The 55,090-nt window shown below is 72.2% G+C and carries 52 protein-coding genes (1 of these 52 cut by a window edge); 27 read left to right on the forward strand and 25 right to left on the reverse strand.

What is annotated here, in order from left to right; all coding sequences use genetic code 11:
* Positions 1 to 206: 206 nt before the first annotated feature.
* Positions 207 to 1,421, reverse strand: coding sequence for an FAD-dependent monooxygenase (locus tag ACZ63E_RS30230; protein ID WP_465339532.1), 1,215 nt, complete (start codon positions 1,419 to 1,421; stop codon positions 207 to 209).
* A gap of 76 nt (positions 1,422 to 1,497) precedes the next feature.
* Between ACZ63E_RS30230 and ACZ63E_RS30235 the strand changes: the two genes are divergently transcribed.
* On the forward strand, positions 1,498 to 2,031 hold the full coding sequence (locus ACZ63E_RS30235; RefSeq protein WP_465304965.1) for a TetR/AcrR family transcriptional regulator: 534 nt from the start codon (positions 1,498 to 1,500) through the stop codon (positions 2,029 to 2,031).
* Here the strand turns inward: ACZ63E_RS30235 and ACZ63E_RS30240 are convergent.
* From ACZ63E_RS30240 to ACZ63E_RS30250, 3 genes are read right to left on the reverse strand one after another with little or no spacing between them, the layout of a single operon-like run.
* A complete protein-coding gene (locus tag ACZ63E_RS30240; protein WP_465339534.1) occupies positions 2,028 to 3,650 on the reverse strand; it encodes an acyl-CoA dehydrogenase family protein in 1,623 nt (540 codons plus the stop codon). The genes ACZ63E_RS30235 and ACZ63E_RS30240 overlap by 4 nt on opposite strands.
* On the reverse strand, positions 3,634 to 4,239 hold the full coding sequence (locus tag ACZ63E_RS30245; protein ID WP_465339535.1) for a TetR/AcrR family transcriptional regulator: 606 nt from the start codon (positions 4,237 to 4,239) through the stop codon (positions 3,634 to 3,636). The genes ACZ63E_RS30240 and ACZ63E_RS30245 overlap by 17 nt, the downstream gene beginning before the upstream one ends.
* Positions 4,240 to 4,268: 29 nt before the next feature.
* Positions 4,269 to 4,730, reverse strand: coding sequence for an SRPBCC family protein (locus tag ACZ63E_RS30250; protein ID WP_465339536.1), 462 nt, complete (start codon positions 4,728 to 4,730; stop codon positions 4,269 to 4,271).
* Between the two features lie 22 nt (positions 4,731 to 4,752).
* On the opposite strand from ACZ63E_RS30250, the gene ACZ63E_RS30255 reads away from it, so the two are divergent.
* Positions 4,753 to 5,364, forward strand: coding sequence for a TetR/AcrR family transcriptional regulator (locus ACZ63E_RS30255; protein ID WP_465339537.1), 612 nt, complete (start codon positions 4,753 to 4,755; stop codon positions 5,362 to 5,364).
* A 104-nt stretch (positions 5,365 to 5,468) separates the two neighbouring features.
* Positions 5,469 to 6,446 (forward strand): SDR family NAD(P)-dependent oxidoreductase, encoded by a 978-nt coding sequence (locus ACZ63E_RS30260; protein WP_465339538.1) that lies wholly within the window; start codon positions 5,469 to 5,471, stop codon positions 6,444 to 6,446.
* Here the strand turns inward: ACZ63E_RS30260 and ACZ63E_RS30265 are convergent.
* The gene (locus tag ACZ63E_RS30265) at positions 6,433 to 7,074 is read right to left on the reverse strand and encodes a DUF1345 domain-containing protein (protein WP_465339539.1); all 642 of its coding nucleotides are present in this window, start codon (positions 7,072 to 7,074) and stop codon (positions 6,433 to 6,435) included. The two genes, ACZ63E_RS30260 and ACZ63E_RS30265, sit on opposite strands and share 14 nt — an antisense overlap.
* A 149-nt stretch (positions 7,075 to 7,223) precedes the next feature.
* Here ACZ63E_RS30265 and ACZ63E_RS30270 point away from each other — a divergent pair, with 149 nt between their 5' ends.
* The 4 genes from ACZ63E_RS30270 (at position 7,224) to ACZ63E_RS30285 (ending at position 9,940) form a co-directional block, all read left to right on the forward strand.
* Positions 7,224 to 7,658, forward strand: coding sequence for an SRPBCC domain-containing protein (locus ACZ63E_RS30270; protein ID WP_465339540.1), 435 nt, complete (start codon positions 7,224 to 7,226; stop codon positions 7,656 to 7,658).
* Positions 7,655 to 7,987 carry an ArsR/SmtB family transcription factor gene (locus ACZ63E_RS30275; RefSeq protein WP_465339542.1) on the forward strand — a complete coding sequence of 111 codons (333 nt, stop codon included), beginning with the start codon at positions 7,655 to 7,657 and terminating at the stop codon, positions 7,985 to 7,987. The genes ACZ63E_RS30270 and ACZ63E_RS30275 overlap by 4 nt, the downstream gene beginning before the upstream one ends.
* A 2-nt stretch (positions 7,988 to 7,989) precedes the next feature.
* On the forward strand, positions 7,990 to 8,430 hold the full coding sequence (locus ACZ63E_RS30280) for an SRPBCC family protein (protein WP_465339543.1): 441 nt from the start codon (positions 7,990 to 7,992) through the stop codon (positions 8,428 to 8,430).
* A gap of 535 nt (positions 8,431 to 8,965) precedes the next feature.
* Entirely contained in the window at positions 8,966 to 9,940 is a 975-nt protein-coding gene (locus ACZ63E_RS30285) for a tyrosine-type recombinase/integrase (RefSeq protein ID WP_465339819.1), read from the forward strand.
* 148 nt (positions 9,941 to 10,088) lie between these two features.
* Here the strand turns inward: ACZ63E_RS30285 and ACZ63E_RS30290 are convergent, their stop codons facing one another.
* On the reverse strand, positions 10,089 to 10,475 hold the full coding sequence (locus ACZ63E_RS30290) for a hypothetical protein (RefSeq protein ID WP_465339544.1): 387 nt from the start codon (positions 10,473 to 10,475) through the stop codon (positions 10,089 to 10,091).
* Positions 10,476 to 10,542: 67 nt separating this feature from the next.
* On the opposite strand from ACZ63E_RS30290, the gene ACZ63E_RS30295 reads away from it, so the two are divergent.
* A complete protein-coding gene (locus ACZ63E_RS30295; RefSeq protein ID WP_465339545.1) occupies positions 10,543 to 11,325 on the forward strand; it encodes a glycerophosphodiester phosphodiesterase in 783 nt (260 codons plus the stop codon).
* Positions 11,326 to 11,331: 6 nt separating this feature from the next.
* Here ACZ63E_RS30295 and ACZ63E_RS30300 read toward each other — a convergent pair whose 3' ends face one another.
* Complete coding sequence (locus tag ACZ63E_RS30300) at positions 11,332 to 12,000, reverse strand: transglycosylase family protein (protein WP_465339546.1); 669 nt, start codon at positions 11,998 to 12,000, stop codon at positions 11,332 to 11,334.
* Between the two features lie 244 nt (positions 12,001 to 12,244).
* On the opposite strand from ACZ63E_RS30300, the gene ACZ63E_RS30305 reads away from it, so the two are divergent.
* The 3 genes from ACZ63E_RS30305 (at position 12,245) to ACZ63E_RS30315 (ending at position 14,999) form a co-directional block, all read left to right on the forward strand.
* Positions 12,245 to 13,645 carry an MFS transporter gene (locus ACZ63E_RS30305; protein ID WP_465339547.1) on the forward strand — a complete coding sequence of 467 codons (1,401 nt, stop codon included), beginning with the start codon at positions 12,245 to 12,247 and terminating at the stop codon, positions 13,643 to 13,645.
* A 22-nt stretch (positions 13,646 to 13,667) separates the two neighbouring features.
* Positions 13,668 to 14,426, forward strand: coding sequence for a thymidine kinase (locus ACZ63E_RS30310; protein WP_465339548.1), 759 nt, complete (start codon positions 13,668 to 13,670; stop codon positions 14,424 to 14,426).
* A gap of 225 nt (positions 14,427 to 14,651) precedes the next feature.
* A complete protein-coding gene (locus tag ACZ63E_RS30315) occupies positions 14,652 to 14,999 on the forward strand; it encodes an RNA polymerase-binding protein RbpA (protein ID WP_003081521.1) in 348 nt (115 codons plus the stop codon).
* A gap of 94 nt (positions 15,000 to 15,093) precedes the next feature.
* Here ACZ63E_RS30315 and ACZ63E_RS30320 read toward each other — a convergent pair whose 3' ends face one another.
* Positions 15,094 to 15,705, reverse strand: a complete 612-nt coding sequence (locus tag ACZ63E_RS30320) for an NUDIX domain-containing protein (protein ID WP_465339549.1) — start codon at positions 15,703 to 15,705, stop codon at positions 15,094 to 15,096.
* 48 nt (positions 15,706 to 15,753) lie between these two features.
* On the opposite strand from ACZ63E_RS30320, the gene ACZ63E_RS30325 reads away from it, so the two are divergent.
* Positions 15,754 to 16,503 carry a DeoR/GlpR family DNA-binding transcription regulator gene (locus tag ACZ63E_RS30325; protein WP_465339550.1) on the forward strand — a complete coding sequence of 250 codons (750 nt, stop codon included), beginning with the start codon at positions 15,754 to 15,756 and terminating at the stop codon, positions 16,501 to 16,503.
* Here the strand turns inward: ACZ63E_RS30325 and ACZ63E_RS30330 are convergent.
* A complete protein-coding gene (locus ACZ63E_RS30330) occupies positions 16,436 to 17,230 on the reverse strand; it encodes a PIG-L deacetylase family protein (protein ID WP_465339551.1) in 795 nt (264 codons plus the stop codon). The genes ACZ63E_RS30325 and ACZ63E_RS30330 overlap by 68 nt on opposite strands.
* 35 nt (positions 17,231 to 17,265) lie before the next feature.
* On the opposite strand from ACZ63E_RS30330, the gene ACZ63E_RS30335 reads away from it, so the two are divergent.
* The gene (locus ACZ63E_RS30335) at positions 17,266 to 18,012 is read left to right on the forward strand and encodes a class I SAM-dependent methyltransferase (RefSeq protein ID WP_465339552.1); all 747 of its coding nucleotides are present in this window, start codon (positions 17,266 to 17,268) and stop codon (positions 18,010 to 18,012) included.
* Here the strand turns inward: ACZ63E_RS30335 and ACZ63E_RS30340 are convergent.
* Genes ACZ63E_RS30340 through ACZ63E_RS30350 form a run of 3 tightly spaced genes read right to left on the reverse strand, consistent with a single transcriptional unit; the run spans position 17,999 to position 22,034 of the window.
* Entirely contained in the window at positions 17,999 to 18,766 is a 768-nt protein-coding gene (locus tag ACZ63E_RS30340; protein ID WP_465339553.1) for a polyprenol monophosphomannose synthase, read from the reverse strand. The two genes, ACZ63E_RS30335 and ACZ63E_RS30340, sit on opposite strands and share 14 nt — an antisense overlap.
* 26 nt (positions 18,767 to 18,792) lie before the next feature.
* Positions 18,793 to 20,427, reverse strand: coding sequence for an apolipoprotein N-acyltransferase (lnt, locus tag ACZ63E_RS30345; protein WP_465339554.1), 1,635 nt, complete (start codon positions 20,425 to 20,427; stop codon positions 18,793 to 18,795).
* A gap of 11 nt (positions 20,428 to 20,438) precedes the next feature.
* Positions 20,439 to 22,034: an amidohydrolase gene (locus tag ACZ63E_RS30350; RefSeq protein ID WP_465339555.1), complete on the reverse strand. Its 1,596-nt coding sequence runs from the start codon at positions 22,032 to 22,034 to the stop codon at positions 20,439 to 20,441.
* A gap of 131 nt (positions 22,035 to 22,165) precedes the next feature.
* Between ACZ63E_RS30350 and ACZ63E_RS30355 the strand changes: the two genes are divergently transcribed.
* Entirely contained in the window at positions 22,166 to 23,554 is a 1,389-nt protein-coding gene (locus ACZ63E_RS30355) for a KamA family radical SAM protein (protein WP_465339556.1), read from the forward strand.
* A gap of 146 nt (positions 23,555 to 23,700) precedes the next feature.
* The gene (locus tag ACZ63E_RS30360) at positions 23,701 to 24,189 is read left to right on the forward strand and encodes an EF-hand domain-containing protein (RefSeq protein ID WP_465339557.1); all 489 of its coding nucleotides are present in this window, start codon (positions 23,701 to 23,703) and stop codon (positions 24,187 to 24,189) included.
* A 65-nt stretch (positions 24,190 to 24,254) separates the two neighbouring features.
* Here ACZ63E_RS30360 and ACZ63E_RS30365 read toward each other — a convergent pair whose 3' ends face one another.
* From ACZ63E_RS30365 to ACZ63E_RS30375, 3 genes are all read right to left on the reverse strand, one after another.
* On the reverse strand, positions 24,255 to 27,077 hold the full coding sequence (locus ACZ63E_RS30365) for a type 2 lanthipeptide synthetase LanM family protein (protein WP_465339558.1): 2,823 nt from the start codon (positions 27,075 to 27,077) through the stop codon (positions 24,255 to 24,257).
* A gap of 84 nt (positions 27,078 to 27,161) precedes the next feature.
* The gene (locus tag ACZ63E_RS30370; protein ID WP_465305013.1) at positions 27,162 to 27,356 is read right to left on the reverse strand and encodes a DUF6229 family protein; all 195 of its coding nucleotides are present in this window, start codon (positions 27,354 to 27,356) and stop codon (positions 27,162 to 27,164) included.
* Positions 27,357 to 27,540: 184 nt separating this feature from the next.
* A complete protein-coding gene (locus ACZ63E_RS30375; RefSeq protein ID WP_465339559.1) occupies positions 27,541 to 30,297 on the reverse strand; it encodes a tetratricopeptide repeat protein in 2,757 nt (918 codons plus the stop codon).
* A 64-nt stretch (positions 30,298 to 30,361) separates the two neighbouring features.
* On the opposite strand from ACZ63E_RS30375, the gene ACZ63E_RS30380 reads away from it, so the two are divergent.
* Positions 30,362 to 32,467 (forward strand): ATP-binding protein, encoded by a 2,106-nt coding sequence (locus tag ACZ63E_RS30380; RefSeq protein WP_465339561.1) that lies wholly within the window; start codon positions 30,362 to 30,364, stop codon positions 32,465 to 32,467.
* Positions 32,468 to 32,475: 8 nt separating this feature from the next.
* Here the strand turns inward: ACZ63E_RS30380 and ACZ63E_RS30385 are convergent, their stop codons facing one another.
* The 6 genes from ACZ63E_RS30385 to ACZ63E_RS30410 form a co-directional block, all read right to left on the reverse strand.
* Complete coding sequence (locus ACZ63E_RS30385) at positions 32,476 to 33,675, reverse strand: hypothetical protein (protein WP_465339562.1); 1,200 nt, start codon at positions 33,673 to 33,675, stop codon at positions 32,476 to 32,478.
* 187 nt (positions 33,676 to 33,862) lie between these two features.
* Positions 33,863 to 35,155 (reverse strand): RNA polymerase sigma factor, encoded by a 1,293-nt coding sequence (locus ACZ63E_RS30390; RefSeq protein WP_465339563.1) that lies wholly within the window; start codon positions 35,153 to 35,155, stop codon positions 33,863 to 33,865.
* 214 nt (positions 35,156 to 35,369) lie between these two features.
* Positions 35,370 to 36,491 carry an epoxide hydrolase family protein gene (locus ACZ63E_RS30395; protein ID WP_465339564.1) on the reverse strand — a complete coding sequence of 374 codons (1,122 nt, stop codon included), beginning with the start codon at positions 36,489 to 36,491 and terminating at the stop codon, positions 35,370 to 35,372.
* A 47-nt stretch (positions 36,492 to 36,538) separates the two neighbouring features.
* On the reverse strand, positions 36,539 to 37,036 hold the full coding sequence (locus tag ACZ63E_RS30400; RefSeq protein WP_465339565.1) for a hypothetical protein: 498 nt from the start codon (positions 37,034 to 37,036) through the stop codon (positions 36,539 to 36,541).
* A 17-nt stretch (positions 37,037 to 37,053) separates the two neighbouring features.
* Complete coding sequence (locus tag ACZ63E_RS30405) at positions 37,054 to 38,163, reverse strand: hypothetical protein (RefSeq protein WP_465339566.1); 1,110 nt, start codon at positions 38,161 to 38,163, stop codon at positions 37,054 to 37,056.
* A gap of 123 nt (positions 38,164 to 38,286) precedes the next feature.
* The gene (locus ACZ63E_RS30410) at positions 38,287 to 39,702 is read right to left on the reverse strand and encodes an amidohydrolase family protein (RefSeq protein ID WP_465339567.1); all 1,416 of its coding nucleotides are present in this window, start codon (positions 39,700 to 39,702) and stop codon (positions 38,287 to 38,289) included.
* Between the two features lie 133 nt (positions 39,703 to 39,835).
* On the opposite strand from ACZ63E_RS30410, the gene ACZ63E_RS30415 reads away from it, so the two are divergent.
* The 5 genes from ACZ63E_RS30415 (at position 39,836) to ACZ63E_RS30435 (ending at position 44,493) form a co-directional block, all read left to right on the forward strand.
* On the forward strand, positions 39,836 to 40,645 hold the full coding sequence (locus ACZ63E_RS30415) for an IclR family transcriptional regulator domain-containing protein (protein ID WP_465339568.1): 810 nt from the start codon (positions 39,836 to 39,838) through the stop codon (positions 40,643 to 40,645).
* Positions 40,646 to 40,713: 68 nt separating this feature from the next.
* A complete protein-coding gene (locus tag ACZ63E_RS30420; protein ID WP_465339569.1) occupies positions 40,714 to 41,874 on the forward strand; it encodes a CaiB/BaiF CoA transferase family protein in 1,161 nt (386 codons plus the stop codon).
* Positions 41,867 to 42,661: a citryl-CoA lyase gene (locus ACZ63E_RS30425; RefSeq protein WP_465339570.1), complete on the forward strand. Its 795-nt coding sequence runs from the start codon at positions 41,867 to 41,869 to the stop codon at positions 42,659 to 42,661. The genes ACZ63E_RS30420 and ACZ63E_RS30425 overlap by 8 nt, the downstream gene beginning before the upstream one ends.
* 11 nt (positions 42,662 to 42,672) lie before the next feature.
* Complete coding sequence (locus ACZ63E_RS30430) at positions 42,673 to 43,533, forward strand: dioxygenase family protein (RefSeq protein ID WP_465339571.1); 861 nt, start codon at positions 42,673 to 42,675, stop codon at positions 43,531 to 43,533.
* 48 nt (positions 43,534 to 43,581) lie between these two features.
* Positions 43,582 to 44,493 (forward strand): quinone oxidoreductase family protein, encoded by a 912-nt coding sequence (locus tag ACZ63E_RS30435; protein ID WP_465339572.1) that lies wholly within the window; start codon positions 43,582 to 43,584, stop codon positions 44,491 to 44,493.
* On the opposite strand, the gene ACZ63E_RS30440 is transcribed toward ACZ63E_RS30435, so the two are convergent.
* On the reverse strand, positions 44,490 to 45,023 hold the full coding sequence (locus ACZ63E_RS30440) for a carboxymuconolactone decarboxylase family protein (RefSeq protein WP_465339573.1): 534 nt from the start codon (positions 45,021 to 45,023) through the stop codon (positions 44,490 to 44,492). The genes ACZ63E_RS30435 and ACZ63E_RS30440 overlap by 4 nt on opposite strands.
* Before the next feature lie 104 nt (positions 45,024 to 45,127).
* The gene (locus ACZ63E_RS30445) at positions 45,128 to 46,843 is read right to left on the reverse strand and encodes a glycosyl hydrolase family 18 protein (RefSeq protein ID WP_465339575.1); all 1,716 of its coding nucleotides are present in this window, start codon (positions 46,841 to 46,843) and stop codon (positions 45,128 to 45,130) included.
* Positions 46,844 to 47,142: 299 nt separating this feature from the next.
* Here ACZ63E_RS30445 and ACZ63E_RS30450 point away from each other — a divergent pair, with 299 nt between their 5' ends.
* The 4 genes from ACZ63E_RS30450 (at position 47,143) to ACZ63E_RS30465 (ending at position 51,528) form a co-directional block, all read left to right on the forward strand.
* Complete coding sequence (locus ACZ63E_RS30450; protein ID WP_465339576.1) at positions 47,143 to 49,725, forward strand: FtsX-like permease family protein; 2,583 nt, start codon at positions 47,143 to 47,145, stop codon at positions 49,723 to 49,725.
* Positions 49,718 to 50,410, forward strand: a complete 693-nt coding sequence (locus ACZ63E_RS30455) for an ABC transporter ATP-binding protein (protein WP_465339578.1) — start codon at positions 49,718 to 49,720, stop codon at positions 50,408 to 50,410. The genes ACZ63E_RS30450 and ACZ63E_RS30455 overlap by 8 nt, the downstream gene beginning before the upstream one ends.
* Positions 50,407 to 51,093 (forward strand): ABC transporter ATP-binding protein, encoded by a 687-nt coding sequence (locus tag ACZ63E_RS30460; protein ID WP_465339580.1) that lies wholly within the window; start codon positions 50,407 to 50,409, stop codon positions 51,091 to 51,093. The genes ACZ63E_RS30455 and ACZ63E_RS30460 overlap by 4 nt, the downstream gene beginning before the upstream one ends.
* Positions 51,094 to 51,177: 84 nt before the next feature.
* Positions 51,178 to 51,528 carry a VOC family protein gene (locus tag ACZ63E_RS30465; RefSeq protein WP_465339581.1) on the forward strand — a complete coding sequence of 117 codons (351 nt, stop codon included), beginning with the start codon at positions 51,178 to 51,180 and terminating at the stop codon, positions 51,526 to 51,528.
* A gap of 4 nt (positions 51,529 to 51,532) precedes the next feature.
* On the opposite strand, the gene ACZ63E_RS30470 is transcribed toward ACZ63E_RS30465, so the two are convergent.
* Positions 51,533 to 52,591: an aldo/keto reductase gene (locus ACZ63E_RS30470; protein ID WP_465339583.1), complete on the reverse strand. Its 1,059-nt coding sequence runs from the start codon at positions 52,589 to 52,591 to the stop codon at positions 51,533 to 51,535.
* Between the two features lie 116 nt (positions 52,592 to 52,707).
* On the opposite strand from ACZ63E_RS30470, the gene ACZ63E_RS30475 reads away from it, so the two are divergent.
* Positions 52,708 to 53,547 carry a helix-turn-helix transcriptional regulator gene (locus tag ACZ63E_RS30475; protein WP_465339585.1) on the forward strand — a complete coding sequence of 280 codons (840 nt, stop codon included), beginning with the start codon at positions 52,708 to 52,710 and terminating at the stop codon, positions 53,545 to 53,547.
* On the opposite strand, the gene ACZ63E_RS30480 is transcribed toward ACZ63E_RS30475, so the two are convergent.
* Complete coding sequence (locus ACZ63E_RS30480) at positions 53,516 to 54,361, reverse strand: oxidoreductase (RefSeq protein WP_465339587.1); 846 nt, start codon at positions 54,359 to 54,361, stop codon at positions 53,516 to 53,518. The two genes, ACZ63E_RS30475 and ACZ63E_RS30480, sit on opposite strands and share 32 nt — an antisense overlap.
* A 96-nt stretch (positions 54,362 to 54,457) precedes the next feature.
* Between ACZ63E_RS30480 and ACZ63E_RS30485 the strand changes: the two genes are divergently transcribed.
* Positions 54,458 to 55,090 carry the 5' portion of a LysR family transcriptional regulator gene (locus tag ACZ63E_RS30485; RefSeq protein ID WP_465339589.1) on the forward strand. 270 nt of this gene lie beyond the right edge of the window, so only the first 633 of its 903 coding nucleotides appear in the window; its start codon is at positions 54,458 to 54,460; its stop codon lies off the right edge, out of view.

Below are 55,090 nucleotides of genomic sequence, written 5' to 3' on the forward strand. Positions count from 1 at the left end.
TTTTTTCCCCCTCCCCCCCCCCCCCTCCCCCGCCCCCCCCCCCCCCCCCCCCCCCTCCCCTCTCCCCCCCCCCCCCCCCCCCCCCCCCCCCCCCCCCCCCCCCCCCCCCCCCCCCCCCCCCCCCCCCCCCCCCGCCCGGCTCGATGGTGTCCACGTCGGCGCCCCGCTGTCCCGGGGTTTTGCGGGTGCCCGGCGCGAAAGCCTGCTCAGCCCACGGGCGTGACGGTGTAGTCCTTCACCCGCATCGAGTCGTGCATCCGGGCGCCGCCGCTGTTGAGCTTCGCCAGCGTCCGGCTCACCCCGGCCGGCAGGGCCGAGATCAGCTGCCCGCCGCGGGCCAGGGCCCACGCGCCGGTGCGCGTCGCCGGGATCAAGGTGCGCGCGGCGCCTTCGGCGAACGCGCGGCTCTTGCGCACCAGGTCGCCCATTTCCCTTTCATACGCGGCGAAGGCGCGCTCGTGGTCGCCGCCCGCCGCGGCCAGTTCGCCGGCCAGGACGTACGCGCCGAGCACCGCGAGGCTGGTGCTGCCGCCGACGGCCGGGCCGGGGCAGTACCCGGCGTCGCCGACGAGGGTGACGCGTCCGCGGGACCAGGAGTCGATCCGCAGCTGGGTGATCGAGTCGAAGTAGAACGGGCCCGGGCCGTCCAGCTCGGCCAGCCAGGCGTCGACGTGCGGGTGCATCCCGGCGTAGGCCTGGCGCAGCAGCTCCTTCTGTCGCGGGACGTCGCGGTGGCCGTAGTTGAGCTGCTCGTCGCGGCGGAACAGGAAGACCGCGCGGGCGTCGGTGATGTGGCGGGCGCTGTAGAACCCCGCGGTGCGGCCGGCGCCGAGGTGGATGACGGTTGCACCGTCGTCGAGACCGAGGGTGTCGGGCAGGGACAGCACGGCCAGGTAGGCCCCGATGAACTTGGTCAGCCCGGCTTCCTCGCCGAAGACCAGCCGGCGCACGTTCGAGTGCAGCCCGTCGGCGCCGACGACGACGTCGAAGGTACGCGGTGCGGCGTGCTCGAAGGTGACGTCGCCGTCGGGGGAGAGAGCGGTGATCGAGTCGCCGAAGAGGTACTCGACGTCTTCGCGGCCGGCGTCGTAGTAGATCTCGCTGAGGTCGTCGCGCATGATCTCGACGTGCCGGTCGGAGGCGGCCTGGAAGATCTTCGCCAGGTCGATCCGCGCCGGCCGGCGCACGCCTTCGCGGTGCATCGTCAGCCGGGTGGAGCCGGTGGCCACCGCCGCGACACTCGGCAGCACGCCCATCCGTTCGGTGATGTCCATGGCGGGCCGGAACAGGTCGACGGCGTGGCCGCCGGTCTTGCGCAGGGTGGGGGCGCGTTCGACCACCGTGACGTCGAAGCCGTGCCTGGACAGCCAGTACGCCAGCACCGGACCCGCGATGCTGGCGCCCGAGATCAGAATCCGCATGAGTGCCTCCCTGACTTAACGGTAGGTAAGTTGTACCACGAGTCTTACCTACCGTTAAGTCAGTTATGCTGGGCGCGTGGCCAAGCCGTCAGACACCAGGCAGCGCATCCAGGACGTCGCACGCTCGCTGTTCGCGACCCAGGGGGTGCAGCGCACCAGCCTGCAGGACATCGCCGACCGGCTGGGCATCACCAAACCCGCGCTGTACTACCACTTCTCCTCGCGCGAGGACCTGGTCCGCAGCATCGTCCAGCCGCTGATCGACGACGGCGAGAAGTTCCTGCTCGACTACGAAGCCCGCGGCGACACACCCGCGCGTGAGCTCGTCGAGGGCTTCTTCGACGTCAACTACCGCAACCGGGCGAACTTCATCATGCTGCTCACCGAGATGCCGACGCTGGCCGACCTCGGGCTCGTCGACAAGGCCCTGGCCTGGCGGACCCGGCTCACCGCGCTGATCTGCGGGCCCGACCCCACCCTCGAACAGCAGGCCCGCGCGATCCTCGCCCTCGGCGGCCTGCAGGACGTCTGCATGCAGTTCCCCGACGCGCCCATGGAGGAGCTGAAGGCCGCGGCCGTCGCCGGGGCCCTCGACGCCATCGGCCGCTAACGCACGGCCGCGCGGTTGATGATCGCGGCCGTGTCCACCCCGGCCGGCAGCGTGCCGAACGCGATGCCCCAGTCCCCGCCGAAGCGCGACGCGCAGAACGCGTCCGCCACCGCCGGGTGACCGTGGCGCACCAGCAGCGAGCCCTGCAGCACCAGCGCCATCGCCTCGACCAGCCGCCGCGCCCGGTACTCGATGCCACCGAGGTCGGTCAGCTCCTTGCGGACGCGGTCCACGGCGTCGTCCAGACGCGCGTCACCACCGGCCGCCTGCTCGACCTCGGTGAAGAACGCCGCGACCGACTCCGGCTGCTTGCCCATGGCGCGCAACGCGTCCAGCGCCGCGACGTTGCCCGAGCCTTCCCAGATCGACGACAGCGGCGCCTCGCGGTAGAGGCGCGGCATGCCCGACTCCTCGACGTACCCGTTGCCGCCGAAGCACTCGAGAGCCTCCGCCGCGTGCATCGGCGCCCGCTTGCACACCCAGTACTTCGACACCGCCAGCCCGAGCCGCCGGAACGCCTGCTCCTGCTCGTCGCCGGGCCGGTCGCCCGCCGCGGCCAGCCGCATCGCGACCGTCGTCGCCGCTTCGGACTCCAGCACCAGGTCGGCCAGCACGTTGGCCATCAACGGCTGGTCGACCAGCGCCTTGCCGAACGCGTGCCGGTGCGTGGCGTGGTGGATCGCGCGCACCGCGCCCAGCCGCATCCCGGACGCGCTGCCGAGGGTGCAGTCGAGACGGGTGTTGTTGACCATCTCGATGATCGTGCGGACCCCGCGGCCCTCCTCGCCGACCAGCCAGCCCACGGCGTTGTCGTACTCGATCTCCGAAGACGCGTTCGACCGGTTGCCCAGCTTGTCCTTCAGCCGCTGCAGCCGGATCGGGTTGCGGGAGCCGTCGGGCAGCACGCGGGGGAGCAGGAAGCAGGAGAGCCCGCCGGGGGCCTGGGCCAGCGTCAGGAACATGTCCGACATCGGCGCGGAGGTGAACCACTTGTGCCCGACGAGGGTGTGGCTGCCGTCGGCGTTCGGCGTCGCGGTCGTGGTGTTGGCGCGGACGTCGGAGCCGCCCTGCTTCTCGGTCATCGACATGCCCGCGATCAGCCCGCGCTTGGTGGCCGGCTCCCGCAGCCCGAAGTCGTACTCGGTCGCGGCCAGCAGCGGCTCGTACCGCGCCGCCAGCTCCGGGTTGGCCCGCAGGGCCGGGATCGCCGCGTAGGTCATCGAAATCGGGCAGCTGTGCCCGGCCTCGACCTGGCCCCAGACGTAGAACTTGGCCGCACGGGCGGCGTGCGCGCCCTCGCGGGAGTCCTGCCAGGGCGTGCCGTGCAGGCCGTGGGACACCGCGACGTCCATCAGGTCGTGCCAGTGCGGGTGGAACTCGACCTCGTCGATCCGGTGGCCGTAGCGGTCGTGGGTGCGCAGCACCGGCTCGTTCTCGTTGACCAGCCGGCCCCACTCCTGGGCCTGCTCGCCGCCGGCCAGCCGGCCCAGCTCGTGCACCTCGTCCGACGCCCAGCCGGCCCCGGCCCGCTCCAGGCCGTCCAGCAGCGCCGGGTCGGCCCCGACGTCGTGGCCGGCCAGCGGCGGGACCTGGTTGACGACCTCATGCGTGACGGGCATCGGAACCTCCTAGAGCGCGGACGACAAACGTGCGGAGCTCGGCGACGTCACCGGCGTTCCCGCTGGTCAACGGGCCGATCAGAACTTCGGCGGCGGCCCCCACCAGCGCGGCGGCGGTGAGCCGGCCGTCCTGCGGCGGCAGCGCGCCCGCCCGGACCCCGGCCGCGACGTGCTCGGCGACGACCTCGGTGAACGCCCGCCGGAACTCCAGGCGCTCGGCGTCGATGAGGGCGTCGACCGGCTCGGCGAGCAGCGCGTACGCCTGCCGCGGCGCCTTGAGCGCGCGCTGGGCGAAGGTCTCGAACACCGCCAGGACCCGTTCGGCGGGCTCGCCCGGCTGCGCGGACGCCGCCCGGACGGCCTCGACCTCCCGCGTCACGACCTGCCGGAACACGTGCACGACCAGGTCGGCCTTGGTGGGGAAGTGTTTGTAGACGCTCCCGACGGCCACCCCGGCCCGCTCGGCGACGGCGGCGACGGAGCAGCCGCTGTAGCCGTGTTCGGCCAGCTGGCGCGTCGCCGCGACGACGATCGTCTCGCGCTGAGCGTCCAGGCGTTCCTGCACCTTCAGGGTGCGGCGGTAGGGCACGTCAAGAAGTGAAGCACTGATTCATTGCTTCAGTCAACGCTCTCCAGAAGCCGCTTCGCGCCCTGCACCTCCGCCTCGACGTCGGCCCGCAGCTTCCGCCGCAGAACCGGCTCGACCAGCCGGCGCAGGGGAGCGGCGAACCCGAACACGATCCGCCGCGTCACCCGGATCCCGCCGGGCACCGGCACGCACCCGAAGCTCGCCTCGAACGTCGAAAACCGCCGCGCCAGCCGGTTCTCCCGCCGGTCGGGGAGCCGGACGTCGACCCGCTCGCCGGGCGTCAGCGTCATCCGGGACACCACCTTCGGCCCCGGTCCCAGCCCGGGCAGCGCCGACCGGAACCGGAACTCCGTGACGTTCCCGTCGCGGCGCACCCAGTCGATCCGGCCGAGCTTGCGGTCGACCTCCGCGTACCGCCGCGGGTCCATGACCAGCGCGAGGAAAGCCTCCGGAGTGCACAACACGGTCTCTTCCACGGTCACTTCCACCATAGAAAGAGAGTAGTTTCTCACTATGGCTCGAACAACCCCCGGCGTCACCCGCCGCCGCATCCTCGACGAGGCCGTCCACCTCTTCGCCACCCGCGGCTACGACACGACGTCGGTCGCCGACATCCAGACCGCCTGCGGCCTCAACCCCGGCTCCGGCGCGCTCTACAAACACTTCCCGTCCAAAGCCGCGCTCCTCGAAGCGGCCATGCACGACAATCTCGAGCGCCTCGCCGCCCGCACCGCCGAAACCGCCGACGCCGAGCTGCCCGACGACCCCCGCGAGGCACTACGCGTGTTCGCCGACGTCGTCTGGGCGTTCCTCGCCGCCGACCGCGACCTCGTCCGCCTGATGATCCGCGAGTTCACCGGCTTCCCGGAGCTGTTCGAGGCGATGTGGCAAGGCGTCGTCGCGACCGTCTACCGCCGCGGCACGGAGTGGATCACCACCCTGCGCGACCAGGGCCGCGCGAACGTCACCGACCCCGAAGCCACCGCGGCCGTGCTGGTCGCCTCCCTCACCTATTACCCGATCCTGGACGTCCTCATCGGACACACCCCGGGCGACCTCGCCCCCGACCGCTTCCTCGCCGCGTGGACCGACCACGCCGTGGCGTCGCTCAACCTGCGCGGCTGAATCGGACGCATTGAGCGCCCGCCGCACCGACGGCAGGTGCCGCCACCGGTACATCCTCCCGCGGGGTTGCGCTGGAGCGCACTCCAGCTCCTACGGTCGAAGGCATGACCACACCCCAGCACCAGATCGGCTCCGGCTTCGGCGCCACGAGCACCACCACGGAGGTCCTCGACGGCATCGACCTGACCGGCAAGCTCGCCCTCGTCACCGGCGGCTACTCCGGCATCGGCCTGGAAACCACCCGCGCCCTGGTCGGCGCCGGCGCGCGCGTCGTCGTCCCGGCCCGCCGCCGCGCCACCGCCGAAGAAGCCCTCGCCGGCCTCCCCGGCGTCGAAATCGACGAACTCGACCTCGGCGACCTCACCAGCGTCCACGCCTTCGCCGACCGCTTCCTCACCACCGGCCGCCGCCTCGACCTCGTCATCACCAGCGCCGGCATCATGGCCGCCCCCGAAACCCGCGTCGGACCCGGCTGGGAAGCCCAGTTCGCCACCAACCACCTCGGCCACTTCGCCCTGGTCAACCGCCTCTGGCCGGCCATCGCCGACGACGCCCGCGTCGTCGCCGTCTCCTCCCGCGGCCACCACTTCTCACCCATCCGCTGGGACGACCCCCACTTCGAGACCGGCTACGACAAGTGGCTCGCCTACGGCCAGGCCAAAACCGCCAACATCCTGTTCGCCGTCCAGCTCGACCGGCTCGGCCGGGACCGCGGCGTGCGCGCGTTCGCCCTGCACCCCGGCTCGATCCTGACCCACCTCGCCCGCCACATCCCACAGGAAGAGCGCGTCGCGCAGGGCTGGGTCGACGAGAACGGCAACCCCAGCGGCTACTTCAAGACCCCCGAAGCCGGCGCCGCCACCCAGGTCTGGGCCGCCACCTCACCCCGGCTCGACGGCCTCGGCGGCGTCTACCTCGAAGACTGCGACATCGCCGAACTCGCCCCCGAAGGCGACGGCGTCGCCGACGTCGGGCTCCGCGTCGGCGTCCGCGAATACGCCATCGACCCCGACCAGGCCGCCCGCCTCTGGGCCCTCTCGGCCGAGCTCACCGGCGTCGACGCCTTCGCTACTTCCCGGTGATCACCCCGACCGCGATCCCCAGGATCGCGGTGTTGTAGACGAACGACAGCACACTGTGCGTCAGCACCGTGTACCGCAGCGGCCGAGCCTGAACCTCCACATCGGACGTCGCGAACGAAGTCCCCACCGTGAAGGCGAAGTACGCGAAGTCCAGCAGGTTCGGCCGCTCCGTCGCCGGGAACCGCAACCCCGGCCCCGGAGCGGCCCGGTGGTGCAGGTGCGCGTACCGGTCGGCGTACCCGAAGTGCAGCAGGATCCACGCCGCCAGCACCGCCGGCACCGCCCCGATCTGCAGCACGAACGCCGTCTCGTCGTCGTCCTCGGCGATCACGTTCGCCACCAGGATCAGCCCACCGGCCGACATCCCGACCACACTCACCACCAGCGTCGCGACGAAGCTCGACCGGCGGCCCAGCAGGCTGTGCAGCCACGTCGGCTCGGCGTCATCCAGCAGCCGGTAGCGGCGGATCCGCAGCCACCGCGTCACGATCACCGCCGCCGCGACCGCGTCCCACGCCAGCAGGAACACCACGTCCAGCCCGGTGTCCGGCGCGATCAGCCACCCCAGCCCCAGCAGCACCAGCAGGAACTCCGCGCACTGGTACCAGATCCTCCGCAGACGCCGCATCGCGCGAAGCTACTGCGGGCCGGTGCCGGAGGCACCTCGGATCACCTGGTCAGGTGGCCCGGCTCGCGCCTTCCTGCAACAAAAGGTTGCACATGCTTACCCGGCGAGCTAACGTGACACGCAACCAAACGTTGCAGAAAGGCCGGAGCATGGACCACGGAACCATCGAACGGGAACTCCACATCAACGCCACCCCCGACACCGTCTTCGACGTCGTCAGCAGCCCCGAACACCTCCGCGAATGGTGGCCCGACGAAGCCGAATACCCCGTCGAACCCGGGGGAGAGGGCCGCATCGGCTTCGGCGGCAACTGGGTCCGCTTCACCGTCGTCGACGCCGTCCCGCCCAAACTCTTCTCCTTCCGCTGGACCCACACCGCGGGGGAGACCGCCGCACCCGGCAACTCGTTCCTCGTCGTCTTCGAGCTCGAACCCGCCGGCACCGGCACCCGCCTGCGCATGACCGAAACCGGCTTCCGCGAACGCGGCTGGGACGAAGCCAAGATCGCCGCCGAATACGCCGACCACGTCAGCGGCTGGGACCACTTCCTGCCCCAGCTCCCGCCGTACGCCGCCGCCCGGTGAGCACCACCGTGGACGACGACCTCTGGTCCGCCGTCGGCGACCCCACCCGCCGCCGCCTGCTCGACCTCCTGCTCACCGAAGGCGGCGGCACCGCCACCAGCCTCAGCGAACACCTCCCGGTGACCCGCCAAGCCGTCACCAAGCACCTCGCCGTCCTCGACCGCGTCGGCCTCGTCCACGCCACGACCGCCGGCCGCGAAAAGCAGTACCGCGTCGACGAAACCCAGCTCGCCCGCGCCGTCGCCCAGCTCGCCGAAGTCGGCGCCGCCTGGGACGCCCGGCTCGGCCGCATCAAGCGCATCGCCGAACGAATCGAAAGGAACCGTTAGCCATGGACATCCTGCACCGCATCGGCACCCGGAACACCACACCCGGCCAGGTCTACGACGCGATCACGACCCTCGACGGCCTCTCCGCGTGGTGGGCCCACAAAACCGCGGGGGACACCGAAGTCGGCGGCGTCATCGCGTTCCGCTTCACCGCCGGCGGGTTCGACATGAAGGTCACCGAGCTCGACCCGGGACGGCTCGTCCGCTGGGAGGTCGTCGACGGCCCGCCCGAGTGGGTCGGCACGACGATCCGCTGGGACCTCGAACAGCGCGGTGAGTACACGATCGTCCTGTTCAAGCACGAAGGCTGGCGCGAGGCGGGCGAGTTCATGCACCACTGCAGCACCAAGTGGGCCATCTTCCTGATGAGCCTCAAGCAGCTCCTGGAGACCGGGGAGGGCGCCCCGGACCCGCGGGACGTCTCCATCAGCGACTGGCACTGACGTTACTTGACATAATGTACATTATCGGCACTTGGTGACCAGCTGGACCGAGGGCCGAGAGGGGCGGAAGATCCACATCCGCCGGGGTGGAGTTCGTCAGGACGGCTTCTCCTGAGGAACACGCGAGCACGGCGAACCTCGGGGCCCCCCGGACGGGAGCCAAGTCAGCTCCCGGAGGCCCACGTGAGGCCGGGAGAACATCCCCTGGAGCTGCGGATTCGACGTCCTGCCACCCGACCTTAAAACGTCACGGTGACGAAACTGGATTGGGCAATCTCGCCCTGAGAGTCGACGGTCCGTCGGCAGTTGATCCTTCGTGATCCCTCGAGCAGCCTCGTCAGACCGCTTGGCAGCCATCCCGGGTGCATCGAACATGTGTGCGATTCCCCGAAAGGTGTCCCCGAAGGCCCCGAGGGGCTCGAAACCGCCGTGCCGGATCCCCCGGGAGCGGACTCCTGGTGATTCCGACATTTCATGCATAATGGCAATTATGCATGAAATGGGATCGACCCCGGCCGCCGAAACTGTCGGTGGTGTGCGGTACAAGATCCACATGAAGGTTTCCGAGGCCCAGCAAGCCTTCTTCGCCGCCCGCCGGCCGCGCAAGGACTCGCCGCACACCACCGACGCCTACCGCCGTGACCTCGCCGGGATCACCACTCTCCTGGTTTCGGAGCTGGGCCGGGAAGACCTCGAGGTGGCCGACCTGACCGGGACGGCGCTGCGGTCGGCGTTCGGGGTGTTCGCGGACGGTCATGCGAAGAGCTCGGTGCTGCGGGCCTGGTCGACGTGGAACCAGTTCCTCACGTTCTGCGTGGCGGACGGGCTGCTGGCGGGCAACCCGATGGGCGCGGTGGCGCGGCCGCGGACGCCTGCGTTGACGCCGAAGCCGTTGCGGGGTGAGGAAACCCCGGAGCAGCTGCTGTCGGCGGCGGCCGCGGGTTCGCGGCGCGCGCGGGACCCGTGGCCGGAGCGGGACGTGCTGGTGATCGCGCTGGGGCTGGTGGCGGGGTTGCGGGCGGCGGAGATGCGGGCGCTGACGTCGCGGTCGCTGGTGGGGCGCGCCGGTGAGCTGCGGTTGCACGTGAAAGGGAAGGGCAGCCGGGACCGGTCGATCCCGGTGCAGCCGGTGCTGGCGGAGCTGATCGAGCGGTACCGGGAGTCGTGCCGGGTGCGGTTCGCGAACGTGCGGTTCTCCCCTGGTTCGCCGTTGCTGCTGGATCGGTCGGGTGAGCCGATCGGGCGGGGTGCGCTGGAGTACCTGGTGAAGTCGTGTTACCGGGGTGCGGGGTTGCACGACCGGGTGCCGGCGGGGGCGAACCTGCACGCGTTGCGGCACACGTTCGCGACGCGGCTGGCGGAGGACGGGGCGACGGCGTCGGAGATCATGGCGTTGCTGGGGCACGCGAGCTTGGCGACGAGCCAGAACTACATCGAGGCAACGGGCCGGGAGCAACGAGCGGCGGCGGCGAGCAACCGGACATACCGGGCTCTGGACGGCCTGGGCTGACCGGATCCGCTGTACCGCACCGGACGACACGCGTACCTGAGTGGACGACACGGGCCGGGGGCTCCACGGCTGCCGTGTCGTCCGGCGGTGTACGCGTGTCGTCCGATGGCGTGCGGGTGTCGTCCGTTCCGGTGCGCCGCGGCCGGGGTCAGCGGAGTTGTTCGAGGTCCTTGGCGGCGCGGGCGATCTCGTCGGCGAGTCCGCGCAGCTCGCTGAGGTCGGCGCCGTCGTCGGCGGCGGTGACGATGTCTTCGGCGGCGCAGCGGAGCTGGAAGAGCCGGTCCTGGAGGGCGGCGACCTCGCCGTCGGAGAGGACGACGGCGTCTTCGGGGAGCCCGCTGCGCTGCAGTGCGGTCCGGCGTTCGTAGGCACGCTGGCGGCAGGACTGGCCGCAGTAGCGCCGTCGGCGGCCGACGTTGCCGCCTTCGGGGAGACGTCGTCCGCACCAGCCGCAGTGCTTGGGCGCGCCTCGGCGGCCTGGGCCCGGGGTGAGCTCGAGCGGGGCGGGCTGGGCCAGTTCGGCGGTTTCCCTCACCCGGGAGACCCTAGCTGGCCACCGCTCGCTCATGCCGAGGTCATGGCCGGAGGGCACAATCGGGGGTATGCAGTCGTCGTTCCCGTACCTGGCCGATCCGCTCCCCCGTGCTTTCGCCCACCGTGGCTGGCACCTGGACGAGCTGGACGGGCTGGAGAATTCGCTGCCCGCGTTCCGGCGGGCGTGTGCCGAGGGTTACCGGTACCTGGAGACGGACGTGCACGCGACGTCGGACGGTGTGGTGGTGGTGCACCACGACGCGAGCCTGGACCGGACGACGGACGGGTCGGGGGCGATCGCGTCGCAGACGTGGGAGCAGCTGAAGAACGTCAAGGTCGGGGGGAAGGCTCCCCTGTCGCGGCTGGAGGACGTGCTGGAGGAGCTGCCGGACGCGCGGTTCAACATCGACGTGAAGGCCGAGCAGGCGGTGAAGCCGTTCGTGGAGGTGCTGGAGCGGACGGGGGCGCACGACCGGGTGGCGGCGGCGTCGTTTTCGGACGCGCGGCTGGCGCGGTTGCGGAAGCTGGCGGGGCCGAAGCTGGTGACGGCGATGGGTCCGCGGTCGGCGTTCGCGCTGTGGGCGCGGGGGAAGCTGCCGCTGCTCCCCCTCGGGCGGCTGGTGCTGGGGGCGATGGCGCAGGTGCCGGTGCGGCAGGGTGCGCTGCGGGTGGTGGACAAGGCGTTCGTGTCGATCGCGGGGCGGTCCGGGATCGAGGTGCACACGTGGACGATCGACGATCCGGCGGAGATGCGGATGCTGCTGGACCTGGGGGTGCACGGGATCGTGACGGACCGGCCGGACCTGCTGCGTGCGGTGCTGATCGAGCGGGGCACCTGGCAGCAGGCCTGACCGGGGTCAGCGGGGTGGTTTGCCGTTCCAGGCGGCTTCCCAGGTCTTGGGGCCGAGCAGGCCGCTGTCCTTGATGCCGTTGGCGCGCTGGAGGTCGAGGACGGCGGTGCGGGTCTTGTCGTAGTAGCAGCCGGTGCCGGTGAAGCCGTAGCCGAAGGCGTTCATGCGGAGCTGGAAGGCCTTGAGCGGGGCGGCGCAGTCGCCGTAGGCGTAGACGACGCCGGGCCACGGCGGTTTGCCGCTCGGGGGCGGCGGGGTGGGTGCGGGGGCGGGTCCGCCGCCGATGTAGGCGGCTTCGGCGTAGGTGGGGACGCGTTTGCTGCGGGCGTCGGCGTCGCCGGCGAGCTTGAGCATGCCGGCGCACTGCCAGGGTTGCCAGCCGCGCATGCGGTAGAGGTAGAGGGCTCGGTAGTCCTGCTCGGCGGGGGCGGCCTGGTCGGGGCGGCCGGCGCCGCCGACGCTGCGCCAGGTGGGCAGGTCGAACTGGTAGGCGCCGTAGTAGCCGTTGCCGGTGTTGGTGGCGTAGCGGCCGCTGGACTCGCACATGCGGAGCTTGGCCCAGGCCGTCGGCGCGGGGTCCGCGGCGGCGACGGCGGGGATGGTCAGCGGCAGACCCCAAGCGGCCACGGCGAGAAGCAGGAGTCTCGCGACGGTTCGTCTCCGGTTGTGGATCATGCGAGCACAGTAGGAGCGTGTCCCTTTGACCACAAGAGACACGCTGCCCGCATGAGTCTCACACGAAACACTGTTCACTCGTTTCCGCGACACGCCGTGAAGGCCGAACCGTGATTGCCACGGAAGTGGCGCATGATCACGAAGCGACAAAGCGGACACGGTTTGCGAGGTGTGGTGCCCGGTGCCGCTACCTCCCAGTAGTCTCCGCGCTGACCTGGACGTTCTTGAGCATGAGGAGCCGTGGATGACGCTGGCCGGGACGCGCTCGACCAAGCGCGAGCGGTGGGGCTGGTATTTCTACGACTGGGCTAATTCGCCGTTCTATTCGTCGACGACGACGGTGTTCGGCGCCCTCTCGATGAGCACGATCGCGGCCGAGGACGCGAAGTCGAACTTCACCCTTAACGGGGACCACGCGTGCGTGAACGCGTCCGGTGCGGTGGACACGCTCCACAACTGTGACGTGACGTTGTTCGGGCTGCAGTTCCCGGCGGGTTCGGTGTGGGGCTACCTGCTGTCGGTGGCGACGGTGGTGCAGGTGCTGGTGCTGCCGATCGCGGGTGCGGTGGCCGACCGCAGCCACAACAAGCGCCGGATCCTGGCCGGGTTCGCGTTCCTGGGCGCGGCGGCCGCGGCGGCGATGTTCTTCTTCGCCGGTTCGGACTGGCAGCTGGGCGTGGTGCTGTTCATCGTCGCGAACATCGGGTACGGCGGTTCGCTGGTCGTCTACTACTCGTTCCTGGTCGACATCGGCGGGCCGGACGAGCGGGACGACATCTCGGCGAAGGGCTGGGCGTTCGGGTACCTGGGTGGCGGGCTGGCGCTGGCGTTGCAGCTGGGGTTCTACCTCGGGCACGACGCGTTCGGGGTCAGCCAGGGCCTGGCGGTGCAGATCTGCTTCCTGACCTCGGGGTTGTGGTGGGCGCTGTTCACGATCCCGGCGGTGCGGGCGCTCCCCCGGCGGCACACGCCGGTGGACGTCGCCCCGGGGGCGTCGGTGCTGCGTGCGGGCTTCACGGAGCTGAAGCAGACGATCGTGGCGGCGAAGGCGTACCCGTTGACGCTGGCCTTCCTGGGCAGCTACCTGGTCTTCACCGACGGCATCAACACCGTGGTGACGGTGTCTGCGCAGTACGGCAAGGACGAGCTGAAGTTCGGCAACGAGGTGCTGATCGTGACGATCCTGGTGATCCAGTTCGTCGCGTATCTGGGTGGCACGTTGCACGGGCTGGTGGCGCGGCGGGCCGGGGCGAAGCGGACGATCCTGGGCAGCCTGGTGCTGTGGGTGGTCGTGCTGGCCGGGGCGTACTTCGTGCAGCCGAAGCAGATGGCGCAGTTCCTCGCGGTGGCGGTGGGGATCGGGCTGGTGCTGGGCGGGACGAACGCGTTGTCGCGGTCGTTGTTCAGCCAGATGATCCCGGCGGGCAAGGACGCTCAGTACTACTCGCTCTACGTCGTGGGTGAGCGCGGGACGTCGTGGCTGGGGCCGTTGCTGTTCGCCGGGGTCGGGCAGGCGACGGGGTCGTTCCGGCTGGCGATCATCGCGCTGGTGGTCTTCTTCGTGGCGGGTCTGGTGCTGGTCTGGCTGGTGCCGGTGCGGCGCGCGATCGTGGCGGCGGGCAACCGTCCGCCGGAGGTGTTGTGAACGACCGATAGGGTCGGGCGTCGTGACCTTGGTGAATCCGGCCGGCCCCGACCCGACCGACGCGCTCTCCTCCGTTCCCGCGGCCGGATCGCGGCGCGGGACGCCGCCGGTGGGCAGGCTGAAGTTCTGCTACGGGCCGATGGACTGCGGGAAGTCGACGCTGGCGCTGCAGATCGACCACAACCACGCGCGGCAGGGCCGGCGGGGCCTGGTGCTGGTGCGCCACGACCGTTCGGGCGCGCCGCAGATCTCGAGCCGGATCGGGCTGAGCCGGCAGGCGGTGGAGGTCGGTGAGGACACCGACGTGCGGGACCTGGTGCGGCAGGAGTGGTCGCGGGGGCAGCACGTGGACTACGTCGTGGTGGACGAGGCGCAGTTCCTCTCCCCCGGGCAGGTCGACCAGCTGGCGGAGCTGGCCGACGAGGTCCAGATCGACGTCTACTGCTTCGGGATCGCGACGGACTTCCGGAGCCGGTTGTTCCCGGGGGCCGCTCGTCTGTTCGAACTGGCGGACGAGCTGCAGCCGGTCCAGGTCGAGGTGTTGTGCTGGTGCGGGCTGGCCGGGCGGTTCAACGCGCGGGTGCTCGACGGGGAGGTGGTGCGGGAGGGGGACACTGTTGTGGTCGCAGATACCGAACAATCCGTAGTTGAAACTTCAGCTTCAGCGCGTTTTGAGGCCGAATCTGCTACGGTGCGTTATCAGGTATTGTGTCGCCGCCACTATCGAGCGGGTGACTTGGGACCGGTTACTGCCCATCACGGTCAGTTACGGTTGACCTGACCTGGGCGCGAGTAGCCCATCCGGGGGATATCAGCACTAAGAAGGCCGTATTGACGTCACGCCGGAGCGCGAAACGCGTCCTACTAGAGGAAGCTGATGCCGGCGGGTGACGCAGCTCATCGTGAGCAACGACATGGTGTCCCGGGAATCCTCGGGGGCCCCGAGTCGTTGCATAGGGTGAGCAACACCCTGGCTCCACCCGGAGCTGACTGAAAGGACCCCATCATGGCCGACCGTGTTCTTCGTGGAAGCCGGCTGGGAGCGGTCAGCTACGAGACCGACCGCAACCACGACCTCGCTCCGCGACGCACCGTGCGCTACGCCTGCCCGAAGAACCACGAGTTCGAGGTGCCGTTCTCCGACGACGCCGAGATCCCGACGGTCTGGGAGTGCCGGCTGCACGGCAGCGAGTCGGAGATCGTCGACGGCGGGCAGCCCGAGCAGAAGAAGGTCAAGCCGCCGCGCACCCACTGGGACATGCTGCTCGAGCGGCGCACGATCCCCGAGCTCGAGGACCTGCTCAACGAACGTCTCGCCGAGCTGAAGGGGCGGCGGACCTCCCGGTCCGCTTGACCCCGGGAGCTCGGCTCGTAGCCACCGCTCCCACCACAACGGAAAGGCCCCCGCGACCTCCCCCCGCGGGGGCCTTTCGCATGCCCGGGGCCACCTAGCTGAACGGGCCCTCCAGGGCCGCCCACTGCAGGAGCATGATCGTCTTCGCGTCGGCGATCCGGCCGTCGCGCACCATCGCCAGCGCCTCGCGGAAGGGCAGCTCGACCACCTCGATGTACTCCCCCTCCTCCGCGAGCCCGCCGCCCGCGCCGCGGTCGGCGGGGTCGTACGGCGCGGCGTAGCAGAAAAGGCGCTCGGTGACCGAGCCCGGGCTCGTGTAGACGTCGAAGACCAGCTGCAGCTCGCCGATGCGGACGCCGGTCTCCTCCTGCGCCTCGCGACGGATGGCCGTCTCCGCGTCGTCGGCGTCCAGCAGGCCCGCCGCGGTCTCGAGGAACATGCCGTCCGGGTGGTCGTTGACGTAGACCGGGTAGCGGAACTGGCGGGTCAGCAGCACTGTGGCGCGGGTGAGGTCGTAGAGCAGGACGGTGGCGCCGTTGCCGCGGTCGTAGGTCTCGCGCTGCTCGGTCGTCCAGCGGCCGTCGCCGTGCTGGTACTCGAACGTCGTGCGGCGCAGGACGTGCCAGGCCGAGGCCAGCACCTCCACGTCGGTGATCCGGACCCGCGGGTTGCGGTCCGGGCCGAGGGCGCTTGTCGAAGAGGTCATGCCCCGACCATAATGTGCATGACTCGGAAGCAACAAGGAGGATCGTGCATGTTGGTCGGGGAACGCCGTGACCTGCTGCTGGCCCGGCTGGCGGCCGAGGGCAAGGTGCTGGCGAAGGACGTCGCGGCCGAGCTCGGCGTCTCCGAGGACAGCATCCGCCGCGACCTGCGCGACCTCGCCGCGGCCGGGCTCTGCCAGCGCGTCTACGGCGGAGCGCTGCCCGTCTCCCCCGCCGTCGCCGACTACACGAGCCGGACGTCGATCGCCGTGGCCGGCAAGGACCGCGTCGCCACCGTCGCCGCCCGGCTGGTCCGGCCCGGCTCGACGGTCATCCTCGACGGCGGCACCACCACCCTCGCCGTCACCCAGGCCCTGCCGAAAGACCTGGCAGCGACCGTCGTCACCCACAGCCCGACCATCGCCGCCGCGCTGCTGGACCACCACGGCATCGACGTCTTCCTGCTCGGCGGCCGGCTCTTCCGGCACTCCGCGGTCACCTGCGGCGCGGCCGCCGCCGAGGCCGCCCAGGCGATCAGCGCCGACGTCTTCCTGCTCGGCGTCACCGGGGTGCACCCCGAGGCCGGTCTCACCACCGGTGACGCCGACGAGGCCGCGATGAAACGCACCCTCGCGCGGCGGGCCGCCGACACCTACGTGCTGGCCAGCGCCGAGAAGCTCGGCGCGGCGTCACGGTTCACCGTGCTGCCCTTCGCCGACATCGCCGGCCTCATCACCGACGCGGACGAGTCCGACCAGAACGTGCAGAAACTTGCAGCGATGGGTGTGGTCCTCCGCTGACCTCGGTGTACCACTCGTGGCCTGCCACCAGCGCGAACACCGGCTTCGGCAGCCACACGAGCACCCGCAGCACCGCCGAGAGCCGTCCGCTCCCCCGGACGTCGGACACGTGCGCCGCGAGCGCGGCCTGCTTGCGCCCGGCGAAGCGCCGCACGGTGAAGCGGTGGGTGATGGCCGACGCCGGGCTGTACAGCCGCCCGAGCGCGGCGGTGTCGTAGTGGACCGGGATCCGCAGTGCCCAGGCCGCCCGGGCGAGCCGCACTACGACGTCGCGCGGGAGTGTGGCTTCCAGCAGCCGCGTCCCGGTCAGCCGGGCCGCCCGGCGGGCGACCTGGTGCACCTTGACGTGGTCGCGGTGGCCGTACCCGCCGCCTGCGTCGTACCCGAGCAGCAGGTCGGCCTTCTCCTCCTGCAGCACGGCGGCGAGCCGGTGCGCGGCCTCCTCGGTTTCCGCGCGGGCGAACCGCTGCCGGCCGGGCGGATCCGGGTACAGCTCGGGCCCGTGCCCGCTGTCGGCGTACCCCAGGTGCACGACCCGCCGGACGCCGAGGATGGCCGCGCTCGCCTCCAGCTCGGCCCACCGCGGGGTCGGGTGGTCCGCGGACATGCCGTCGGTGGCCACCACGACCACCACCCGGTGCCCGTCGGCCGCCGCGCGGGCGAGGGTGCCGCCGCTGAGCAGCACGGGGTCGTCGGCGTGGGCGTGGAAGGCCACGATGGTCGTCATCGGCCCCATGATGGCCGAGAACAGGAGAAATCGGCATGAGTGAACACCGGGTCCGGTTCGCGGCGCTGTTCGACGCCGAGGTGCGCCCGCACAACGAGCGGTTCCGCGCCATGGCCGCCGTCCGGCCGGGCGAGGACGTCCTCGACGTCGGCTGCGGCACCGGCGAGTCCACCCGTGAAGCGGCCGAGGCAGGCGCGACGGCGCTGGGGGTCGACGTTTCGGAGCAGGCCATCACCAAGGCACGCGAACTCGGCGGGGCGAGCTTCGAGGTCGCCGACGTGCAGACCCACGAGTTCCCGCACGCGGCGTTCGACGTCGTGCTGTCCCGGTTCGGGGCGATGTTCTTCGCCGACCCGCCCGCGGCGTTCGCCAACCTCGCCCGCGCGCTGCGGCCCGGCGGGCGCCTGGTGCTGCTGGTCTGGCAGGAGCGGGACCGCAACGAGTGGTACTCGGTGTTGCACGACGCCGTCGCGCCCGGCACCACCGCGCCACCCGCCGGGCCGCACTTCTCCCTCGGCGACCGAACCCACACCGACGCCCTGCTGCGGACCGCGGGCTTCACCGACGTCGAGTTCACCGAGCTGCGCAAACCCGTCTGCTACGGGCCCGACGCCGCGACGGCGTGCGAGTTCGCCCTCGGCCTCAAGGACGTCGAGGAGCTGCGGCCCACTGCGGAGGCCGCAAGCCGCCTGCGGGCCGCCTTCGCCGCGCACGAAACCCCGGACGGAGTGCTGCTGGGCGCCCGGACCTGGATCGTGACCGCGCGGGTCAGCCGCGCTTGAGCAGCCGCCGGACCTGCTGCCAGCGGCGCTGCGCGCCCCACGATGCCACCCGCAGGAACGCCTCGCGGATGATCGAGCCGTCCATCTTCGACTCGCCGATCTCGCGCTCGGTGAAGGTGATCGGCACCTCGACGATCTCGAACCCGGCGTCGGCCGTGCGGATGGTCAGGTCGATCTGGAAGCAGTAGCCGTGCGAGTTGACCTCGTCCAGCGCCAGCTTCTCCAGCACCGGACGGCGGTAGGCGCGGAAGCCCGCCGTGATGTCGCGCGTGCGCATGCCCAGCGCGATCTGCGAGTAGACGTTGGCGCCGCGCGAGAGCACCTGGCGCTTCAGCGGCCAGTTCACGACACTGCCACCGGGGACGTACCGCGAGCCGATGGCCAGGTCCGCGTCGCTGACGGCGTCCAGCAGCCGCGGGAGGTCCTCCGGCGCGTGCGAGCCGTCGGCGTCCATCTCGACGATCGTGCCGTACTCGCGCGCCAGACCCCAGCGGAACCCGGCGATGTAGGCCGCGCCCAGCCCGGCCTTCTCGGTCCGGTGCATGACGTGCACGTTCGGGTTCGCGGCCGCGCGCTCGTCGGCGAGCTCCCCGGTGCCGTCCGGGCTGCCGTCGTCCACCACGAGCACGTGCACGTCCGGAAGTGCCCTGTGCAGGCGATCCAGGATCGGGCCGAGGTTCTCCCGCTCGTTGTAGGTCGGGATCACCACCAGCACCGGCTCGATTTCCCGGGCCCCCCGCGGCGCCTGCGACATCCGTGCTCCTCCGATATCCCCGGCGGTCAGTCCGCCGTGTCCCCTGCTGCCGTGCCGGCGCTGCTGCGCCGGGTGCGAAAACGGAGCACGAGCCCGCCGGCCACCCCGGCGATCGCCAGTGCCAGCAGCCCGTACTCCGTCCACGCACCGAGTCGATCCGACAGCGTAGTCTGCGTCCGCAGCGGGACGCGCCCGACCAGGGAATCCGCGGTGAAAAGGCCCGTTGAGCTGGTAACCGTTCCGTCGGGGGCGACGATCGCGCTCACTCCTGAGACGGCGGACACCACCACCGCGCGGCCGTGTTCGACCGCGCGCAGCCGGGACATGGCCAGCTGCTGCACGCTCATCTCGCTCTCGCCGTACCAGGCGTTGTTGGTCGGCACGACGAGCAGCTCGGCGCCGTCGCGCACGGCGTCGCGGCCCGGGTAGTCGAACGCGGCCTCGTAGCAGACGAACACCCCGACACGCGTGCCCGCGACGTCCAGCGCCTGGTTGGCGCCGTCGCCGGGGAGCATGTCGACGGTCTCCTGGTCGATGAACGGCGTGACGAGCTCGGCGAGCTTACGCGCGGGCACGTACTCGCCGAAGGGCACCAGCTGCTGCTTGGCGTAGCGCTGCCCGGGCCCGGTGTGCGGGTCCCAGGCGATGACCGAGTTCTGGAGGTGGCGGTCGGGCAGCTCGTAGAGCGCGCCGACCAGCGCGGGCACACCGAAGGCGGCCACGAGCTGGTCGACCTGCGGGTCGGGCCCGGTGACGGTGGTCGCGCTTTCGGGCCACAGCACCAGGTCCGGCTTCGGGACCTTCCCGGCGTGGATCGCGTCGAGCAGGCGCTCGCTTTCGGCGATGGTGTTGCGGCGCAGCACGTCCCGCTCGCCCTGCAGCGCGAGCCCGATGTTCGGGGCGTTGCCCTGGACGGTCGCGACGGTCCGCTCGCCGTCCTGCGCGCCGGTGCCGATGGTGGGCCACAGCGCCAGCCCGGCGACGACGGGCAGCAGCGTGACGACGGCGGCCACGATGGTCCGCCGGGCCCGCAGCGTGGCCTTCAGCGCGTCACGCGCGTCCCACAGCCGGCCGGCGAGCGCGGCCAGGCAGAAGCCGGTCAGGACGACCGCGAGGCCCACCAGCGGCGCGCCGCCAATCGAGGCCAACGGCAGGAACGCGCCTTCGGGCTGGCTGAAGGCGACGCGGCCCCAGGGGAAGCCGCCGAAGGGGAACCACGCGCGAGGGGTCTCCATCGCGACGAAGATCAGCGCGCCCCACAGCGGCGCGAGCGGCAGCCGCGCCACCCACGTGAAGAGGCCGCCGGCCACGCCGTAGTACAGCGCCAGCGCGAAGGACAGGCCGAGCCACGGCCACGGCCCGAAGTCCGGGCCCAGGAAGTCCAGCAGCCACGTCAGCAGCGGCAGGAAGAAGACGAAGCCGAACGCGAAGCCGTAACCGAACGCGCCCCGGAAGCTGCGGCCCCGAAGCACGAACGCGAACCCGGCGAACGCGAGCGGGGCCAGCCACCACAGCGGGCGCGGCGCGAAGCTCAGGTAGTAGGCGAAGCCGGACACCAGCGCCGTGGCCAGCCTCAGCAGCCACGCGCGGGGGAAGCTTCGCCGGGTTCGGGCGGGTTGGTGCGGGGCGCCCGGTTCGGGGTCCGCCACGGTGACTGCCACAGGTGACAACTCTAGGTGATGGCGTTGTGGAGGACCGCACCCGCGCGCACGGTGCGCAGGCATCGCGGCAGCACGGCGTCCGGTTCCAGCCGCGGCAACGGTGGCACGCCAGCCCGCGGGTCGGTGGACCAGCGCTGCACGCGGCTGTCCGGGGTGGCCACGACGAGGTCGGTCGCGTCCCAGATCGCGTAGTGCGCCGGCGCGCCCGGGACGAGGCTGCCGGTGACGCCGTCGTTGACACCGGCGGCGCGGTGCCCGGCGCGGGTGTGGGCGGTGAACGCGGCCCGCGGGGACAGGCCCGCGCCCGGCGTGCGGTGGTAGGCCGCCGCGCGGACGCTCGCCCACGGGTCCAGCGGAGTGACGGGCGCGTCGGACCCGAAGGCCAGCACAACGCCTTCCGCGGCCAGGACCGAGAACGGGTTGAGCCCGGCCGCGCGGTCCACGCCGAGCCGTTCGGCGTACATGCCGTTCTCGCCGCCCCAGAGCGCGTCGAACAGCGGCTGCATCGAGGCGACGACGCCCCAGCCGGCCAGCAGCTTCGCCTGCTCGGCGGTGACCATCTCGAGGTGCTCGAGCCGGTGGTGACGGGCGGCGAGCGCACGCTGCCCGACCTGCTTTTCGGCCAGGCGGAAGCCTTCGACCACCTCCGCGACGGCGGCGTCGCCGATGACGTGGAAGCCGGCCTGCAGCCCGGCTTCGGCGCAGGCGGCCAGGTGCTCGCCGATGCGTGCGGCGTCGAGGTAGCGCGTCCCGGAGCCGTCGTGGTCGGCGTAGGGCTCGCTCAGGGCGGCGGTGCGCGAGCCGAGCGCGCCGTCGACGAACAGGTCGCCGGCCAGGCCGCGGGCGCCGAGCTCGCGGGCGGTGTCGACGGCGTCGAGCTCACCCCAGTAGCCGACGACCTCGGGGGTGTCCGGTCCGGCCAGGGTGAGCAGGGCGGCCAGGTCGTCGCGGCCGGAGATGTCGGGGCCGGCGCATTCGTGCACGCTCACCACGCCCCGGGCGGCGGCTTCGGCCAGGAAGGCGCGCTGGGCGCGGTCACGCTGCTCCGGGGTGATCGCGGCACGCACGGCCGCGCGGACGGCGTGGTGGGCGGCCCGGGTCAGCGGGCCCTCGGGTGACCAGCCGTCGGCGGCGCGGGCGGCCGGGGCCAGCTCGACCAGCGCGGTGGAGACCAGCGCGGAGTGGACGTCGACGCGGCTGAGGTAGACCGGGGTGCCGCCGGCGGCGTCGTCGAGCTCGGTGCGGCTGGGCAGCCGCGGGTCGGTCCAGCCGCTTTCGTCCCAGCCGTGGGCGAGCAGGACCTGCCCCGGAACGACAGCGTCGCGGACGCGGGCGAGCAGCTCGGCGCGGTCGTGGACGCCGGTGAGGTCGAGGCCGGTCAGGTGCAGGCCGGTGGCGGTGGCGTGGACGTGCGCGTCGACGAACGCGGGCGCCACGAACGCGCCCTGGAGGTCGACGATCTCGGCGTTCGCGTGCAGCGCGCGGGCCGGGGCGTCCTGCCCGACCCAGACCACGGTGCCGCCGGTGACCGCCATCGCCGTGGCGTCCGGGCCGGCGGGGGTGTAGACGCGTCCGCCGAGCAGGAGCGTTGTGTGTTCGTCCGTCACGTCGTTGAGTTTGCCCCGCCTCTCCCGGCTTCCTCCACCTGGGGGAAGGCACGCCAGCAGGCAGGAAGATTTACTCCGTGAGAACGTTATGACAGGATATTTTAACGCGTTCCCGACGACTAGGAGTACAAGTGACTGCGACCCAGGAACCTGTGACGCCTGCCGCCGCCTTCGACCAGCCCTACGAGTACGCCCGCGCCGAGTTGGTGGAACCCGACTGGCGCCGCTTCCCGGGCTGGCACGACGTGACCGAGGCCGAGTGGCGTGACGCGCAGTGGCAGCGAGTGCACTGCATCCGCAACGCCAAGCAGCTGCGCGCCCTGATGGGCGACCTGCTGGAGGAGCGTTTCTACGACGACCTGCTCGCCGACCAGCGCGAGCTGGCGACGATGTCGATGCTGCTGCCGCCGCAGATGATCAACACGATGGCGCCCACGGCGGGCACCGACCCGGCGAAGGTGACCGAGGCGTTCTACGCCGACCCGATCCGCCGCTACATGCTCCCGGTCAAGAGCGACCGCGACTCGACGTGGCCGAGCCACCCGCACTCGGAGCGCGACTCGCTGCACGAGGCCGAGATGTGGGTCGTGGAGGGCCTGACCCACCGCTACCCGACGAAGGTGCTGGCCGAGATGATCTCGACCTGCCCCCAGTACTGCGGCCACTGCACCCGCATGGACCTGGTGGGCAACTCCACGGAGACGGTCGAGAAGCACAAGCTCACGCTCAAGCCGGTCGACCGCCAGGACGCGATGATCGCGTACCTGAAGAAGACCCCGGGTGTGCGTGACGTGGTGGTCTCCGGCGGCGATGTGGCGAACGTGCCTTGGCCGCAGCTGGAGTCGTTCCTGATGCGCCTGATGGACATCGACACGGTCCGCGACATCCGCCTGGCGACGAAGGCCCTGGCGGCGCTCCCGCAGCACTGGATCCAGCCGAAGGTCGTCGAAGGCCTCGAGCGCGTCGCGGTGACGGCCCAGCGCCGAGGCGTCAACCTGGCGATCCACACCCACGTCAACCACGCCCAGTCGGTGACCCCGCTGGTGGCGGAGGCGGCCCAGACGGCGCTGAACGTGGGTGTCCGCGACGTCCGCAACCAGGGCGTGCTGATGCGCGGGGTCAACGCGACGCCGGCGCAGCTGCTGGACCTGTGCTTCGCGCTGCAGGGCGAGGCGAACATCCTGCCGTACTACTTCTACATGTGCGACATGATCCCGAACGCGGAGCACTGGCGGGTTTCGGTGCACGAGGCGCAGGAGCTGCAGCACTCGATCATGGGGTACCTCCCCGGGTACGCGACGCCGCGGATCGTGTGCGACGTGCCGTACGTCGGGAAGCGGTGGGTGCACCAGCTGGCCGATTACGATCGGGAGCTGGGGATTTCGTACTGGACCAAGAACTACCGGACCGGCATCGAGCTGGACGACCCGGAGGCGCTGCAGCGGCGTTACCCGTACTACGACCCGATCTCGACGCTGCCCGAGGCCGGGCGCACCTGGTGGGCGAACCAGCCACGCTGACGCCGTTGAGGGGGTGCCGGCTCGTGGGAGAACACTCGCGAGCCGGCACGGGCAGATCCCTTCGGGCGTTCTCACCGTTCGTGAGGTAGCGGCTCGCCGGGAAACACCATCGGCGAGCCGGTCCCGTTTCGTGCGACTGTCCGTAAGTGGGACCCAACGGGGACGGCGTCATCGACCGCACGGACTACGACGCGGAGGCCCGCCGCATCGTCGAAGCCTTCGGCGAGACGACGACCAGCGAGCGTGGTCGAGCCGTCCGGGACGCCCTGCTCGCGATGTACCAGCGGCAGGCCGAAGCCGCGGGGGTCGGCCCGAACGGCTCCATGAACCAGGACCAGTACCTCGCCGCCAACCGGGAACTGATGTACGAACGCGGCGACCACGGGTTCGAAGACCTGCTCCGCCCGACCATCGCCGCGATCGCCGACCTGTGCGACACCGACCGCGACGGCTACGTCAGCAAACCGGAGCTGCGCCGCTGGCTCGGCCCGGCGGTGGGCCTCAGCGATGCCGACTCCGACGCCACGTTCGACCGCATCGATCTCGACGGCGACGGCCGTCTCACCGTCGACGAACTCGTCATCGCCGTCCGCGAATTCCGCTACGGACGGTCGGACGTTCCGCTGCTCGGCTGAGGATGGGCGAACCAGCCCCGCTGACGCCGTTGAGGGGTGCCGCACGGTCGCGGCACCCCCTCAACTCAGTCCAGCAAAAGCGGGGACGGCAGCTCGTGCCCCGGGTGCATCCGCAACAGCCCGTGCACCACGCCGGCCAGTCCCGACATCAGGCTCGGGGAGAACGCCTCGCGGGCCAGGCCGCCGACCGGGCCGCGTTGCTCGAGGCTGGTCAGCAGCTCCGCGTCGATCTCGTCGCGGCTCGGGCCGTCCCACGTGGGGTCCGCCAGCCGGATCGCCTCCAGCATCTCCCACAGGCCGATGTCGCCGTGGCACAGCGTGTGGCTCCAGCCGAAACCCTCGGCCGCGCTCGCGCGGGCGGCGCGGACCGCCATCTCGAGCCGCCGGGGGTCGCCCGTGCGGTGGTGCAGGTCGAGCATGGCCAGTCCGATGCCCGCGCTGCCGTGGCACCAGCTGGTGAAGAAGTCGTCCTCGCTGCCGATCCGGGCGTCGAACCAGTTGCCGACCTCCGGCCGGTAAAGCCATTCCTGATAGGCGAAAGCCTGCTCGGCGAGCTCCTTCCAGCCCGCCCGTTCCGCCGGCGTGCCTGCTTCGCTGAGCGCAAGCCGCGTCAGCGTCCAGCCGATTCCGGTGGCGCCGTGGGCGAACCCGCCGATGCCCTCGGGGTTGAGCCGGGTGGGCCAGCGGGCGCCGTGGTCCTCGCGGACCGCCAGCTCCCCGAGCCGGTTGCCCACCGCCGCGGCCACCGGCAGCCACTCCGGCCGTCCGGTCGCGGCCAGGCCGAGCAGCGGGACCGCCGCGCCCGCGACGCCGTTGAGCAGGTCGACCTCGCGGTCCTCGGCGATCATGCGCCCGTCGGAGAACTGCCCGGCGCGCTCGGCCGCCCGGTCCAGCAGCCAGTCCCAGCCCAGCACGCGGTGCAGCGCGAGCCACGTCCACACCTGCGACGCCGCCCCGCTGAACGCCCCGGCCGACGGCGTCTCGGTCAGCTCCTCGACGCTCTTGAGCACCCGCAGCGCGCCGTCGAAGCACTCCTGCACCCCGGGGACGTCGTCGGCGCGGCCGGCGTGGACCTCGGCCAGGTACTCGGCCAGCGTGAGCACCACGCCGCCCTGGCCGGTGTAGAGGTCGGCGGGAAGGACCCGGATCGACCAGCCCGCCGGGGTGAACACCGGGCTGACCCAGGTGACCGTCCCGTCCGCGCCGCGGACCGCGCCGTCGCACAGCCGCCGGACCAGCTGCGCGGCCAGGGCCCGGCGGCGGCGTTCGCGGTCGCGGCAGTGCGGGTCGCGGGCCGGGTACTGGCGGCGTGAGGGCAGGGTCCGCTCGTTGAGGTAGGCCCCGACCAGCGCGTCCTGGATGATCGACTCCTCGAACGGCAGGTCGGCCTCGCGCCAGTCGGCCACCGACGCCGCGATCGCCGCGTGGTCCACCTCGAAGCTGAACAACGGGACGTCACCGGCCTGCAGGTCGGCGATCTCCGCGTCGATCGTCGCGCGGTCCTGGGGCGCGCCGTGCAGGACCTTCGCGTTGCGCAGCAGGATGTCGCGCCCCCGCTCGGTCGCGGCCGCCTCGTCGTGCAGCGACGCCGGGTGCCACAGCATCCGGCCGATGTCGACGTAGGCCTGCGTCGGCCGCAGGATCCGGCGGGCCTCGACGCCTTCGAAGTGCCGCAGCAGGTGGAAAGCGTCGCCGCCGGGGCGGGTGTCGAGCCGGTGCAGGTGCGTGGTCATCTCGCGGAAGCCCTCGACCACGCGGTCCCAGTGCGCGTGCAGCACCGCCGTCGGGCTGGGGTGGTTCCCGGCGGTCGGCATCTCGACCAGGTCGACCTCCAGGCGCGCGGCCGCCGTGCCCGCGCCGGCGATGACCGGCGCCGGGATCCGGGGCTGCTGCCCGGGCAGCGCGCCGAGCCCGGAGATGTCCACCCCGCCGAGCGCGTACCCCGTGCCGCGCACCGGAAGCAGCCCGGTGCGCAGGACCGTGCGGCGGATCGCGGCGGTGGCGACGTCGACGGCGTCACCCTGGCCGCTGGCCGGGAAGTCGGCGGGCGCGTCGAAGAGCGTCTCGGCGTCCACGATGACCGGCACCGGGCCCGCGGCGATCATGTTCTCCGCGTGCATGTCGGTGCCCCCGCACAGCCGCAGGACCGCCAGCCAGTGCCCGATGTTGCGGTAGAAGACGCTCAGCTCGCGCTCGCCGGCGCAGTAGCGCGGCTCGACGAAGTCAGCCCACGCGTAGCCCTCGCGCAGCTGCACCGCGGGCACCCGGATCCGCTCGTTGAGCTCCGGCGCGCCGGGGAAGTCCTCGTAGGCGTCGCGGATCAGGGCCGCGAGCGCGACGTCGATCGCCGAGTTCCGCGGCTTGTACATGACGGTGCCGTCACCGACGTCGACGCGGCTGACCGTCAGGCCGCCCCGGTGCGTGTCGCCGCGCCCGAACGTGACCGCCCGCAGCGGCCCGCGCAGCGTGTCGGCGAACCGCGGCCGGTCCGCGGCGAGCCGGGCGGCGAATCCCGCGACGGCGGCCACCGACAACCTGGCCACCTGCGCGATCCGCCGCGGAAGAACCGGGTACCGCCCTTCGAGGGTGGTCAGGTAGTCCTCCCGTGTCGCGTCCTCGACGTACTGTGCCCAGGTCGCGGCGTCGTCCCCCGCGCCGCCGGCCAGCCGCCGGGCGTGCAGCTCGATGAGGAACACGCGGGACACCTTCGCGTGCAGCGAGTGGACCAGCGCGTCACTCCCGGCCGCCAGTACGACGGCGCGCTCGTCCGGCGTCAGGCCGGGAATCGCGTCGAGCTCGTCGGCCAGGCCACCGCGCCACGGCCGCGCGAGAGCGCGGACCGGACCACCGAACGGCAGGGTTTCGCTTTCCGCTGAATCGAGCAACATCGGCCTCCACCCGTTTGCGACCCGAGCGCGCCCGCGCACCCGGAAACCGGGAAACGCGGGCGCTTTTGGCGAGAACCGAGCTCGTCAGCAGCACCAGCTGCCATGTGAGCCGCTCGGGCTGGAACAGAACGCGTACAGCATGTCGGTCGGGTCGACCAGCGCGGCTTCGGCGGCGTTTCCGCCGACGTACAGCGGACCGGCGGGGTTCGCCAGGCCGTGCGCCGTTTCCGAACCCGACAGCCAGCCTTCCACAATGGCAGCAGAATCCACAGTGCGCATGGAACCTCCAGGTCGACAAAAGGATGTGAACACGACCTGCGGAGTCTAGACAATCCGCGTCACCCGATTCGACGACCATTCGGACGCAACCGCGGGCACATCGGAGAATCCGACCGAAGTCGGTTTTCTCCGGTTTCCGGAATTTGATCACCACGGATGATGACGGCAAAAATACCGTGATTGTTCACGTCGAGCCGAGTTCACGCTCCAGCTCGGCCGCTTCGCCGGCCCCCAGGCTCCGGTAGATCGCGAGAGCGTCGCGGAGCCCCTCTTCGGCCGCCCGGTGCTCCCCCAGTGCTTTCGCCACGCGGGCGAGCCCGGCCAGCGCCGCGGCGCGTTCCAGCGGGCTGGCGATCTCCAGCGCGAGCTCGAGCGCCTCGGTGTAGCGGCGCCGGGCCGCGACCGGATCGCCCGCGGCCAGGTGCCATGCCCCGTAGCTGTTCGACGTGATGGCCTTGCCGAACCGGTCATCGAGCTTCCCGAAGATGTTCTCGGCCTCGTCCAGCAGCGGCCGCGCGTGCTTCAGCCGTCCGGTCTTCGTGAGGAGGTCGGCGAGTTCCCGGCGCACCGACGCCTTGCCGACGGCTTCGTCGAACGTCTCGTACAGCTCCATCGCGCGACGCAGGACTTCCTCGCCGGTGACGAAGTCGCCGAGGTGGCAGTGCACGATGCCGAGCTCGATCTGCGCCATGGCGGAACCGGCGAGATCACCGAGCTTTTCGTAGAGCTCGATGGCCGTCTCGAAGTCCGCGCGCGCTTCGGTGTACCTCCCCTGCGCCCGGTTCACACTGCCGAGCACCGAAGACGTCTGCCCCTCGCCGAGGACCTGCCCGGCCGCGCGGAAGAGCTCCCGCGCCCGCATCGCCGCGTCACGGGCGCGGGGGTAGTCGTCGGTGAACAGCCACACGTGCGCGAGCCCCTTGAGAGCGGCCGCCTGCCCCAGCCGGTCTTCCAGCTCCTCGTAGATCCCCAGCGCTCGCTCGTTCGCCGCGACGCTCCGCGGGTACTCGTCCTGGAAGTAGTCCAGGTTGGCCAGTTCGACCAGGACCCCGGCTCGCTCCCGCTCCAACCCGTCCTGTTCGCACAGGGCGAGCGCGTCGGTGAACGCCCGGCGCGCGTCGACGTGGTCCCCGGTCTGGATCCAGACTTGGCCGAGGCCCGCCCAGGCGTGCGCCTCGTCGCCGTTGAAGCCCAGCTCGGCGAAGAGCCGGCCCGCGGCGCCCAGGGCGGTCTCGGCCTCCTCGTAGCGGTCGGCGTGGAACTGCGCCTTCCCGAGCTCGAGCAGTGTCCTGGCTTCGGCCTCGGGATCCCCCCAGGCGCGGGCGCAGTCCACCGCCCGCCGGTGGACGCGCACCGTCAGGTCCCACGGTCCGCTGCGTCCCAGGTACGGGGCCAGCACCGGCGCGAAGTCCACGACCGTCTCGGGCGCTTCCGCGCTGTCCAGGCAGGCCAGCAGGTTCTCCCGCTCGGCGTCGAACCAGCTCGCCGCCGCGCGGTCGTCCCCCAGCGGCGGGAGGTATTCGTCGGCCACTTCCGTGCCGTGCGCGAGGCGGCTGTTGGCCGCTGCTCCGCAAGTCAGGTAGAACTCCAGCAGCGACTCCCGGGCCGCCGTGCGGAGACCGGGCTCGTCGTCTTCGACCCGCTCGCGTGCGTACTCGGCGATGAGGTCGTGCATCTGGTAGCGGCCCAGCGTCGGCTCCTCCACGAGGTGTTCGTGGTACAGCTCGTCGAGACGGGCCGCCGCCTCGGCCGGGCGGCAGCCGCACAACCCGGCTGCCGCGAACGGTTCGAGGCTGTCGCCGGGGTGCAGACCGAGGAACCGGAAGAAGCGCTGCTGCTCGCCGGAGAGGTCGCGGTACGACAGTTCGAACGCCGCGGCGACGGCGCGGGACTGCGCGCGGATGACGGGCAGCTTGTTCGACGCCTCGGCGAGCTCGTCGGCGAGATGGGCGACGGTGAGCGCCCGGCGGTTCCGGAACCGCGCCGCCAGGATCGCCACGGCCAGGGGCAACCCGCCGGCGAGCCCGACCAGCCGGGTCAGTGCGGCCTGCTCGTTCACCGGACGGCCCGCGAGCCCGCGGAACACCGCCTCGGCTTCTCCGGTCGGCAGCGGCGGCAGATCGATCGACATCGCGTCGAGCTCGCTCAGCCTCCGCCGGCTGGTCACCAGGACCAGGCTGCGGCCCTCGCCGGGCAGCAACGGTTCGATCTGCCGGTGGTCGGCGGCGTTGTCCAGCACCAGCACCATCCGCTTGCCGCTGACCGAGCGCCGCCACAGCGCGGCGCGCCGCTCGGTTTCGGCCGGCAGGTCCAGCGGGTCCACCCCGACCGCGGTCAGCAACGCCGCCAGCGCGTCCCGCGGCGCGACCGGCTCGCGTCCGGGACTGTGGCCGTGCAGGTCGAGGTAGTGGCGGCCGTCGGGGAAGCGCGCGGCGAACCGGTGCGCCGCGTGAACGGCGAAAGCCGTCTTGCCGACGCCGGGCATTCCGTCGATGGCGTAAACGGCCACGACCGCGCCCGTCGGGTGCTCGACGGCGTCGGCGATCAGGCGGAGTTCGGTCTCGCGGCCCTCGAAGGAGTGAACATCCCGGCGCAGCGTGCTCACCGCGGGCGGCTCGCTCTCGGCGGGCATGTCGTCGAGGCGCTCGCGCAGGCGGATCAGCTCGTCGAGCGCCTCCGTGACCGCGAGCCGCCGCTCTTCCTTCACCGTCTCGGAACTGGCCATGTCCCGCAGGCACCGGGAGACGTAGTCGACCACGGACTGCCGCTCAGGCGGATGCTCGCCTTGTCCGTTTTCCCATTTCGAGAGCGTGGTGTCGGACTTCTTCACGTGGCGCGCCACGACGCGCTGGGTCAGCCCGGCATCACGCCGGAGCGCCCCCAGCAACGCACCGAAGTTCCGGTAGCTCGTGTGCCAGACGTCGGCGGGTGTGGCCTTCACCCCTGCACAATCGCGCCCCGGCCGCGGAGTGCTACCACTAGCCTTCGAAGCGGAGGTGGGGGCCGTGGACCGTCCGAGCTACCACACGACCGACAACATCACCCGCGACGTCGCCGGCTCGGTCGTCCAGACCGGGGTCGTGCACGGCGACATCCACGTCCACGCCGGCCGCGCGCAGCACGTGCCGCGGCAGCTTCCCCCGCCACCGGCCCACTTCAGCGGGCGGACCGACGAGCTGCGGACGCTGACCGAGGCGCTGGCCGGCGGCGACCGGCCCGGCATCGTGGTCTTGACCGGCCCGGGCGGCGTCGGGAAGTCCGCTCTCGCGGCGCACTGGCTGCACCACGCGCGCGACCGGTACCCCGACGGGCAGCTGTTCGTGGGACTGTCCGCACACGGGCCGGACGGACCTGCCGGGCCCGTCGACGTTCTCGGCGATCTGCTGCACGGGCTGGGCGTGCGGCCGTCGGACCAGCCGGCCGGGGAACCCCAGCGAGCGGCGTTGTACCGCTCGCTCACGGCCGGCCGGGCGATCGCCGTGCTGCTGGACGACGCCGCTTCGAGCGCGCAGGTCGTGGCGCTGCTCCCGGGGTCGCCGCGGAGCGCGGTGGTGGTGACCAGCCGACGCCGGCTGAGCGGGCTCGTCGCGCACGGCAGTGTCGCGGTGCCCGTGGGCGCCTTGCCGCCGGACGCGGCGGTGCAGCTGCTGGGCCGCGCGGTCGGCCGGGAACGGGTGCTCGCCGAGGCGGAGTCGGCGCGCGCGGTCGCCGAGCTGTGCGGCGGCATGCCGATCGCCCTGCACATCGCCGCGGCGCGGCTGGTGGTCCGGCCGCACTGGCCGGTGGCGGCCGTGGCCGGGGAGCTCGCCGACGAACGCCGCCGCCTGGGCGCTCTCGTGGACGAGGACGGGGCCCTGTCCGTGGCGACGTGCTTCGATCTCTCCTACCGCGGGCTTCCGCCGGTGGCGGCGCGCCTCTACCGGCTGCTCGGGCTGTACCCCGGCCCCGACTTCGGCGGTGGTGTCGCGGCCGCGCTGGCGGGCACGCCGGTGGCGGAGGCGGACCACGTCCTCGGTGTGCTGGTCGACGCGAACATGATCACCGACATCGCGTTCGACCGCTACCGCCTGCACGACCTGGCGCGCCTGCACGCCCGGCGCTGGGCGGAGCGGGAAGATCCGCCGTCCGACCAGGAGCAGGCGGTGCGATCGGCCCTCCAGTGGTACCGCGACCGGGCCGCCTCGGCCGACGGCGCGGCGACACCGCTGCGCTCGCGCCTCGCTCCCGTGCTGGAACCGACGGAGTTCACGGCACGGGGACCGGCGCTGGACTGGCTCGAGCGTGAGCTGCCGAACCTGACCGCCTGCCTGCACACCGCCTTCGCCCGCGGCTGGGACGAGCTGGTGTGCCGGCTCTACGACGCGCTTTGGGGGCTGTTCCTCTACCGCGGGCACTACGCGGAGTGGATCTGCGCCGGCGCGATCGCCGTGGAAGCCGCCGCCCGGTCCGGGGACGTCCGGGCCGAAGTGCGCATGGTGAACCAGGCCGCCGCCGTCCACCTGCGCATCGGTGAGCCGGAGCAGGCGATGGAGCCCTACCGGCGGGCGGTGACCCTGGCGCGCTCGTCCGGCGACTGGGCCGGCGAGGCCACCGCGCTGGAGGGACTGGGCGCCGCGACGCACGCCGGCGGCCGCGTCGCCGAGGCGATCGAGCGCTACCGCGACGCCCTCGAGCTGAACGAAGCGCACGGACGGCACCGCGGGACCGCGCTCCTGCTCGGCTACCTCGGCCACGCGCTCGCCGAGCAGGGCGACGGGGACGCCGCCGTCGTCCACTTCGAGCGGTCGGCACGGCTGGCGGAGTCCATCGGAGACTTCCACTGCCAGGCGCAGGCCGTCGCCGGGCTGGGCGCGGTTCACGCAGCCCGCGGCGCGCATGCCGAAGCGGTGGCCGAGCTGCGGCGGGGGCTGCGCTCGCTCCCGTCGTCGGAGGCCGCCGCGCTGCGGGTCCCCGTGCTGGAGAAGCTCGCCGAGGTCCTGGCGGATTCCGGTGACCCCGAAGGCGCGCGGCGGTACTGGGAGGACGCACTCGCCGCGTACGCCGCCATGGACGACCCGCACGCCGAGCGGGTCCGGGCCCGGCTCCGGGCGCTGCCGCCGCGCGCGGACTGAGTGCCGGGTCACCCGATCGGCTCCGGCAGCGGAGCCGGCGACACCGGCACGCCGTGCACCGGCTCGGTCAGCCCGAGCAGGTCGTAACAGGTGCGGCGGAGGATAGCCAGTGACTGTCCGGGCCGGGTGGTGATGGCCCGCACCAGCGTCGCGCGTTCGTCGTCGGTCGGCGGTCGCACCCGGGACACCTGCGGCGCCAGGGGACGGTCGAGGTGCAGCGGGGTCGCGATCCTTGACAGCGTCTCGGCGGGACTGCCCGGTCGCACGCCGGCCGCCGGACTCATCAAGGTGGGCACGCCGAGCGCGCCCGCGTACTGCAGAACCGAGCCGAAGTCGCCGACCGCGACGTCGGCGGCGACGAGCGCACTCCGCCAGCCCTCTTCCGGCGGCAGCACGACCAGCCCGTGGTCGCGGGCCCGGGCCAGCCAGGCGAGCACCTGCCGCCGGCTGTAGGCGTGCCAGATGAAGGGGTGGAGCACCGCCACCACCACGTTTTCCGAGCGCGGCAGCTCCAGCACCAACCGGGCGAAGATCGTCGGATCCGTGCCGAAGAGGGAGTCCTTCGACCAGGTCGAGGTGGCCACCACGACCCGCTGCGCCGGCGACGCGCCGAGCTCCCGGCGGTACCGGTCGCGGTAGGCCCGGCCCGCCAGCATCCGGTCGAACGACGGGTCACCCGCGACGACCGCACTCGGCAGCGCCTCGGGACAGGAGTCTGCGAGCACGAGCTTGTCCTCGTCGGTCGCGAGGGCCAGCGTCGCGGGCACCACTTCGCCGCGGTGGCGGCTGAAGTCACCGTCGTGCCCGGTCCGGGACCCGAGGCTGCTCGCACCGTGGGGCATCAGGAGGACGGGACCGTCCAGCTCGGCGACCCCCCACCGGCAGGCCGCGAGCACGAGGTCGAACCGCGTGGTCACCGCCTGCCGCCACGGGATGGACAGACCCCCGAGCCGGCGGACGTACTCGCCGATGCCGGCCCACCGGTACCCGGTCTCCGGGACCGTCAGCATCACCTGGACGCGCATGTCGCTTTCCAGCGCGGGCAGGACGTCCAGCAGCCGCTCCCCCGCCTGGACGTGCGGGACCACGGCGAGCACCCGCTTGACCCCCGGACGGCTCATCCAGTAGCCGGCGACGCGGTCGCCGGCGACGATCACCCGGTCGGCGACCGGCGGGTGTGCGTCGAAAGCGGGGTTCGGTGTGGACACGGGGATCTCCTCTGCTCCGGCTGCCCGGAGCGCGGCGTGGCGCCGGGGCAGCGTTGACGGAGGAATCGTGAGGCCGTTCTCGGGGCTGCCGGGCGAGCGCGGGAATTCCCGTGCTCGGGGGCCCGTCGTGCCTGGTGAGGCGATTGTGTCCGGCGGACGGCGCGAAAGTTTCGGGAATGGCATGGGTTCAGCCGCCCTTCCCACAGGGATGAATCTCGATGCGGCCGAGGTCTTTGACCGTCTTCGTCTCGTTCACGCCGGTGACCTCGACCGCGATGCCGAGCCAACCCTGCGCGTCGATCTCGGGAACCGGGCCGACCCGGCCGGTCCACCGGGTTCCGCCGTCGGAGTCGTGCATCGGCAGTGTGAACGTGCTGCCGGGGGCCGTCACCTGGATCACCGCCGACTTCGCGCGGGGCGAGACGGTCACCCCCACGAGCGAGGAGGTCGGTTCGTTCCCGCACTTGCCGTCGTCCGCCTCGGCGATGCGCCGGTACTGGACCCACGAGCCGGTGACGGCCGGGGGCGCGTCGTCCTCGCCGCTGGGTTCGGGCGCCCCGGAAGTCGGCGGCGTGGTGCCGGTCGGTGACGGCGGCGCCTGGACCGGCGGCGGGGCGGTGCTCGTGCCGGGTGTCGGCTCGGGTGTGGGGGTCGGGCCCGGGCTGGAGGTGGCGGAGAGCGAAGTCGCGGGCGCGGCGATCGGCGGCCGCGGCGCCGGGGTCGGGGACGTGCCGGCCGGAACGAGCACGACCACCAGCGCCACAGTGGACACCCCCGCGGCCATCGTGGCCTTCGGGTACTTGAGCGCGGCCGCCACCCGATCGAGCAGCTGTCCGGCCAGCGCGAGGCCGGGGATTCCCAGCAGAAGCCTCAACAGGGCTTTCCGGTCCTCACTGCGTTTCTTGCACGAGTCGCAGTCGCTGATGTGCTTGCGAATCTCCTGCAGAAGCTCCGGGGAGTCCTTCTGTTGCTCGGCGAGGTCGGCTGGTCCCCGGCAGTCGCGTGGCCGGCTGATGAGCACCACGGCCGTGGCGGCCGCCCGGAGCGCTTCCCGGGCCTTGCGGCGCCGGTTCTTGAGCTCGGAGAGCGGCATCCCGAGCCGGGTGGCCAGTTGGCGTTCCGTGATACCCGTCAGCGGCACCTCGAAGAAGAGTTCGATGTCCTCCTGCGAAAATCCGTCGAGGAGGCTCCAGACCTGGTCGAGCCGCTCGGCGAGCCGGATCCGCGCTTCCTTGTCCGAGCAGGCCCGCGGTTCGACGCGCTCCCAGTCCGGGTCGCTCGTGGCTTTGCGGGTCTTCTGCTGCTGTCGCACGAAGTCCCAGGTCGAGGTGATCGCGACGCGGCACAGCCACGCCGCCGGATCGCGCAAGGTGCCGACAGGAAACGTCCGCAGCGCCTTGAGGACGGCGTCCTGGGTCGCGTCGTCGGCGTCCTGCTCGTTCTTGACGATCCGGAAGCACGCCGCGCGGATGGCGGGCAAATGCGTTTGAATGGCCAGATCGGGTTCGCGGTCCCGGGCGGACCGCGCGTTTTCAGGTGATTCCACAACGTCTAGACGTTGGGAGTCCGCCGCTGGGGCGACTGCGGAAAAAACATCACACCTTAGGCTCGATTTCCGGGCAAGTGCGCCACGGCCGTACCCGACACGCTGACGCGTGGTCCTTTTTCCGCCACCAAAAGGGTGGTAGTGCCGGTTAGCGGTAGGGGCGGAAGAAGTCCCGAAGCTCCTGGGCGTAGATCTCCGGCTCTTCGAACGCCGCGAAGTGCCCGCCCCGAGCCGGTTCCGAGACGTGGACGGTGTTCGCCATGCGGTCCAGCCACTCCCGCGGCGGGAGCACGACGTCGCCCGCGAAGAGGGCGAAGCCGGACGGGACCTCGACGCGGCGGGCGAGCTGGGCCGGGGCGATCCGGGCGTTCGCGCGGTAGGTGCGCATCGACGAGCCGATCGTCTCGGTCAGCCAGTACAGCGTCACGTTGGTCAGGATTTCGTCGCGGGTGAACGGGAAGCCGTCGCTCCACGCGTGCAGCTTCTCCACGATCCACGCCGCCAGCCCGGCCGGCGAGTCGTTGAGGCCCATCGCGGCGGTCTGGGGTTTTGTGCGGTGGATCGCGGCGTACGCGCCTTCGGACGCGCCCCACGCCGCCGCGTTCGTCAGCCACTCGCGCTCCGGTGGGGTCAGCTTCGCCGGGTCACCGGTGAACACCGGGAGGCCCGCGTCCGTGCGGTGGACGGCGGCCACCCGATCGGGGTGATCGAGCGCCAGGTAGCGGCTGACGTGGCTGCCCATGTCCCCGCCCGCCGCGCCGAAGCGCCGGTACCCCAGCTGCGTCATCAGTTCGGCCCACAGGCCGGCGACGGCGATCGAGTCCAGCGGCGCGCCCGGCCGCTCGGAGTACCCGAAGCCCGGCATGTCCGGCACGACGACGTCGAAGGCGTCGGCGGGGTCAGCACCGTGCGCGGCGGGGTTGGTCAGGAGCGGGATCACCTTGGTGTAGCGCCAGAAGGAGTCCGGCCAGCCGTGGCAGAGCACCAGCGGCAGCACCGGCCCGGCCGGCTCGACGGCCCGGACGTGCGCGAAGTGGATGCCGAGGCCGCCGACCGGGGTGCGGAAGCGCGGGATGGCGTTCAGCTCGGCCTCGCGGGCGGGCCAGTCGAAGCCGTCCGCCCAGTAGGCGACGAGCTCACGCAGGTAGCCGAGGTCGGTCCCGATGGACCATCCGGCGTCCTCGGGAGCGTCCGGCCAGCGTGTGGCGTGGAGTCTCGTGCGGAGGTCTTCGAGAACCGCCGGAGCGGTCTGCGGGGCGAAAGTCTCCATGGGACGACTCTACGAGCAGAGCAGGACCGAACTCCACAGTGGACAACTCAGGTGACGGACTTCAGCAACTCCACCACCGCCGCCGACTTCGTGTCGTCCAGAAAGCGCAGCCCCATGAAGTTGTCGCCCGGTGTGAAGCCGGGCAACGCCCAGATCGCTTCGTACGGCATTCCGACGCGCCGGTAGTGGCGCAGGCTGTAGACGTTGCTGAACAAGCACTTCCCCGGATCCGGGTTCCACAGCCGTCGCGCGAAGGCCGGGTTGCGGAAGCCGTGTCCAACCTCCGCTGTGGCCTGGACCTGCTTACGGCCGGTGAACAGCACCACGTCGCCCGTGGCGATGGTGTCCATCCGGCGGTCGTACTTGTCCTTCGCGCCCCAGAACCGCGCCCGGCCGGCGGGGTGCAGCGCGGTCAGGCGCGCGAGGTCGGCCCGGTCGAGCAGGTCAGCGAGCGCGCCGAAGTCCACCGTCTTCTCAAGCGACTCCGCCCCGTAGCGGCGGGCGTCGGGCGTGCCGTAGGACGGCTGGATGAAGACCTGGACCACGGCCGCACGCTACCGGGTCACTTTTCGCCCGCCACGACCTGTGCCGGGGACACCCTCGGCTCCTGGGCCGGAATGCCGGCGCGGGCGGGAAGGGGATCGTCGGTGACCTTCGCCCAGCCACGCACCCCCGCCGGTGCCCGCCAGCCGGGTACGTCTTCGGCCACTTGGTCGTGCACGGCGAGCGCGTGGCTGCAGTGCTCGTGCCACGAGCTGATCATCGCCGCACGAGTGCGGGCCCGGCGCAGGTCGCCGTGCAGCGCGAGCAGTGCGTGCACCGAGTGCCGGCTCACCTCGTCGGCCGAGACGAGACCCGCTGGAGTCCGCCCGTCGCACACCGGGCAGGCGCACGGCCACAGCTGCGTCAGATCGGGAGTGTCCGTGAAGACCCGGTCGAGCGTCTCAAGGCGGTGGTAGGCCAGCAGCGGGGTGACGAACGCGGAGACACCGGGGCGGGGCGCACCGCGGCGCCGCATCCGGGGATAGGTGTGCCGGAGTGTGCTGGTCGTGCCGACCGCGCCCGCGTGCGCCCCGTGGCACAACGCTCCGACCGCGGCGATGTCGGACCTGAGCAGGATCACCGGCGCCTCGACGGCGCCCAGCAGCCGCAGGAACCCTCGGACCAGGTACTGGATCCCGAACGGGTCGTCGCGGTGCTCGACCGCGATCGCGACCGGAGCACCGGCCGCGTTGATCTCGCGGATCAGTGCGCCGCACGCGGCGTTCGTGGCGAACCAGCGCGCGGCCAGAGGCAGCACGGCGACCACCGGAGATCGACGGTGCGCCGCGGCGCGGAGGATCGTGCGCAGTCCCCGGATGTCGTAGAGGGCGACGTACCCGGAGTCGGTGAGGGGAAGCAGCCCGAGCGCGGCTTGCCTGCCGAGCCATGCGGGGTGCGTTCCCCGGGCGGCGCCGACACGGTTGTTTCCCGAGTACCGGTCGGCGTCACACAGCAGCGGTCCGGTGAACCCGTGGTCGCGCAGGCCCTGGACGGTTCGCTCGAGGTCCCCGCCGGTCAGCACCAGCCCGGCGTCCCACGTGTCGGCGATTTCCGCCGCGCCGAACGCCGCGCGTGGCCGGCACTGGATCAGCAGCCGTCCGGCGATCTCGTCCAGCACCGCGGTCCCCACGAGTCCACTGTGAGCCGCCGGGCCGGCTGCGTCACCGGTGGTCACACGGGTGCGATCGACAATCCGCGGAACGGGCCAGCGGTTCGCTGCGGAGCGTGCGGGCCGGGACGCCTGTGGGTGAGCTCAGCCGCCGTGGGTGGTTTCGCTCTGGTAGGTCGTGTACGTGTACGGGTTGTCCAAGATCTTCGCCTCCGGGATGTCCGGGTTCATCCCCTGCCGCCACGCCTCCTCGCCCAGCTGTCCGCGCAGGTACTCGACCGTCGACTCCACCTCGCGGCGGACCGCCGGCAGATCCACCTCCACCAGACGGCCGTCGCGCTTGACCACGTTGCCGTTGACCAGGACCGTGTGGACGTCGCCGCGCTGGGCCTGGAATGCCACGTGGCCGTACGGGTTCAGCAGCGGGAACGACGCCGGTGAGTCCTCGTTCTTCACCAGCACCACGTCCGCCTTCTTGCCGACCGCCAGGCTGCCGATGTCCGTGCGGCCCAGCGCGGCCGCGCCGCCGCGGGTGGCCCACTCCACCACCTGCTCGGCCCGCAGCGCCGCGTGCGTGACCGTTTCGCCCTTCGCGTGCGCCTCCAGGTGCTCGCGGGACCGGTCCGCGCCCAGCGTCGCGCGCATCGCCGAGAACAGGTCGCCGCTCCACCAGACCGAGGTGTCCATCGACAGGGACACCGGGATCCCGTACTGCCGCAGCGCCCAGGTGGGCGGGTAGCCCTGGCCCGCGCTCTGCTCGCTCTCCGTCGACACCGACACCGACCCGCCGGTCGCGGCGATCCGGTGGTAGGAGTCGGCGGCCAGCGACGCGCTGTGCACGTAGATCGTCGACGGGGTCATGAACCCGTGGTCGTGCATCAGCTTGATGCCTTCGTCACCGGTCGCGCCCCACACGCCTGCGTGTGTCGTCACCGGCACGCCCAGCTCGCGGGCCACCTCGAACGCCGCCTTCTCCGGGAACGCCGGGTCGCCGGTGACGTCGAACGCGAGCTGGAAGCCCAGGTCGCCGCCGGTGCGCCGGGCGACGAAGTCGCGGAACTCCGGCGTGCCGGTCCAGTTCGCCGGCGAGTCCTGGATGTTGCCGTAGGCCAGCACGAACCGGCCGGGCACCGACTCCAGCGCGTCCGCGGCGGCGTCGGCGTGCTGGGTCGTCTGCAGGCCGTGTGACCAGTCCACTGTGGTCGTGACGCCCGCTTCGAGGGCTTCGAGCGCGCCGAGCCGGTTGCCCGCGTAGATGTCCTCGGGGCGGAACACCTTGCCCCATTCGAGGTAGTACCAGACGAAGTACTGCGTGAGCGTCCAGTCGGCGCCGTACCCGCGCATCGCCGTCTGCCACAGGTGCCGGTGGGTGTCGATCATGCCCGGCATCACGATCCCGCCGGTCGCGTCGATCTCGGTCGTGCCCGGCGGGACCTGCAGCGCGGGCCCGATCGCGGTGATCCGGTCGCCGGTCACCAGCACGTCCTCGCCGGTGAGCACCCGGCGGGTGTCGTCGAGGGTCAAGACTGTGCCGCCTCGCAGGACGATCGATCCGGACATCACTGCCTCCAGTCGCGTACACTCGTCCGCTCTACGGACACTCGACGGTGGAGACACCCTTGCCCAGTGCCGCGCCGGTGTCAATCCCCACCGCTACGCTGCCGGGGAGGACCGCTGCAGGAGGAGGACGCGCATGCCACGCGAGGGAACGGGGCCCGACTTCATCGAAGCGCTGGCCCGCGGGCTCGAGGTGATCACCGCGTTCCGCCCCCACCAACGCGAGATGACGCTCGCGGAGGTGGCGACCGCGGCGAACCTGGCCCGCCCGACCGCACGGCGGATCCTGCTCACCCTGGAAGAGCTGGGTTACGTCCGGGCGAGCGGACGCGGGTACACGCTCACCCCGCGCGTGCTCGACCTCGGCGTCGCCTACGTGCGCTCGACGGGCCTGTGGGACGTCGCCCGCCCGCACTTGGAACGCCTGGTCGCGCGCACCGGCGAGTCGTGCTCGATCGCCCAGCTCGACGGCTCCGACATCGTCTACGTCGCCCGCGTCGCGGTGCCGAAGATCGTCGGGCTCACCGTGCAGATCGGCACCCGGTTCCCGGCCCTGCCGACGTCGCTGGGCAAGGTGCAGCTGGCCGCACTGCCGCCGGACGTGCTGGACGCGGTGCTGGCCGAGCCGACCCGGTCCGGGCTCGTCGCGCGCTGGCAGCCCGATCGCTCCGAGCGTGACGCCGCGCTGCGGGAGGTCCGGGCCCGCGGCTGGGCGCTCACCGACGAGCAGCTCGCGCTGGGCATCCGCTCGGTCGCCGCGCCGCTCCGGGACGGGTCCGGGCGGGTGATCGCCGGCGTCAACGTCAACTGCCACGCCGCGGAGACGTCCGTAGAGCGGCTCCTGGACCACCACCTGCCGCTCCTGCTGCAGACCGCGGGGGAAATCAGCGCCGACTTCGCCCGGCTGGACGAGGTCCCGCACGTCACCGTGCCCGCCGTGTCTTGACCACCGGCGCACTTGGAGAGCAAACTGCGGACAAGAGTCCGCCAGACGGACAGAAGGGGTGGTTCCGGGTGGATTCCAGCACAACGGGCCCGTTGTCCGGGCTGCTGGTCGCGGACTTCTCCCGGGTGCTCGCCGGCCCGTACGCCACGATGCTGCTCGCCGACCTGGGCGCCGACGTCGTCAAGGTCGAAGGCCCGCAGGGCGATGAGACCCGCACCTGGATGCCGCCGGTACGCGGGGACGTCTCCACCTACTACCTCGGCGTCAACCGCGGGAAGCGGTCGATCGCGCTCGACCTGCGCGAGGAAGCCGACGCCGCGGTCGCGCGCGAGCTGGCGGCCCGCGCGGACGTCGTGATCGAGAACTTCAAGCCCGGCGGCCTGGCCAAGTACGGCCTGGACTTCGACGCGGTGAAGCAGGCCAACCCCGCGACCGTCTACGCCTCGATCAGCGGCTTCGGCTCCGGTGAGGGACGGCACGTCCCCGGGTACGACCTCATGGTGCAGGCGATCTCGGGGCTGATGAGCCTGACCGGCGACCCGGACGGCCCGCCGTACCGGGCCGGGATCTCGGTGTTCGACGTGATGGCGGGCAACCACGCCGTGATCGGCATCCTCGCCGCGCTGCGCCACCGCGACACGACCGGCGAGGGGCAGCACGTCGAGGTCAACCTGCTGTCCTCGGCGCTGACCGGCCTGGTGAACCACAGCTCGGCCTACGCCGCCGGCGGGGTCGTGCCGTACCGGATGGGCAACGCCCACCCCAGTGTCTTCCCGTACGAGCCGCTGCCGGCCGCCGACACGGACCTGATCGTCGCCGCGGCCAACGACGGCCAGTTCCGGCGGCTGTGCGAGGTCCTGGAGCTGCCGGACGTTGCGGACGACCCGCGGTTCGCCCGCAACGCCGACCGCACGCGCAACCGCGAGGAGCTGCGGCCGATCCTGGTGGAGCGGCTCGGCCGGAAGACCGCGGTGGAGTGGTTCGACGCGCTCACGAAGGTCGGTGTCCCGTGTGGACCGATCAACACCATCGACGGCGGGTTCGCGATGGCCGAGCGCTTCGGGCTCGACCCCGTCGTCGAGGTCGGCGAGGGCGAGCGGGCGGTTCCCACGACCCGGCACCCGATCCGGTTCTCCGCGACGCCGGCGGCCTACCGGCTGCCGCCGCCGGAGCTCGACGAACACGGCGCCGAGCTGCGCGCCTGGCTGACGGAGACCACGGATGACTGACCCCGTTTACGAAACCGCGCTCGGATCGTCCACGAAGGACAAGATCACCCTGCTCGGCCAGGACCTCGCCGAGGACGTGATGGGCACCGTCGGGTTCGGCGAGCTGGCGTTCTGGCTCGCGACGCAGCGACGTCCGTCCCCAGGGGAGACCCGGGTCTTCGAAGCGGTGCTGGCGGCGCTGGCCGACCACGGCTTCACCCCCACCGCGATCGTCACCCGGCTGACCTACCTGTCCGCGCCCGACTCGGTCCAGGGCGCGCTCGCGGCCGGGCTGCTGGGCGGCGGGTCGCGGTTCCTCGGCGTCACCGAGGACTGCGGCCGCTTCCTCCACGACGTCCTGTCCGCCGCCGACGAGCAGCCGGCCGACGAGCCGGGCTGGGACGCACTCGCCCTCAAGACGGTGGAGGCTGTTCGCGCGCAAGGGAAGTACGTTCCCGGGCTCGGGCACCACGTGCACAAGGACGGCGACCCGCGCACCCGGCGGCTGTTCGAGATCGCCGCCGAGGAGGACCTGCGCGGCCCGCACCTGGAGCTGTTCGCGGCGATCGGCCGGGTGCACCCGCAGGTGCTGGGCAAGACGCTGCCGCTCAACGGCGCGGGGGTCTGCGGCGCGGCGCTCGCCGACCTCGGGCTGCCGCTGCCGCTGCTGCGCGGGTTCGCGCTGCTGGCCCGGACCGCCGGGCTGATCGGCCAGCTCGCCGAGGAGCTGCGTCACCCCGTGGCGAACGACATCTTCCTGTCGGTCGACCTGAACAACCGGCCGGTCGCACCGGACCCGGAACGCTGAGAGGAACGCCGATGCAGCTGGTCACCGAAGACAACATCACCGAGCTCGCCGCGCGGCGCTGGGCGAGCGCGCACGACCCGCGGACCGCGGAGCTCATGGCCGCGCTCGTGCGGCACCTGCACGCGTTCGCCCGCGAGGTCCGGCTGAGCGAGACCGAGTGGATGGCCGCGATGCGGTGGCTCACCGAGACCGGGCAGATCAGCGACGAGAAGCGCGAGGAGTTCATCCTGGCCTCCGACGTGCTCGGCCTGAGCATGCTGGTGGTGCAGATGAACCACGCCTTCGACGCCAAGGCGACCCCCGCCACCGTGCTCGGCCCGTTCCACATCGACGGCTCGCCGGAGAAGGAGTTCGGCGGGGACATGTCCGACGCGCTGCCCGGCACGCCGCTCTACATCACCGGCACCGTCCGCGGTCTCGACGGCTCCCCCGCCGCCGGCGCGGTCCTCGACGTCTGGCAGGCCGACGAGGAAGGCGCCTACGAGTCGCAGATCCCGGGCATCGACGAGGCGCGGCTGCGCGCGAAGTACGTCACGCGCCCCGACGGGTCCTACTGCCTGCGCACCATTGCGCCGAAGGGCTACTCGATCCCGATGGACGGCCCGGTCGGCGAGCTCATCGGTGGCACCGACATCAGCCACTTCCGGCCCGCCCACGTGCACTTCCTGATCAACGCCGCCGGGTACGAGCCGCTGATCACGCACCTGTTCCAGGAGGGCGCCGAGTACCTCGACAGCGACGTCGTGTTCGGCACCAAGCAGGAGCTGGTCGTCGCGTTCGAGCCCCGCGAGCCCGGGCCGACCCCCGACGGTGGCGAGTCGGCCGAGCCGTGGCTCGAGGCGCGGTACGACTTCGTCCTGCAGCCCGTGTGACCGCCGGTGCGCGCGGCGGAGCTCCCCACGGCGGGCGGCTGCCCGGTGGTGACCGAACGAGCTGAGCCCGGGACGGCGCCGGACCGGGTCGCGGTGCGGGTGACGGCGGCGCCGATCACCCCGCTCGACCTGCTCTGCGCGTCCGGGACGTCCTACTTCGGCGTGCCGGCGACGCCGTACGTGCCGGGAGTCCAGGGTGTCGGCGTCCTGACGCACCCCACGGCGAGGCACCCGGCCGGGACCCCGGTCTGGTTCGCCACCACCGCGGGCATGCGACCGGGTGACGGCTCCATGGCCGAACACACCACCGTCGCCACCGGCGACCTCGTCGTCCTGCCGGAGGAGGCCGACCACACGCTCGTCGCGGCGCTCGGCCTGTCCGCGGTGGCGGCGTGGATGTGCCTGACCCGCACGGGCGGGCTCACCCCGGGTGAGACGGTGCTGGTGCTCGGCGCCGGCGGTGTGGTCGGGCAGGCGGCCGTGCAGCTGGCGCGGCTCGCCGGGGCCGAGCGGGTCGTCGCGTGCGCCCGCTCGGCCGAAGCCCTGGAGCAGGCCACGCGCCTCGGCGCCGACGCGGCCGTCCCGGTCGGCGACGAGGAGGCGCTGCGGGCCGCGGGGCCGGTGGATCTTGTCATCGACCCGGTGTGGGGCACCCCGGCCGCGGCGGCCCTGCGGACGTTGCGCCCGGGCGGGCGGCTGGTCAACCTGGGCGGATCGGCCGGGGACCACTGCCCGGTGGACTCGGCGACGCTGCGCAGCCGGTCACTGCGGATCCTCGGGTACACCAACAACGAGCTGACCCCGGCCGAGCGCGCCGAAGCGCTGCTCGCCGTGGTCGGATACGCGGCCGCGGGCGACCTCACGGTCGGGTACGAGCGGGTGCCGCTCGCCGACGCCGCCGACGCGTGGACGCGCCAGGCCGCCGGGGCCGCCCGCGGCCGGATCGTGCTGGTGCCCTAGCGGGCGTAGCCGTTTTCGATCAGCCGCTTGCCGATCAGGTCGTAGACGGCCGGGTCCTCCGGCGCGACCGTGGCCAGGCCGTCGACGTACCGGTTGAACAGGCAGAAGGACGCCGCGATCAGGACCGTGTCGTGCAGCTCGAGGTCGGTCGCGCCCTCGGCGCGGGCGGCGGCGATCAGCTCGTCGGTGACCGCGCGGCCCGTCTCCCGCACCGCGAGCGCGATCCACAGCAGCGCCTTGAGCTTCGCCGACACGGGGGCGTCGTCGATCCCACCGCACGCGGCGTCGACCACGGCCTGGCCGCCGTCGAGGGTCTGGGCCGCCACGGCGGAGTGGCTGCCGGTGCAGAACCGGCACTCGTTGCCGTTGGAGACGACGGCCGCGATCAGCTCGCGCTCCCCGACGGTGAGGCTGCTGGGGCCACGCAGCAGCACCTCGCCCAGCTGCCCGAGCGGCGCGGCGGTCTCCGGCCGGTAGGCGAAGAGCGCGCTGATCCCCGGCAGCTGCGGGTCGAGCGGGATGTGCGGCATGCAGTCCTCCTCCACGGACGGAAGATCTTCCTCTCCCAGTCTTTCGGGTGGCGGCGGCCCGGCCAACCTCCGTCTTGCCCAACCGGGCCGCCACCGAACGCCGGTCAGCCGATGGTGACGTCGTCGGCGTAGAGGGCACTTTGGCCGTACCAGCCGTGGACGTACACCGTCACCGCGCCCGAAGCGCCGGTGGTGAAGGGCACCGACAGCTGCGTCCAGCCGCTGCTCGAGGTCCACGTGCTGGCGTTCGCGCCGCCGCGGACGCCGAGGTAGGCGTAGCTGCCCTGCACCCACGCCTTGAGCGTGTAGGCGTGGTTCGGGGCGAGCGTGACGTTCTGGGCCGCCTCGCCGGTGGCCGAGGACGTCGGGACGACCTGCAGCGCGTGGGTGCCCGAATGCGCCGGCGTCGCGACGATCGAGTCACCCGAGGCGCTCCACGGGCTCAGGACGCCGGTTTCGAAGCCGCCGTTGACCACGCCGCCCGCGGGCGGGGTGCCCTTCACGGTGAGGGTGAAGGTGGCGCTGTGGCTGCCGGAGCTCGCGGCGCCGGTGACGGTCAGCGGGTAGACGCCGGGGACGGCCGCCGTCGTGGTGCTCACCGACAGCGTCGCGCTGCCGCCGGCGGTGACCGAGCCCGGGCTGACCGAGGCCGTGACACCGGCGGGCGCGCCGGTGACCGACAGCGTCACCTGCTGGGCCGAGCCGGACGTCACGGCGGTGCTCACGGTCGCGGTGGCGGAGCCGCCGGGGTCGACCGCGGCCGAGGCCGGGTTCGCCGCGAGGGAGAAGTCGTTGCCGGGCACGGAGGTGCCGCCGGTGAAGGGCTCGAAGGCGTGGCTGAAGAACCAGGTGTCCTGGGCGATGCCGGAGCAGTTGTCGGCCGCGGCGCCGCCGGGGCAGCTGCCGTTGTCGCGCTGCAGCGCCCAGAACGAGATCTCGTTGATGCCCTTGGACACCGCCCAGTTGTAGACGGTGGCCGCATCGGCGGTGGTGAAGGTTTCGGCCGGGCCGAAGTCGTCGACGCCGATCATCTCGGTGACCCCGACCATCGCCCACAGCTGGGCCTGGGTCTTGCCCGGGTACAGCGCGGCGAGCTGGGAGACCAGCCCGGTCGCGGCGGTCTGGGTGTCGGTGGCCATCTGGTGGGCGGCGTTGTCGTAGTAGTCGAAGGTCATGAGGTTGGCGACGTCGACGCGGGCGCCGTTGGTGACGGCGTTGCGCAGCACGGCCAGCCCGCTGTCGGCGAGGCCGCGGGTGGTGGTGGGCAGGGTGTAGGAGATCTGCAGCGAGCGCCCGGAGGCCGCGGCCCAGTCCTGGACCTTCTTGATCGCCTTGTTGCGGCGGTCGATCCCGGCGGTGTTGGTGAGCGAGTTGTCCTCGATGTCCATGTCGAGGCGCGGGACGTCGTAGGTGGTGATCACCGATTCGTACGCGGCGGCGATGGAGTCGACGTTGGTGCAGCTGTCGGCGATCTCGGTGCCGGTGTTGTCGGCGGTGTAGCCGCCGAAGGAGGGGATGACGTCGCCGCCGCGGGAGCGGATCGTGCTGATGTCGGCGCCGAAGGTGCCGCTGGAGATCGGCATCCCGGTGTCACCGTTCCAGTACACGGTGCAGGAGCCGCGGGTGGCGGCCTGGATGAACGCCATCGTGAGGTGCTTGGCGCCGGACTGCTGCGCGAGCGCGGCCGGGCTCTCCCCCGTCCACGCTTCGAAGTAGGGGGCGAAGACGTGCGTGGGCAGCGGCGTGGCGGCCTGGGCGGTTCCCGCGGCGGCGACCAGCGAGCTCACGGAAACCGCTGCGGCGGTTAGGAAAACGGACATTCGGGCGAAAGGTCTGCGTCGACGCATCTGCGCTCCAGTGCCGGCGGGGAGCCGTGCTGCGGCGTCGCACGGCGGGAACGTCTTCAGGATTGGATCAGACCAATCCATGCGTCAAGGTCTAGACCACTAAACCGGCCGGATGGCGGTAGGTGTTGCTCGCTGTCCGTAATGTCGGAACCGGCCGCGGGCCGACCACAGCGGGTGATTAACGATCGGAACAAAAACGTGCCAAATCCTGCGGCCTGCCGGTAGCGTGCGCGTCCATGCGGGTGACATGGGGGAAGATTGGACAACGCAGAGTGACCAAGCCGTGGCGGGCGGCCCCGAAGGCCGCCCTCTCCAGCCCGCTGACGCTGATCGTGGCGGCCGTGACCTCGCTGCTGGCCTGTTTCCTCGGCGCGGCCGCGGTCCTGCAGGCGTCCGCGGCCGGCGGCGCGACCGTCGCCTACCAGACCGGGATCACCTGCCCCGACAGCTACGGCCCGGTGTTCGGCAAGGGAAACATCCCCGTGCAGGACATCCCGGCGCTCACGCAGGCCGTCCAGCGCCACGCCCCCGCACACGGCTTCGGCACGCCGGTCGTCGGCCAGTACACGACCGTGCTGTACGGCACCAAGTTCGACGGCGGCCCGGGCTACAAGGTCCGCCTGGCCTCACGCGACCAGGCCGGGCTGGACAACCTGACGCTGCAGCAGGGAACCCGCGCGCCCGGGTGGTGGGTGGGCAACGTCCTGGCCGACGGTGAGCACGTCGGCGTCGGCGCGAAGACCAGCATCGCCGGGATGGCGCTGGCGCCGGTCACCGGCATCTACCGCGACCTGCTCGACCCGCCGCCGCGCTGGTGGTGCTCGCAGCAGTCGGGCGCGGTCGTCGACCGGCTGGCCAACGACCCGATCGACTCGATCGTCTTCGCCACCGACCACAAGACCTTCGACGACGCGATCAAGGCCATCGGCCTGCCCACCATGCAGTACTTCCACATCTCGTTCTATGAACCCCCGCCGACCACCCTCAGCGGCGCCGAAGACCTCCTGCAGCGCTCCCACGACCTGGTCGCCGACGTCCGCGCGGACCTCACCGCCCAGGGGCTCGGGAACCTGGTCGCCGCCGACGTCCCGACGTTCGAACGCTCGGTGCAGATCGCGCGCCAGGCCGAGGACAACGTGTTCGTCTCGATCCTGCCGCTGGCCCTGATCAGCGTCCTGGTCGGCTGCGCGGGCCTGGGCACCGTCGCCCTGCAGTGGTACCAGCGGCGGCACGCGCAGCTGCGGCTGCTGTCGGCCCGCGGCAGCGGCCCGGCGGCGCTGGGCGGCCTCGCCGTCGCCGAGCTGGGCCTGCCGATCATCCTCGGCGGGGCGGCCGGCGCGGTCGCGGCGCGGCTGCTGCTCGGCGTGTACGGGCCGGCCGGCTCCCCCGACCCCGCGGCGGAGCTGCGCGCCGGCGCCGTGGCGGCCGGGACGCTGCTGGTGTCGCTGGCGCTGCTGGCCCTCGTGGTCGCCGTCCGCGTGCACCGGGAGTTCGAGCTGGGCCGGGTGCGCGGCAAGGGCAACCGGGCGCGGCTGCTGGGCTACTTCCCGTGGGAGCTCGCGACCGCGGGGATGGCCTGGCTCGGCTGGACCCGCCTGACCCACTACGGGACGGCTTCACGCCTCGGAAATCCATTACCCCAGGTCGACCCGCTGGCCCTGACCTACCCGGTGTTCGTCGTGCTGACCGTGGGGCTGCTGACCGCGCGGCTGGCCTGGCTGGCCCTGCACGCCTCCCACCGCGCGCGGCTCTGGTCGCGCCCGGCGTTGCAGCTGGCGATCCGGCGCCTCGCCGGGGCCCGCGCCCCGGTCACCGGGGTGCTCGTGATCGGCACTCTGGCCATCGGCACGCTCGCGACCGGCCTCGGCATCGCCAACGGCCAGGAGGACGCCCTCGACACCAAGTCGGCGATCTTCGTGGGCAGCAACGCCCGGCTCGACACCGACAGCCCGATCGGGATGGGCGAGGTCTCGATGCCGGCGTCGCTGGCCGGGACCAGCACCGTGGTCGGTGAGCTGACCGGCACCGGCAGCGTGGTGCTGGTCGTCGACCCCGCGACGTTCACCCGGGGCGCCGCCGTGGACCACGTGCCCACCGGCGACCTCGGCGGGCTGCTGGCGAAGATCTCGCAGCCGGACCCGCGCGGCACCCCGGTGCTGCGGATCGGGCACACCGCCAAGCAGACCGCGCAGCTGCCGGACGGGCTGCCCGACGCCGTCACCGTCGCCGACCTGCCGGTGTTCCCCATGATCGGCACCTCCGCCGGGTACGTCGTGTCTCGCACGGTGCTGAGCCACGCGCAGCTGGACAGCGTTCCGAAGTGGAGCGTCCTGACGAGCGCGCCGATGGCCGAAGCGACCACCGCATTGCGCTCCGCGGGGGTGTTCATTCCGAACCGGGTCAGCCGGGAGTCCGCTTTGGACGGTCTGCCGTTCTTCGTGGTGTCGTGGACGTTCTCGTTCGTCGCGCTGCTGGGCGCGGTGCTCGGCGTCGTGGCGATCCTGGCGCTGCTGGTCGCGGTCGAGGTCCGGCGACGGCAGAACGCGCTGGCCGGCGCTTTGGTGCTGCGCATGGGAATGCGGCCGCGGACGCTGCTGGCGAGCCACCTGATGGAGCTGGGCGCGCTGAGCGGGCTCGCGATCGTCGTCGGGGTGGTGTGCGGGGTCTCCGTGGCCGGGCTGTCGGTGCCGCGGTTCGACCCCGCGACGTTCCTCGCGCCGCGCTCGGAGCTGCCCGACCCGACGTCGTTCGTGCTGACCGTGCTGGTCATCGGGCTGCTCGTGGTGGGCCTGGCCGGCTGGATCGCGGTGCGCTCGGTGCGCACCGCCCGGACCGCGGAGCTGATCCGTGCCTGAGAAACCGATCTTCTCCCTGCGCGGGGTCGGCGTCGACTACCCGACCCCGGCCGGGGTCGTCACCGGCGTCGACGACGTCAGCATCGACGTCCCCGCGCGCGGGATGACCGTGCTGGCCGGGCCGTCCGGGTCCGGGAAGTCGACGCTGTTGCGGGTGCTGGGCCTGTTCGAGTCGCCCGCGCGCGGCACGCTGACGTTCCAGGGCGCCGACGTGCGCAAGCTCCGGCACCGGGAGCGGCGGGCGCTGCGCCGCCACCACCTGGGGCTGGTGTTCCAGAACCCGTCGGACAACCTGCTGGGCTACCTGAGCGTCGCGGAGAACCTGCGCGCGGCCGCCGAAGCCGCGGGCACCGAGTGCGCCCCCGACGACATCCTCGGCCAGCTGGGCCTGCACGGCACCGGCGGCTGGAAGATCTCCGCGCTCTCGGGCGGGCAGCAGCAGCGGCTGGCCTTCGGGTGTGTGCTCGCCGCGCGCTCGACGGTGATCCTGGCCGACGAGCCGACGTCCCAGCTGGACGAGGCGTCGGCGGACCTGGTGCTGGACACCCTGCAGTACCTGGTGGACCAGGACTTCGCGGTGCTGGTCGCCTCGCACGACGAACGCCTCATCGACCTCGGCGCGCGGGTGGCCCGGCTGCACAAGGGCTCGCTCGAAGGTGTCGAAGAACGGGAGCCGCGACGATGACCGCCGAAGCCGCGCCGTCCATGCTGGAAGCCGTCGGGCTGCGCCGCAGCTTCGCCCACCCCAGCGGCGACATCGAGGTGCTGCGCGGGCTGGAGCTGCGGGTGGCCGCCGGTGAGCTGGTCACGGTGTCGGGCCGGTCCGGGTCGGGCAAGAGCGCGCTGCTGGCGCTGCTGTGCGGGTTCGACTCCCCCGACTCCGGCTGCGTGCTGCTGGACGGCGTCCCCATCAGCGGCGCGCCGCCGTGGCACACCTGCGCGGTGCTGCCCCAGGCGCTCGGGCTGGCCAACGAGCTGACGATCGCGGAGAACGTCGCCCTGCCCCTGCGGCTGCGCTCGGACGTGCCACGGCCGTCGAAGGCCGACATCGGAGCGCGTGTCACCGAGCTGCTGGATGAGCTGGGCATCGGCGACCTCGGCGACCGGTACCCGCTGGAGGTGTCGTTCGGGCAGCAGCAGCGGGTCGCGCTGGCCCGCGCGGTGGCCGGGCGGCCGCGGGTGCTGCTGACCGACGAGCCCACCGCGCACCTGGACGCCGGTTCGACGCCGCGGGTCCTGCGGTTGCTGCGCCGGTGCGCGGCCGAGGGGGCGGCGGTCATCGTCGCGACCCACGACGACGAGGTGCACAACATCGCCGACCGCCGCGTCCGCCTGCTCGACGGCGTGCTCACCGCGCTGCTCGACTAACCGATCAGGAATCGAGAAGCACTGGTCAGCGGGGCCGCAATACCGTCGTCGACGTACCACAACCGACGAACTTCAGGAGCACCGATGAGCACCCAGGGGATCAAGACCGTCCTGCACCCGGTCACCGACGTGGCCGCCGCCAAAGCCGTCTACACCGCGCTGCTGGGCCTCGAGCCGCAGGCCGACGCGCCCTACTACGTCGGCTACGACGTCGCCGGCCAGCACATCGGGCTCGTGCCCAACGGCGCGCAGCAGGGCATGACCGGGCCGGTGACCTACTGGCACGTCGCCGACCTCGAGGCGAAGCTGGCCGAGGTGACCGCCGCGGGCGGGAAGGTCAAGGACGAGCCGAAGGACGTCGGCAACGGCCGCCTCGTGGCGACCTTCACCGACGCCGACGGCAACGTCCTCGGGCTGCTGGAAGACCCCGCGTAAGACGTCAGCGGCGGCCCTCGACCGTCAGGTCGCCGCGGGTCGCCGCGCGGAGGTGGTCGCCGGCCAGCACGTCGTGCGGGTAGCCGAGGTCGATCGCGCTGACCTCGGCCAGCCGCGCCAGCCGGCCGGCGGTCAGGTCCACCTCCAGCGCGCCCAGGTTGCCCGCCAGCTGCTCGGGCGTGCGCGCGCCCAGGATGGGCGCCGTCACCCCCGGGGTGTGCAGGAGCCACGCCAGCGCGACCTGGGCGGGAGTGTGGCCCACCTCCGCGGCGACCTCCGCCACGACGTCGGCGATCGTGAGGGTCCGCTCGGTGACCATGCCCAGGTTCGTGTTGAAGCTCTTGCGCGAACCGGGTTCCGCGCCGGCCGCGGTCAGGTCGGCGCGGCGGTACTTGCCCGAGAGGATTCCGCCGCCGAGCGGCGAGAACGGCGTCACCCCCAGCCCCATCGCGCGGGCCATCGGGACGAGGTCGCGTTCGGCGGCCCGGTTGACGAGGCTGTACTCGATCTGCAGCGCCACCAGCGGCGACCAGCCGCGCAGGTCCGCGATCGCCTGCATGCGCGAGACCTCCCACGCCGGCACGTTCGACATCCCGACGTACAGGACCTTGCCCTGGCGGACCAGGTCGTCCAGCCCGCGCAGGATCTCCTCGACCGGCGTCGTGAAGTCCCACACGTGCAGGAAGAGCAGGTCGAGGTAGTCGGTGCCCAGCCGGCGCAGGCTCGCCTCCACCGACGCGAACAGGTTCTTGCGGTGCGGGCCCCCGGAGTTCGGGTCGCCCGGCGTGCGCAGCGTCGAGTACTTCGACGCCAGCACCAGGCTTTCGCGGCGCCCGCGGACGAACTCGCCCAGCAGGCGCTCGGCGCTGCCGTCGGTGTAGGTGCCGGCGGTGTCGACGAAGTTGCCCCCGCGCTCGACGTAGGTGTCGAACAGCTTGCGGGCCTCCTCCGGCCCGGCGCCCCAGCCCCATTCGGTGCCGAAGGTCGCCGTGCCCAGCGCCAGCGGTGAGACCCGCACCCCGGAGCGGCCCAGCAGCCGGTAGGTGTCGAGGGTGAGTGGCATGTGTGACTCCCGTGTTCGTGATCCGGTGCGGCCACCAGCCTGCGACGGCCACGAGCGCGGGGTAAGGGAAGGAGCTTCCTGGGAACACGAGTCCCACCCGGGCGGTTGCACCGGGCATGATCACGCGCACCCAGGAGCTGGCCGCGTTCCTGCGGACACGACGCGAACGGCTGGACCCGGGCCAGGTCGGCCTGCCCTCACGCAAGCAAGCACGGCGCACCCCGGGCCTGCGCCGCGAAGAGGTCGCCGAGCTGGCCGGGATCAGCGTCGACTACGTCGTGCGGTTGGAGCAGGCCCGCGAGCTGCGGCCCTCGGCGGAGGTGGTCGACGCGCTGGCCGGGGCCCTGCGGCTGGCCTCGGACGAACGCGCCTACCTCTTCGACCTGACCGGGCAGCGCGCCCGCGACGACGGCAAGCCGGCCACCACCGCGGCGGCGCCGCTGGCCCGGCTGGTGGCCGACCTCGCGCCGCTGCCGGCCATGGTGCTCAACCACCGCTTCGACATCCTCGCCTGGAACCCCGCGATCGCGCGGCTGCTGCTGGACTTCGACACCCTGCCCCCGCCGCAGCGCAACGCCATGTGGCTGTGCCTGAGGCACCCGAGGGCGCGGGACTTCTACGCCGACCGCGACCGCGTCGTCCGCGAAGGGATCGCCCACCTGCGCACGGCCTGGGCCGCGCACCCGGAAGACCGGGTACTGGGCGAGCTGATCACCGGGTTCCTCCGCGACGACGAGGACTTCGCCCGGCTGTGGGCCGAGCGCGACGTCAAGGTCAACGGCCGTGGCCGCAAGGTGCTGCACCACCCCGACGCCGGCTCGATCACGGTGGACTTCGAAACGCTCACGCCGCTGCAGGACCCCGACCAGCTGCTGGTGATCCACCGCGCCGCGGACGAGGAGAGCCAGGCCGCGCTGGACCGGCTCAGTGCTGCTCCAGCGCCGTCGCGCGGCTGACATCCTCCCACGCCGCCAGATCGGCGGCGAGCGCTTCGTGCTGGGCCCGGATCGCGTCCACGGCGTCCGCGCCCAGCGCGAGGTGCAGCGGAGCGTCTTCCGCGCCCACCGCGCGGACGATCGCCGCGGCCGCCTTCGCCGGGTCGCCGGGCTGGCTGCCGTCCATGGCCTCGACCGCGTCCCGCGTGCCCGACGTCGACACGCGGTAGGCGTCGATCGTGCGGGAGCGGTGCATGCGCCCGCCGCCGAACTCCGTGCGGAACGCGCCGGGCTCGACGATCAGCACCCGCACCCCGAACGGCGCGACCTCCGCCGCCAGCGCCTCGGACAGCCCTTCCAGCGCGAACTTCGCCGCGCTGTAGGCGCCGAAGCCGGGCATCGACAGCTGCCCGCCCATCGAGCTGATCTGCACCACCGTGCCGCTGCCCTGCGCCCGCAGGTGCGGCACCACGGCCTTGGTCACCGCGACCGCGCCGAAGAACATCACCTCCATCAGGCCCCGCAGCTCCGCCATCGTCAGCTCTTCGACGGCGCCGACCGAGCCGTTGCCGGCGTTGTTGACCACGACGTCGATGCGGCCGAACGCCTCGAGCGCGGTCTTCACCGCCGCGTCGACCTGCCCGGCGTCGGTCACGTCCAGCGCCGCGGCCCGGACCCGGTCACCGCCGCGCTCCTGCAGGTCCGCCAGCGTTTCCGGCCGCCGCGCGGTGGCCAGCACCCGGTCGCCCGCCGCGAGCGCGGCCAAGGCGATCTCGCGGCCGAAGCCGGCGGAGCAGCCGGTGACCAGCCAGACGCGGCCGTCGGTGTTCGTCATGTTCGGTTCCTCCAAGTGGTTTCTCCCTCCCATCCTGGAGACGATCACCGCCGTGCCGCCAACACCGATGTCCTGCCGGGGCTACAGTCTGAGCCTGTGACCCCCGAGCTGCGGCAGCTTCGCTACTTCGTCGCCGTCGCCGACGAAAACAGCTTCACGCGCGCCGCCGCCGGCCTCCACCTCGCCCAGCAGTCGCTCTCACAGCAGATCACTGTGCTCGAACGCACCCTCGGCGCGCGGCTGTTCGACCGCGACCCCCGCGGCACCCGCCTGACCGCCGTCGGGCGGCTGTTCCTCCCGGAAGCCCGCGCGGTCCTCGCCCGCGCCGAGGAGGCCGTCGCGACCCTCGGCCGGGCCGTTCGCGGCGAGCTCGGCACCGTCCGGCTCGCCTTCCTCACCACCACCGCGAACTACCTGCTGCCCCCGGTGGTCCGCGCGGTCCGCGAGCGGTTCCCCGACCTCGTGGTGACCACCGCCGAAGCGGCCATCGCCGAGCTCGTCGACGGCCTGCGCGAAGACCGGTTCGACCTGGCGTTCACCCGGCCACCACTGGTCGACGGACTGGCGTCCCGGACGTTGCTGACCGAGGAGGTGTGCGCGGTACTCCCGGCCGAGCACCCGCTCGCCACCCGCGACTCCCTGCAGTTGGCCGACCTGGCCGGTGAACCGTGGGTGCTGACCCCGCGGAGCAGCTGGGAACCCTGGCACCGCAGCTACGACGACGACTTC

The sequence above is a fragment of the Amycolatopsis sp. NPDC104819 genome (genome assembly GCF_055583145.1).

What these genes read in the sequence shown, in the direction of transcription:
- ACZ63E_RS30230 (WP_465339532.1), bottom strand. Translation starts at nt 1,421, where the DNA reads ATGCGGATTCTGATCTCGGGCGCCAGCATCGCGGGTCCGGTGCTGGCG.
- ACZ63E_RS30240 (WP_465339534.1), bottom strand. Translation starts at nt 3,650, where the DNA reads ATGCCCGTCACGCATGAGGTCGTCAACCAGGTCCCGCCGCTGGCCGGC.
- ACZ63E_RS30250 (WP_465339536.1), bottom strand. Translation starts at nt 4,730, where the DNA reads ATGGTGGAAGTGACCGTGGAAGAGACCGTGTTGTGCACTCCGGAGGCT.
- ACZ63E_RS30255 (WP_465339537.1), top strand. Translation starts at nt 4,753, where the DNA reads ATGGCTCGAACAACCCCCGGCGTCACCCGCCGCCGCATCCTCGACGAG.
- ACZ63E_RS30260 (WP_465339538.1), top strand. Translation starts at nt 5,469, where the DNA reads ATGACCACACCCCAGCACCAGATCGGCTCCGGCTTCGGCGCCACGAGC.
- ACZ63E_RS30265 (WP_465339539.1), bottom strand. Translation starts at nt 7,074, where the DNA reads ATGCGGCGTCTGCGGAGGATCTGGTACCAGTGCGCGGAGTTCCTGCTG.
- ACZ63E_RS30270 (WP_465339540.1), top strand. Translation starts at nt 7,224, where the DNA reads ATGGACCACGGAACCATCGAACGGGAACTCCACATCAACGCCACCCCC.
- ACZ63E_RS30280 (WP_465339543.1), top strand. Translation starts at nt 7,990, where the DNA reads ATGGACATCCTGCACCGCATCGGCACCCGGAACACCACACCCGGCCAG.
- ACZ63E_RS30295 (WP_465339545.1), top strand. Translation starts at nt 10,543, where the DNA reads ATGCAGTCGTCGTTCCCGTACCTGGCCGATCCGCTCCCCCGTGCTTTC.
- ACZ63E_RS30300 (WP_465339546.1), bottom strand. Translation starts at nt 12,000, where the DNA reads ATGATCCACAACCGGAGACGAACCGTCGCGAGACTCCTGCTTCTCGCC.
- ACZ63E_RS30305 (WP_465339547.1), top strand. Translation starts at nt 12,245, where the DNA reads ATGACGCTGGCCGGGACGCGCTCGACCAAGCGCGAGCGGTGGGGCTGG.
- ACZ63E_RS30315 (WP_003081521.1), top strand. Translation starts at nt 14,652, where the DNA reads ATGGCCGACCGTGTTCTTCGTGGAAGCCGGCTGGGAGCGGTCAGCTAC.
- ACZ63E_RS30320 (WP_465339549.1), bottom strand. Translation starts at nt 15,705, where the DNA reads ATGACCTCTTCGACAAGCGCCCTCGGCCCGGACCGCAACCCGCGGGTC.
- ACZ63E_RS30325 (WP_465339550.1), top strand. Translation starts at nt 15,754, where the DNA reads ATGTTGGTCGGGGAACGCCGTGACCTGCTGCTGGCCCGGCTGGCGGCC.
- ACZ63E_RS30330 (WP_465339551.1), bottom strand. Translation starts at nt 17,230, where the DNA reads ATGACGACCATCGTGGCCTTCCACGCCCACGCCGACGACCCCGTGCTG.
- ACZ63E_RS30335 (WP_465339552.1), top strand. Translation starts at nt 17,266, where the DNA reads ATGAGTGAACACCGGGTCCGGTTCGCGGCGCTGTTCGACGCCGAGGTG.
- ACZ63E_RS30340 (WP_465339553.1), bottom strand. Translation starts at nt 18,766, where the DNA reads ATGTCGCAGGCGCCGCGGGGGGCCCGGGAAATCGAGCCGGTGCTGGTG.
- ACZ63E_RS30365 (WP_465339558.1), bottom strand. Translation starts at nt 27,077, where the DNA reads ATGTTGCTCGATTCAGCGGAAAGCGAAACCCTGCCGTTCGGTGGTCCG.
- ACZ63E_RS30370 (WP_465305013.1), bottom strand. Translation starts at nt 27,356, where the DNA reads ATGCGCACTGTGGATTCTGCTGCCATTGTGGAAGGCTGGCTGTCGGGT.
- ACZ63E_RS30395 (WP_465339564.1), bottom strand. Translation starts at nt 36,491, where the DNA reads ATGGAGACTTTCGCCCCGCAGACCGCTCCGGCGGTTCTCGAAGACCTC.
- ACZ63E_RS30410 (WP_465339567.1), bottom strand. Translation starts at nt 39,702, where the DNA reads ATGTCCGGATCGATCGTCCTGCGAGGCGGCACAGTCTTGACCCTCGAC.
- ACZ63E_RS30415 (WP_465339568.1), top strand. Translation starts at nt 39,836, where the DNA reads ATGCCACGCGAGGGAACGGGGCCCGACTTCATCGAAGCGCTGGCCCGC.
- ACZ63E_RS30425 (WP_465339570.1), top strand. Translation starts at nt 41,867, where the DNA reads ATGACTGACCCCGTTTACGAAACCGCGCTCGGATCGTCCACGAAGGAC.
- ACZ63E_RS30430 (WP_465339571.1), top strand. Translation starts at nt 42,673, where the DNA reads ATGCAGCTGGTCACCGAAGACAACATCACCGAGCTCGCCGCGCGGCGC.
- ACZ63E_RS30440 (WP_465339573.1), bottom strand. Translation starts at nt 45,023, where the DNA reads ATGCCGCACATCCCGCTCGACCCGCAGCTGCCGGGGATCAGCGCGCTC.
- ACZ63E_RS30445 (WP_465339575.1), bottom strand. Translation starts at nt 46,843, where the DNA reads ATGTCCGTTTTCCTAACCGCCGCAGCGGTTTCCGTGAGCTCGCTGGTC.
- ACZ63E_RS30460 (WP_465339580.1), top strand. Translation starts at nt 50,407, where the DNA reads ATGACCGCCGAAGCCGCGCCGTCCATGCTGGAAGCCGTCGGGCTGCGC.
- ACZ63E_RS30465 (WP_465339581.1), top strand. Translation starts at nt 51,178, where the DNA reads ATGAGCACCCAGGGGATCAAGACCGTCCTGCACCCGGTCACCGACGTG.
- ACZ63E_RS30470 (WP_465339583.1), bottom strand. Translation starts at nt 52,591, where the DNA reads ATGCCACTCACCCTCGACACCTACCGGCTGCTGGGCCGCTCCGGGGTG.
- ACZ63E_RS30475 (WP_465339585.1), top strand. Translation starts at nt 52,708, where the DNA reads ATGATCACGCGCACCCAGGAGCTGGCCGCGTTCCTGCGGACACGACGC.
- ACZ63E_RS30480 (WP_465339587.1), bottom strand. Translation starts at nt 54,361, where the DNA reads ATGACGAACACCGACGGCCGCGTCTGGCTGGTCACCGGCTGCTCCGCC.